The organism is Aeromonas sp. FDAARGOS 1409, from assembly GCF_019048705.1.
GTDB classification, from domain to species: domain Bacteria; phylum Pseudomonadota; class Gammaproteobacteria; order Enterobacterales; family Aeromonadaceae; genus Aeromonas; species Aeromonas sanarellii.
Map to the genome: position 1 here is coordinate 1,692,501 of NZ_CP077395.1, position 55,484 is coordinate 1,747,984.

The 55,484-nt window shown below is 64.4% G+C and carries 50 protein-coding genes, 1 tRNA gene, 2 rRNA genes and 1 pseudogene (2 of these 54 cut by a window edge); 27 read left to right on the top strand and 27 right to left on the bottom strand.

Features of this window, described 5'->3' with window-relative positions; genetic code table 11:
- From I6L39_RS08045 to I6L39_RS08055, 3 genes are all read left to right on the top strand, one after another.
- Nucleotides 1–1,665 (top strand): 23S ribosomal RNA (locus I6L39_RS08045) (it extends 1,224 nt beyond the left edge of the window).
- Nucleotides 1,666–1,749: 84 nt separating this feature from the next.
- A 5S ribosomal RNA gene (gene rrf / locus I6L39_RS08050) occupies nt 1,750–1,864 on the top strand.
- Between the two features lie 98 nt (nt 1,865–1,962).
- Nucleotides 1,963–2,039 (top strand) — tRNA-Asp (locus tag I6L39_RS08055).
- A gap of 130 nt (nt 2,040–2,169) precedes the next feature.
- On the opposite strand, the gene I6L39_RS08060 is transcribed toward I6L39_RS08055, so the two are convergent.
- On the bottom strand, nt 2,170–2,502 hold the full coding sequence (locus tag I6L39_RS08060) for a cupin domain-containing protein (RefSeq protein WP_042074476.1): 333 nt from the start codon (nt 2,500–2,502) through the stop codon (nt 2,170–2,172).
- A 208-nt stretch (nt 2,503–2,710) separates the two neighbouring features.
- Here I6L39_RS08060 and I6L39_RS08065 point away from each other — a divergent pair, with 208 nt between their 5' ends.
- From I6L39_RS08065 to dhaM, 4 genes are all read left to right on the top strand, one after another.
- Nucleotides 2,711–4,069 carry an NCS2 family permease gene (locus I6L39_RS08065; RefSeq protein ID WP_216991503.1) on the top strand — a complete coding sequence of 453 codons (1,359 nt, stop codon included), beginning with the start codon at nt 2,711–2,713 and terminating at the stop codon, nt 4,067–4,069.
- Between the two features lie 230 nt (nt 4,070–4,299).
- On the top strand, nt 4,300–5,370 hold the full coding sequence (dhaK, locus tag I6L39_RS08070) for a dihydroxyacetone kinase subunit DhaK (RefSeq protein ID WP_216991504.1): 1,071 nt from the start codon (nt 4,300–4,302) through the stop codon (nt 5,368–5,370).
- Between the two features lie 15 nt (nt 5,371–5,385).
- Complete coding sequence (gene dhaL, locus I6L39_RS08075; protein ID WP_209794987.1) at nt 5,386–6,015, top strand: dihydroxyacetone kinase subunit DhaL; 630 nt, start codon at nt 5,386–5,388, stop codon at nt 6,013–6,015.
- A 1-nt stretch (nt 6,016) separates the two neighbouring features.
- Nucleotides 6,017–6,733 (top strand): dihydroxyacetone kinase phosphoryl donor subunit DhaM, encoded by a 717-nt coding sequence (gene dhaM, locus I6L39_RS08080; protein WP_209794988.1) that lies wholly within the window; start codon nt 6,017–6,019, stop codon nt 6,731–6,733.
- Between the two features lie 66 nt (nt 6,734–6,799).
- On the opposite strand, the gene dhaR is transcribed toward dhaM, so the two are convergent.
- The 4 genes from dhaR to I6L39_RS08100 all read right to left on the bottom strand — a co-directional run bounded on the left by dhaR (nt 6,800) and on the right by I6L39_RS08100 (nt 12,274).
- On the bottom strand, nt 6,800–8,695 hold the full coding sequence (dhaR, locus tag I6L39_RS08085) for a dihydroxyacetone kinase operon transcriptional regulator DhaR (RefSeq protein WP_216991505.1): 1,896 nt from the start codon (nt 8,693–8,695) through the stop codon (nt 6,800–6,802).
- A 196-nt stretch (nt 8,696–8,891) separates the two neighbouring features.
- Nucleotides 8,892–9,596 (bottom strand): SDR family oxidoreductase, encoded by a 705-nt coding sequence (locus I6L39_RS08090; RefSeq protein ID WP_216991506.1) that lies wholly within the window; start codon nt 9,594–9,596, stop codon nt 8,892–8,894.
- Nucleotides 9,597–9,795: 199 nt separating this feature from the next.
- Nucleotides 9,796–10,884 (bottom strand): AI-2E family transporter YdiK, encoded by a 1,089-nt coding sequence (gene ydiK, locus I6L39_RS08095; RefSeq protein ID WP_216991507.1) that lies wholly within the window; start codon nt 10,882–10,884, stop codon nt 9,796–9,798.
- A gap of 10 nt (nt 10,885–10,894) precedes the next feature.
- Nucleotides 10,895–12,274, bottom strand: a complete 1,380-nt coding sequence (locus tag I6L39_RS08100; protein WP_216991508.1) for a bifunctional NUDIX hydrolase/phosphatase PAP2 family protein — start codon at nt 12,272–12,274, stop codon at nt 10,895–10,897.
- 192 nt (nt 12,275–12,466) lie between these two features.
- On the opposite strand from I6L39_RS08100, the gene I6L39_RS08105 reads away from it, so the two are divergent.
- Complete coding sequence (locus I6L39_RS08105; RefSeq protein WP_005330064.1) at nt 12,467–12,844, top strand: hypothetical protein; 378 nt, start codon at nt 12,467–12,469, stop codon at nt 12,842–12,844.
- A gap of 77 nt (nt 12,845–12,921) precedes the next feature.
- Here the strand turns inward: I6L39_RS08105 and I6L39_RS08110 are convergent, their stop codons facing one another.
- Nucleotides 12,922–14,094 carry a hypothetical protein gene (locus I6L39_RS08110; RefSeq protein ID WP_216991509.1) on the bottom strand — a complete coding sequence of 391 codons (1,173 nt, stop codon included), beginning with the start codon at nt 14,092–14,094 and terminating at the stop codon, nt 12,922–12,924.
- Nucleotides 14,095–14,316: 222 nt separating this feature from the next.
- Between I6L39_RS08110 and I6L39_RS08115 the strand changes: the two genes are divergently transcribed.
- Entirely contained in the window at nt 14,317–14,634 is a 318-nt protein-coding gene (locus I6L39_RS08115; RefSeq protein WP_216991510.1) for a YnjH family protein, read from the top strand.
- A 295-nt stretch (nt 14,635–14,929) separates the two neighbouring features.
- On the opposite strand, the gene I6L39_RS08120 is transcribed toward I6L39_RS08115, so the two are convergent.
- Nucleotides 14,930–16,378: a catalase gene (locus tag I6L39_RS08120; RefSeq protein WP_216991511.1), complete on the bottom strand. Its 1,449-nt coding sequence runs from the start codon at nt 16,376–16,378 to the stop codon at nt 14,930–14,932.
- A 153-nt stretch (nt 16,379–16,531) separates the two neighbouring features.
- Between I6L39_RS08120 and I6L39_RS08125 the strand changes: the two genes are divergently transcribed.
- Both I6L39_RS08125 and I6L39_RS08130 read left to right on the top strand, forming a co-directional pair.
- Nucleotides 16,532–17,020 (top strand): GNAT family N-acetyltransferase, encoded by a 489-nt coding sequence (locus I6L39_RS08125; protein WP_216991512.1) that lies wholly within the window; start codon nt 16,532–16,534, stop codon nt 17,018–17,020.
- Nucleotides 17,017–17,877 (top strand): GyrI-like domain-containing protein, encoded by an 861-nt coding sequence (locus tag I6L39_RS08130; protein ID WP_216991513.1) that lies wholly within the window; start codon nt 17,017–17,019, stop codon nt 17,875–17,877. The genes I6L39_RS08125 and I6L39_RS08130 overlap by 4 nt, the downstream gene beginning before the upstream one ends.
- A 61-nt stretch (nt 17,878–17,938) precedes the next feature.
- Here I6L39_RS08130 and I6L39_RS20255 read toward each other — a convergent pair.
- The 3 genes and pseudogenes from I6L39_RS20255 to I6L39_RS08140 all read right to left on the bottom strand — a co-directional run.
- Nucleotides 17,939–18,052 (bottom strand): annotated as a pseudogene (locus tag I6L39_RS20255) (EamA family transporter); the annotation flags it as partial.
- Entirely contained in the window at nt 18,049–18,948 is a 900-nt protein-coding gene (locus tag I6L39_RS08135; RefSeq protein ID WP_042074498.1) for a DMT family transporter, read from the bottom strand. The pseudogene I6L39_RS20255 and the gene I6L39_RS08135, both read right to left, overlap by 4 nt.
- A gap of 106 nt (nt 18,949–19,054) precedes the next feature.
- A complete protein-coding gene (locus I6L39_RS08140; protein ID WP_216991769.1) occupies nt 19,055–19,495 on the bottom strand; it encodes a DUF2214 family protein in 441 nt (146 codons plus the stop codon).
- A 109-nt stretch (nt 19,496–19,604) separates the two neighbouring features.
- Here I6L39_RS08140 and I6L39_RS08145 point away from each other — a divergent pair, with 109 nt between their 5' ends.
- The gene (locus tag I6L39_RS08145) at nt 19,605–21,206 is read left to right on the top strand and encodes a sensor domain-containing diguanylate cyclase (RefSeq protein WP_216991514.1); all 1,602 of its coding nucleotides are present in this window, start codon (nt 19,605–19,607) and stop codon (nt 21,204–21,206) included.
- Between the two features lie 23 nt (nt 21,207–21,229).
- Here I6L39_RS08145 and I6L39_RS08150 read toward each other — a convergent pair whose 3' ends face one another.
- The 6 genes from I6L39_RS08150 to I6L39_RS08175 are packed head-to-tail and all read right to left on the bottom strand — an operon-like array spanning nt 21,230 to nt 26,500.
- A complete protein-coding gene (locus I6L39_RS08150; RefSeq protein WP_216991515.1) occupies nt 21,230–21,889 on the bottom strand; it encodes an HAD family phosphatase in 660 nt (219 codons plus the stop codon).
- A 39-nt stretch (nt 21,890–21,928) separates the two neighbouring features.
- Nucleotides 21,929–22,936, bottom strand: a complete 1,008-nt coding sequence (locus tag I6L39_RS08155) for an ABC transporter ATP-binding protein (RefSeq protein WP_216991516.1) — start codon at nt 22,934–22,936, stop codon at nt 21,929–21,931.
- A 6-nt stretch (nt 22,937–22,942) separates the two neighbouring features.
- Nucleotides 22,943–23,719, bottom strand: a complete 777-nt coding sequence (locus I6L39_RS08160) for an ABC transporter permease (protein ID WP_042074508.1) — start codon at nt 23,717–23,719, stop codon at nt 22,943–22,945.
- On the bottom strand, nt 23,712–24,611 hold the full coding sequence (locus I6L39_RS08165; RefSeq protein WP_216991517.1) for an ABC transporter permease subunit: 900 nt from the start codon (nt 24,609–24,611) through the stop codon (nt 23,712–23,714). Before I6L39_RS08165 ends, I6L39_RS08160 begins: the two co-directional genes overlap by 8 nt.
- Nucleotides 24,611–25,444, bottom strand: a complete 834-nt coding sequence (locus I6L39_RS08170) for an alkaline phosphatase family protein (RefSeq protein WP_216991518.1) — start codon at nt 25,442–25,444, stop codon at nt 24,611–24,613. Before I6L39_RS08170 ends, I6L39_RS08165 begins: the two co-directional genes overlap by 1 nt.
- Before the next feature lie 9 nt (nt 25,445–25,453).
- Nucleotides 25,454–26,500 (bottom strand): ABC transporter substrate-binding protein, encoded by a 1,047-nt coding sequence (locus I6L39_RS08175; protein WP_216991770.1) that lies wholly within the window; start codon nt 26,498–26,500, stop codon nt 25,454–25,456.
- Between the two features lie 172 nt (nt 26,501–26,672).
- Between I6L39_RS08175 and I6L39_RS08180 the strand changes: the two genes are divergently transcribed.
- Nucleotides 26,673–27,458, top strand: coding sequence for a UTRA domain-containing protein (locus tag I6L39_RS08180; protein ID WP_216991519.1), 786 nt, complete (start codon nt 26,673–26,675; stop codon nt 27,456–27,458).
- Nucleotides 27,459–27,612: 154 nt separating this feature from the next.
- On the opposite strand, the gene I6L39_RS08185 is transcribed toward I6L39_RS08180, so the two are convergent.
- Both I6L39_RS08185 and I6L39_RS08190 read right to left on the bottom strand, forming a co-directional pair.
- Nucleotides 27,613–28,377 (bottom strand): helix-turn-helix transcriptional regulator, encoded by a 765-nt coding sequence (locus tag I6L39_RS08185; RefSeq protein WP_042074518.1) that lies wholly within the window; start codon nt 28,375–28,377, stop codon nt 27,613–27,615.
- A 443-nt stretch (nt 28,378–28,820) separates the two neighbouring features.
- On the bottom strand, nt 28,821–29,735 hold the full coding sequence (locus I6L39_RS08190) for a LysR family transcriptional regulator (RefSeq protein WP_216991520.1): 915 nt from the start codon (nt 29,733–29,735) through the stop codon (nt 28,821–28,823).
- 263 nt (nt 29,736–29,998) lie between these two features.
- On the opposite strand from I6L39_RS08190, the gene I6L39_RS08195 reads away from it, so the two are divergent.
- From I6L39_RS08195 to I6L39_RS08225, 7 genes are all read left to right on the top strand, one after another.
- Nucleotides 29,999–30,325: a hypothetical protein gene (locus tag I6L39_RS08195; protein WP_042074523.1), complete on the top strand. Its 327-nt coding sequence runs from the start codon at nt 29,999–30,001 to the stop codon at nt 30,323–30,325.
- A gap of 30 nt (nt 30,326–30,355) precedes the next feature.
- Nucleotides 30,356–31,042, top strand: coding sequence for a pirin family protein (locus I6L39_RS08200; protein WP_216991521.1), 687 nt, complete (start codon nt 30,356–30,358; stop codon nt 31,040–31,042).
- 83 nt (nt 31,043–31,125) lie between these two features.
- Nucleotides 31,126–31,518, top strand: a complete 393-nt coding sequence (locus I6L39_RS08205; RefSeq protein ID WP_042074524.1) for a DoxX family protein — start codon at nt 31,126–31,128, stop codon at nt 31,516–31,518.
- Between the two features lie 231 nt (nt 31,519–31,749).
- A complete protein-coding gene (gene recC / locus I6L39_RS08210; RefSeq protein WP_216991522.1) occupies nt 31,750–35,088 on the top strand; it encodes an exodeoxyribonuclease V subunit gamma in 3,339 nt (1,112 codons plus the stop codon).
- Nucleotides 35,088–38,702: an exodeoxyribonuclease V subunit beta gene (gene recB, locus I6L39_RS08215; protein ID WP_216991523.1), complete on the top strand. Its 3,615-nt coding sequence runs from the start codon at nt 35,088–35,090 to the stop codon at nt 38,700–38,702. Before recC ends, recB begins: the two co-directional genes overlap by 1 nt.
- A complete protein-coding gene (gene recD / locus I6L39_RS08220; RefSeq protein ID WP_216991524.1) occupies nt 38,699–40,750 on the top strand; it encodes an exodeoxyribonuclease V subunit alpha in 2,052 nt (683 codons plus the stop codon). The genes recB and recD overlap by 4 nt, the downstream gene beginning before the upstream one ends.
- A 52-nt stretch (nt 40,751–40,802) precedes the next feature.
- Nucleotides 40,803–41,801, top strand: coding sequence for a 5'-nucleotidase (locus I6L39_RS08225; protein ID WP_216991525.1), 999 nt, complete (start codon nt 40,803–40,805; stop codon nt 41,799–41,801).
- A gap of 101 nt (nt 41,802–41,902) precedes the next feature.
- Here the strand turns inward: I6L39_RS08225 and I6L39_RS08230 are convergent, their stop codons facing one another.
- On the bottom strand, nt 41,903–42,301 hold the full coding sequence (locus I6L39_RS08230; protein ID WP_216991526.1) for a VOC family protein: 399 nt from the start codon (nt 42,299–42,301) through the stop codon (nt 41,903–41,905).
- 57 nt (nt 42,302–42,358) lie between these two features.
- Between I6L39_RS08230 and I6L39_RS08235 the strand changes: the two genes are divergently transcribed.
- Complete coding sequence (locus I6L39_RS08235; RefSeq protein WP_254203758.1) at nt 42,359–43,318, top strand: AraC family transcriptional regulator; 960 nt, start codon at nt 42,359–42,361, stop codon at nt 43,316–43,318.
- A 61-nt stretch (nt 43,319–43,379) separates the two neighbouring features.
- Here I6L39_RS08235 and I6L39_RS08240 read toward each other — a convergent pair whose 3' ends face one another.
- Both I6L39_RS08240 and I6L39_RS08245 read right to left on the bottom strand, forming a co-directional pair.
- Nucleotides 43,380–44,621 carry an ammonium transporter gene (locus tag I6L39_RS08240; protein ID WP_216991527.1) on the bottom strand — a complete coding sequence of 414 codons (1,242 nt, stop codon included), beginning with the start codon at nt 44,619–44,621 and terminating at the stop codon, nt 43,380–43,382.
- A gap of 25 nt (nt 44,622–44,646) precedes the next feature.
- Complete coding sequence (locus I6L39_RS08245) at nt 44,647–44,985, bottom strand: P-II family nitrogen regulator (RefSeq protein WP_216991528.1); 339 nt, start codon at nt 44,983–44,985, stop codon at nt 44,647–44,649.
- 389 nt (nt 44,986–45,374) lie between these two features.
- Between I6L39_RS08245 and I6L39_RS08250 the strand changes: the two genes are divergently transcribed.
- The gene (locus tag I6L39_RS08250) at nt 45,375–46,376 is read left to right on the top strand and encodes a sensor domain-containing diguanylate cyclase (protein WP_042078667.1); all 1,002 of its coding nucleotides are present in this window, start codon (nt 45,375–45,377) and stop codon (nt 46,374–46,376) included.
- Between the two features lie 131 nt (nt 46,377–46,507).
- Nucleotides 46,508–46,921 (top strand): hypothetical protein, encoded by a 414-nt coding sequence (locus I6L39_RS08255; protein WP_200163916.1) that lies wholly within the window; start codon nt 46,508–46,510, stop codon nt 46,919–46,921.
- Nucleotides 46,922–46,983: 62 nt separating this feature from the next.
- On the opposite strand, the gene I6L39_RS08260 is transcribed toward I6L39_RS08255, so the two are convergent.
- On the bottom strand, nt 46,984–48,978 hold the full coding sequence (locus tag I6L39_RS08260) for a methyl-accepting chemotaxis protein (RefSeq protein WP_216991529.1): 1,995 nt from the start codon (nt 48,976–48,978) through the stop codon (nt 46,984–46,986).
- Nucleotides 48,979–49,240: 262 nt separating this feature from the next.
- A complete protein-coding gene (locus I6L39_RS08265) occupies nt 49,241–49,597 on the bottom strand; it encodes a hypothetical protein (RefSeq protein WP_042078670.1) in 357 nt (118 codons plus the stop codon).
- 200 nt (nt 49,598–49,797) lie between these two features.
- Between I6L39_RS08265 and I6L39_RS08270 the strand changes: the two genes are divergently transcribed.
- Together I6L39_RS08270 and I6L39_RS08275 are read left to right on the top strand one after the other, a co-directional pair.
- A complete protein-coding gene (locus I6L39_RS08270; RefSeq protein WP_010675899.1) occupies nt 49,798–50,520 on the top strand; it encodes a response regulator in 723 nt (240 codons plus the stop codon).
- Between the two features lie 7 nt (nt 50,521–50,527).
- Nucleotides 50,528–51,913: an ATP-binding protein gene (locus tag I6L39_RS08275; RefSeq protein ID WP_042078671.1), complete on the top strand. Its 1,386-nt coding sequence runs from the start codon at nt 50,528–50,530 to the stop codon at nt 51,911–51,913.
- Between the two features lie 180 nt (nt 51,914–52,093).
- Here the strand turns inward: I6L39_RS08275 and I6L39_RS08280 are convergent, their stop codons facing one another.
- Complete coding sequence (locus tag I6L39_RS08280; protein WP_042078672.1) at nt 52,094–52,306, bottom strand: RNA chaperone/antiterminator CspA; 213 nt, start codon at nt 52,304–52,306, stop codon at nt 52,094–52,096.
- A 391-nt stretch (nt 52,307–52,697) separates the two neighbouring features.
- Nucleotides 52,698–52,982: a DUF3811 domain-containing protein gene (gene yjbD, locus I6L39_RS08285; protein ID WP_042078673.1), complete on the bottom strand. Its 285-nt coding sequence runs from the start codon at nt 52,980–52,982 to the stop codon at nt 52,698–52,700.
- 285 nt (nt 52,983–53,267) lie between these two features.
- Here yjbD and I6L39_RS20315 point away from each other — a divergent pair, with 285 nt between their 5' ends.
- Nucleotides 53,268–53,390, top strand: a complete 123-nt coding sequence (locus tag I6L39_RS20315) for a hypothetical protein (RefSeq protein ID WP_010675895.1) — start codon at nt 53,268–53,270, stop codon at nt 53,388–53,390.
- 46 nt (nt 53,391–53,436) lie between these two features.
- Here the strand turns inward: I6L39_RS20315 and I6L39_RS08290 are convergent, their stop codons facing one another.
- Together I6L39_RS08290 and I6L39_RS08295 are read right to left on the bottom strand one after the other, a co-directional pair.
- The gene (locus I6L39_RS08290; RefSeq protein ID WP_216991530.1) at nt 53,437–54,207 is read right to left on the bottom strand and encodes an ABC transporter substrate-binding protein; all 771 of its coding nucleotides are present in this window, start codon (nt 54,205–54,207) and stop codon (nt 53,437–53,439) included.
- Nucleotides 54,208–54,365: 158 nt separating this feature from the next.
- Nucleotides 54,366–54,935, bottom strand: coding sequence for a single-stranded DNA-binding protein (locus I6L39_RS08295; RefSeq protein ID WP_042078675.1), 570 nt, complete (start codon nt 54,933–54,935; stop codon nt 54,366–54,368).
- 518 nt (nt 54,936–55,453) lie between these two features.
- On the opposite strand from I6L39_RS08295, the gene I6L39_RS08300 reads away from it, so the two are divergent.
- Nucleotides 55,454–55,484 carry the 5' end (the start) of a LuxR C-terminal-related transcriptional regulator gene (locus tag I6L39_RS08300; RefSeq protein ID WP_209795023.1) on the top strand. 608 nt of this gene lie beyond the right edge of the window, so the window shows 31 of its 639 coding nt (coding positions 1–31); it begins with the start codon at nt 55,454–55,456; its stop codon lies off the right edge, out of view.

Below are 55,484 nucleotides of genomic sequence, written 5' to 3' on the forward strand. Positions count from 1 at the left end.
ATATCAGAAGTGCGAATGCTGACGTAAGTAACGATAAAGGGGGTGAAAAGCCTCCTCGCCGGAAGACCAAGGGTTCCTGTCCAACGTTAATCGGGGCAGGGTGAGTCGACCCCTAAGGCGAGGCCGAAAGGCGTAGTCGATGGGAAGCAGGTTAATATTCCTGCACGACTTGTAATTGCGATGGGGGGACGGAGAAGGCTAGGTGGGCCAGGCGACGGTTGTCCTGGTGAAAGTGCGTAGGTGGTGTTTGTAGGCAAATCCGCAGACACAACACTGAGACACGAGACGAACGCACCACGGTGCGGAAGCCATTGATGCCCTGCTTCCAGGAAAAGCCTCTAAGCTTCAGATTACAAGTCATCGTACCCCAAACCGACACAGGTGGTCGGGTAGAGAATACCAAGGCGCTTGAGAGAACTCGGGTGAAGGAACTAGGCAAAATAGAACCGTAACTTCGGGAGAAGGTTCGCTCTTGTTGGTGAAGTCCCTTGCGGATGGAGCTGACGGGAGTCGCAGTGACCAGATGGCTGGGACTGTTTATCAAAAACACAGCACTCTGCAAACACGAAAGTGGACGTATAGGGTGTGACACCTGCCCGGTGCCGGAAGGTTAATTGATGGGGTTAGCGCAAGCGAAGCTCTTGATCGAAGCCCCGGTAAACGGCGGCCGTAACTATAACGGTCCTAAGGTAGCGAAATTCCTTGTCGGGTAAGTTCCGACCTGCACGAATGGTGTAACCATGGCCATGCTGTCTCCACCCGAGACTCAGTGAAATCGAATTCGCCGTGAAGATGCGGTGTACCCGCGGCTAGACGGAAAGACCCCGTGAACCTTTACTACAGCTTGGCACTGAACATTGAACCTACATGTGTAGGATAGGTGGGAGGCTTTGAAGGCGTGACGCCAGTTGCGCTGGAGCCGTCCTTGAAATACCACCCTTGTATGTTTGATGTTCTAACGCAGGGCCCTGAATCGGGCTCGCGGACAGTGCCTGGTGGGTAGTTTGACTGGGGCGGTCTCCTCCCAAAGAGTAACGGAGGAGCACGAAGGTTGGCTAATCCTGGTCGGACATCAGGAGGTTAGTGCAATGGCATAAGCCAGCTTAACTGCGAGACGGACAGGTCGAGCAGGTACGAAAGTAGGTCATAGTGATCCGGTGGTTCTGAATGGAAGGGCCATCGCTCAACGGATAAAAGGTACTCCGGGGATAACAGGCTGATACCGCCCAAGAGTTCATATCGACGGCGGTGTTTGGCACCTCGATGTCGGCTCATCACATCCTGGGGCTGAAGTCGGTCCCAAGGGTATGGCTGTTCGCCATTTAAAGTGGTACGCGAGCTGGGTTCAGAACGTCGTGAGACAGTTCGGTCCCTATCTGCCGTGGGCGTTGGATGATTGAAGGGAGTTGCTCCTAGTACGAGAGGACCGGAGTGAACGAACCTCTGGTGTTCGGGTTGTCACGCCAGTGGCACTGCCCGGTAGCTAAGTTCGGAATCGATAACCGCTGAAAGCATCTAAGCGGGAAGCGAGCCCTGAGATGAGTCATCCCTGACCCCTTGAGGGTCCTAAAGGGCCGTTGGAGACCACAACGTTGATAGGTGGGGTGTGTAAGCGCGGCGACGTGTTGAGCTAACCCATACTAATTACCCGTGAGGCTTAACCATACAACACCCAAGAAGTGTTCGAAGGCTTGTAGCAGATACCGAGAACGAATAATTAAATCAGCTTTTTCAGATTGAAGATTTTTGCCTGGCGGCAATAGCGCAGTGGAACCACCTGACCCCATGCCGAACTCAGAAGTGAAACGCTGTAGCGCCGATGGTAGTGTGGCATTCGCCATGCGAGAGTAGGACACTGCCAGGCACCTAATTAAACAGTGATGTGCGAAATCACGTTACTGGCTGCGGGGATGACACCTCATAAACAAGCAGCAACAGCTTTAGCGAAAGCTAACCGAATGCGGAGCGGTAGTTCAGTCGGTTAGAATACCGGCCTGTCACGCCGGGGGTCGCGGGTTCGAGTCCCGTCCGCTCCGCCACTAGTTTGAAGGCCTTCCCTGACGGGAAGGCCTTTTTGCTTTTAAGCCGATCTAGAGGAACCAAAAGCCCGGTCATATGACCGGGCTTTTTGCGCTTCGCACGATGTATCGCCGTGGCCACCACACTCCCCTAGTAATAGATGCAGAGCCAGACGGTCGTCTCGGTTGGGTGGGTCCACTCTACCCTGTGCTGAAGGTGGGCGGGGATGTTGATGTAGTCCCCGGGCCCGAGATGTACGCGCTCCTGCACCTCGGTATCCGGGGTGATGAAGACCAGGATGGCCTCCCCCTGCACCAGCAACACCCATTCGTGTTCATCCTGATCGAACCACTCCCCGGTGGGGGTCTGCTGTCCCTGGGAGAGGATGCGTTCGATGCGAAAGTGGTTCGTGCTGACCAGATCCGTGAACACTTCATTGGGCAGGGGGGAGGGGATCTGGCCGAGCAGGTTGCCTGTGTGCATGGGGGCTTCTCTCCGGTTGATGGGCGAGTGACTAGCTAAGAGTGTAGAAGCTGGGAACAAGACCTCACACCCAAGGGTGAGATTCTTATGGGGCTTTAAAGTGGAAAAGTTAGGGAAAATGCCGGCTGATCCGCTGTAATTTCGCCAAATTCTTGCTATTTTGCGCGCCATCACGCAAACGATTTCCATCACACTTTCAGGATGAATTATGGCAACGCAAGAAATGACGGCCCGTACCGGCAACGGCGGATTTCTGGACTCCTATTTTTCCATTACCCAGCGTGGAAGCTCCGTGCGCCAGGAACTGGTCGCGGGGCTGACCACCTTCCTGGCCATGGTCTACAGCATCATAGTGGTGCCGAACATGCTGGGCGCTGCCGGCTTTGAGCAGGGACCGGTGTTTGTGGCCACCTGCCTGATCGCCACCTTCGGCTCCCTGCTGATGGGGCTGTGGGCCAAGCTGCCGATGGCCATCGGTTGCGCCATCTCCCTCACCGCCTTTACCGCCTTCAGCCTGGTGCTGGGGCAGGGGCTGAGCATCCCGGTCGCCCTCGGCGCCATCTTCCTGATGGGGGTTCTGTTCACCCTGATCAGCGTCACCGGCGTGCGCCAGTGGATCCTGGACAACCTCCCCTCCGGCATTGCCCACGGTACCGGCATCGGCATCGGTCTGTTCCTGCTGCTGATCGCCACCAACGGCGTCGGCATGGTGATCAAGAACGAAGGGGCCGGTCTGCCGGTTCAGCTCGGTGAGGTCACCGCCTTCCCCGTCATCATGACGGTGCTGGGTCTGGCCGCCATCTTCGGCCTGGAGCGTCGCAAGGTGCCGGGCGGCATCCTGATGGTGATCATCGCCATCTCCATCCTGGGCCTCATCTTCGACCCGAAAGTGACCTGGCAGGGCTTCTTCGCCATGCCGAGCCTGACCGGCGAGAAGGGCTCCCTGGTGGGTAGCATGGATGTGCTGGGCGCCCTCAACCCTGTGGTGATCCCCACAGTGCTGGCGCTGGTGATGACCGCCGTGTTTGACGCCACCGGCACCATACGTGCCGTGGCCGGCCAGGCCGGGCTCATCAACGAACGTGGCCACATCATCAGCGGCGGCAAGGCCCTGACCGCCGATTCGGTCAGCAGCATGGTCGCAGGCGCCGTCGGTGGTGCACCGGCTGCCGTCTACATCGAATCTGCCGCAGGCACCGCGGCCGGTGGCAAGACAGGCCTGACCGCCACCCTGGTCGGCGTGCTCTTCCTGCTGATGATCTTCCTTTCGCCCCTGAGCTATCTGGTGCCGGCCTACGCCACCGCCCCGGCCCTGATGTACGTCGGCCTGCTGATGCTGGGCAACGTCACCAAGCTGGACTTCAACGACTCGGTCGATGCCCTCTCCGGCATGCTGTGCGCCGTCTTCATCGTGCTCACCTGCAACATAGTCACCGGCATCATGCTGGGCTTCGTCGCGCTGGTCGTGGGTCGCCTGTTTGCCGCCGAGTGGAAGAAACTCAACATCGGCACCGTCATCATCGCCCTGGCGCTGGTGATCTTCTATGCCGGTGGCTGGGCCATCTGATCAACCCGGTTATCGAGAAGGGCTCCTGCGGGAGCCCTTTTTTATGGTTGTGAGGGAGTTAACAGTTCTTCCTCATGTGCCTTCCGGATGTTTCAGAGTGAAACGATAGACCCTCCCCTTCCGTTCCAAATCCGAACCGGAACGACCGTCATTTTTCTCTCGACTTATCCCGTTAGACTGGCTCCATCAATCATCTGCCCCCCGTGCGGTGGCAAGACAAGGAGTGAGCCATGAAGAAGCTGATCAATGCCGTCGATGCCGTGGTCCGTGAACAACTGATGGGGATGGCGGCCGCCCACCCCGAGCTCAAGGTGCGGATCGAACCCCACTACATCACCCGCGCCGACGCCCCCGTGACGGGCAAGGTGGCGCTGGTCTCCGGTGGCGGCAGCGGCCACGAGCCGATGCACGGCGGTCTGGTAGGCAAGGGGATGCTGGATGGCGCCTGCCCCGGCGAGATCTTTACCTCCCCGACCCCGGATCAGATGTACGAGTGCGGCCAGGCGGTCGATGGCGGCGCCGGCGTGCTGTTTCTGGTGAAGAACTACACCGGGGACGTGCTCAACTTCGAAACCGCGGTCGAGCTGCTGCACGGTGACGGGGTCAAGGTGGGCTTCGCCCTGATCGATGACGACGTGGCGGTCAAAGACAGTCTCTACACCGCCGGCCGTCGCGGCGTCGCCACGACCGTGCTGTGCGAGAAGCTGGTCGGGGCCGCCGCCGAGGCGGGCTACGATCTGGCGCGCTGCGAGGCGCTGGCCCGCCGCATCAACAACCAGAGCCGCACCATAGGCGTGGCCATGCATGCCTGCACAGTACCGGCCGCCGGCAAGCCCTCCTTCACCCTAGCGGACAACGAGGTGGAGTTCGGCGTCGGCATCCACGGCGAACCCGGCATAGCGCGCCGCTCCTTCACCGACCTCAACACCCTGGTGGACGACATGTTCAAGGAGCTGGCCGACAACAGCCCCTATGGTCGCACCCTGCGCCACTGGGATCGCACCAGCGGCAGCTGGCAGGAGGAGCACACCTTTGTCGAGCCGTTGAATGCGGGAGACAGGGTCATCGCCCTGGTCAACAGCCTGGGTGGCACCCCCATCTCCGAGCTCTACGGCGTCTATGGTCGGCTCGCCACCCTGTGCGAAGAGGCGGGCATCCATCTGGTGCGCAACCTGATCGGTCCCTACTGCACCTCCCTCGACATGACCGGCATCTCCATCACCCTGCTCAAGGCGGATGACGAGCTGATGACCCTGTGGGATGCCCCCGTTCACACCCCGGCCTTGCGCCGCGGCTGCTAAGGAGCCTTCATTCTCATGCTAAGCAAACACCAGATCGTCAACTGGCTGCTCGACTGCGAGCACATCTTCACCGAGCAGCGCGACTACCTCACCGCGCTGGATACCGACATCGGCGACGGCGACCACGGCCTCAACATGCAGCGCGGCTTCACCAAGGTGGCCGAGAAGCTGCCCGCGGTGGCGGACAAGGACATCGGCCAGGTGCTCAAGACCACCGGCATGACCCTGCTCTCCTCGGTCGGTGGCGCCAGCGGCCCGCTCTACGGCACCTTCTTCATCCGGGCGGCGGCCAGCAGCGATGCCTGCCAGAGCCTGACCCTCGGCCAGCTCGGCAAGATGCTGGGCGACGGAGTGGAGGGGATCGTCTCCCGCGGCCGCGCCGAACCCGGTGACAAGACCATGTGCGACGCCTGGTGGCCGGCGCTGGCCGCCCTGCAACAGGCCGAGCAGCAGGGCCTGCCGCTGCCCGAGGCGCTGGACAAGGCGGTCGCGGCCGCTGCCGCCGGCACCGAAGCCACCATCCAGATGCAGGCCCGCAAGGGGCGCGCCAGCTATCTCGGCGAGCGCAGCATAGGCCATCAGGATGCCGGGGCCACCTCGACCCTGCTGCTGCTGACCGCCCTGCGTGACAGAGCGAGGTTGTGACATGATCGGCATCGTAGTGGTCTCTCACAGCGCCCTGCTGGCGGCCGGATTGAAAGCCCTGGCCGACCAGCTCGGCAGCCCGGCGAAGCTGTTGCTGGCGGCCGGGGTCGATGACCCCGATCACCCCATAGGTACCGACGCCATCGCCGTGATGAGTGCCATTGAAGAGGCGGACGACGGCAGCGGCGTGCTGGTGCTGATGGATCTGGGCAGCGCCCTGCTCAGCGCCGAGACCGCCCTCGAGCTGCTGCCCCCGGAGCTGGGCGCTCGGGTACGGCTCTGCCCCGCCCCCCTGGTCGAGGGTACCCTGGCCGCCGTGGTGGCGGCCGGATACGGCCTGACGCTGGACGAGGTGGCCGCCGAGGCGCTCGGCGCCCTGGGCCCGAAACAAGGGATGCTGGCGGGTAAGACAGAGCCGGAGGCCGTCGAGGCTGCCCCTGTGCCCGACGATGGCTGGCTGCGCTGCGAGGTGGTGGTGGAGAATCCCCACGGCCTGCATGTGCGCCCCGCCGCCCGACTGGTGGCCGCCCTCAAGCCCTTCTCCGCCGAGCTGAAGCTGCAAAAGGGGGACAGAGAAGCCAACCCTCGCAGCCTGACCCGGCTCACCATGCTCGATGTGCGCCAGGGTGACAGGCTTATCCTGCTGGCGCGAGGGGAGGATGCCGGGGCGGCGCTGGACGCCTTCAGGCAACTGGCCGAGGTGCGCTTCGGCGACTGAGGGGCAGACCCGTCAATACAGGCCCCGCCATGGCGGGGCCTGCTGTTTTCGCCGTGCAGGCGCGCCTCAACCCTGATAGTCGGCAGGATCCATGTCGAGCAGTTTCAGCCGTCGCCACAGTGTGGTGCGGCTGATCCCCAACTGCCTGGCCATCAGGCTGACCTGCCCCTTGCTGGCGTGAGCGCTGCGCAAGATGGCCTGGCGTTCCAGCTCCGCCAGGGTGAGCAGCGGCGGCCCCACCACGGCATCCACCGCGGGTTGATGGCCGTGGCGGATGGTCACCGGCAGCGCCTGTGGCGGGATCAGGGCCTCGCTGCTGTGGAGCAGGGCGTATTCGATGGCGCTGCGCAGCTCCCCCAGATTGCCGGGCCAGGGGTAGGCCAGCAGGCAGTCGAGGGCCGCCGGGTTGAAGCGCCGCCCCGGCTCTCGCCCCTGCGCTACCAGCTGCTGGCTGATAAGGCCAGGCAGGTCGGCGGTGCGTTCCCTCAGGCTAGGCAACCACAGCTCGCACCCCTGTAGCGCATAGAGCAACTGTCGGCCGAAGTGACCCTCCTGCACCCGCTGCTCCAGCGGTGCACTGCTGGTCGCGATGATCCTCACCCTGAGCGGCAGGATGCGGGCGGAATCGAAACGCTGGATGCGGCCGGTCTTGAGCAGCTGCAGCAGGGCCGCCTGCATGGGGAGAGACAGGCACTCCACCTGCTCCAGCACCAGGGTGCCGCCGTGGGCCAGCTCGAACTTGCCGGCCCGCTCCTGTCCCGCCTCGTCGGAGCCCATCAGCTCCAGTGCCATGCGATCGCCGGGCAGCGCCTGGCAGTTGAGCGTGACGAGGGGCCCGGCGGCCCGTTCGCTGCCGAAGTGGATGGCCTCCGCCAACTGGGCCTTGCCCACCTCCTCCTCGCCCCGCAGCAAGACGGGACCCTGCCCCCTGGCAGCCTGGCGGGCGTGGCGCAGCAGCTTGCGCATGGCGCTCGATTCCCCCACCAGGGCGGAGAGTTCGGGGACCGTCTGGCGCAGCCGATGGATGGCGCGCAGCCTGTCGGCGGGGTGGAGCAGGGCGATAAAGCCGACCCCGTCGGGACCGGGCAGTGGCTTGAGGCTCACCAGGGCGTCGATGAACTCTCCCGTGCCGGTGCGCTCCAGCGTTACCTCCACGTGGCTCAGGGGGGCCCTCTCCTCGATGGCGAGCTGCAGGCGCCTGGGCAACAGCAGGTGGCGATCGAGGGGCTGGCCGAGGCAGAGATCCGGGTCGAGTCGCAGCCGGCTGGCCGCCAGCGCGTTGAGGTAGCGCAGCCTGCCCTGGGGATCCCAGGCCAGCACGCCGTCATCCATGCCGTCCAGCAGGGCATAGAGTTCGCTCAGATGGTGCTGGGACTCCTGCATCAGGCGCTCCATCTGCAGCAGGTTGGCCAGCTCGCGACCGGCGCTGACGGTGAGCGCCAGATCTCCCGGCGCGGCCTCCTCCACCCGGCAGATCAGGGCCACTATGGCGACCTGGCGGCCATTGCTGTCGTAGACAGGGCTGGCGCAGCAGTGCCAGGGGTGGAGGCTCTGGTTGAAGTGCTGGGGGCCGCTGACGCAGAGCGGTATCCCCTCCAACGCCGCCAGATTGATGGCATTGGTGCCGATGCGTCCCTCGCTGAAGAAGGCGCCGGGACCAAAGCCGAGCGCCGCCAGTTCCCCCAGGGTTTCGGGGTGGCCGGTCTGGGCCAGCAGGCAGCCGCTCTCGTCGGTGAGCAGCAGGGCGCAGGGGCGCCCCTCCATGAATTCGTAGAGATCCTCGAGGGCCATCTCGCCCGTGGTGAGCAGGTCCCGCTTGCGCTGGCGCAGGCTGTGCAGGGTCTGGCCCTTGGCGCTGTGGGGCGCATGCCAGAGGGTGGCGCTGGTCTGGTGGGCACAGCGCAGCCAGGAGGCTTGCAGGTATTCGGGCCAGGACGGGGGTGGCAGGGGGGAGGGTGACATGGTCGCTGGGTTATCCGACAAGGGGGAAGGGGTCATTTAACCACCCTTGCCGGCCCGATTCAGTGAGCTATCTCAGAGTGTGGCCTCCCCGCTCCGGGCGGCGGCATCCACCGCATCAGCCGCCATCAGCAGGCCTGATCTGCCGCAAGATGACAGGGGGCGCCGAGGCCCCCTGTCATCGCTTCACCGCGTTCCCTCAGATCCCCGTCATGCCGATCTCGTCGAGCTGGACATGGGCCCCCTGGCGCAGGGTGTAGAGCACGGCCTCGGCGAGATCCTCCACCTGCAGCCAGCCCGGTTTGCGATCCCCCGGGCAGGCCGGTGGCGGCACCTGTACCAGGCCGGGACAGAGGGTGTGGACGCGTATGCCCTGGTGCTGGACTTCTTCCCGCAGCGCCTTGGCAAAGCCCAGGACGGCAAATTTGGCGGCGCAGTAGACGCCGGCCCTCGCATAGCCGTGCCTGGCGGCCTGGGAGGCGATGTTGATGATGGTGCCGTGACGGTTGGCCAGCATGTCCGGCAGGCAGGCCCGGGTCAGCAGGAAGCTGCCCTTGGCGCAGGTGTCCATCACCCTGTCCCACTCCGATTCCGGCAGGTCCTGCACCAGATAGTCGCTGCCTACCCCGCTGTTGTTGACGAGCAGATCGATGGGGCCGAGCAGGGCCCTGGCCTGGGCGTGCTGTGCTCGCACCTGATCGCCGTCGCTGACATCCAGCACCAGGGGCAGCACTCTCACCCCGTATCGGGCTCCGAGCCGGGCCGCCTCCTGTTCCAGCAGCCCCTGGCGACGGGAAGCCAGGATCAGTTCCACCCCCTGGCTGGCCAGGGCCTCGGCGATGGCCAGTCCGATCCCGCTTGCGCCGCCGCTGATCAGGGCGCGTGTTGCTCTCAATGGGTTCATCTCGTTCTCCTTCTGAATGGTGCCCGCATTGTGGCGGGTGGCTCAGGGAGAGGACAGGGGAGGAGGGGGGCGGATTCGAACCCTGGTTCGTGTTTTGGCGATCCGGCTCGAACTTTGGTTCTGGTCTATCACCTTGCCAGGGGGCGCGCCGTCACGACAAGACAGAGACGCCGCCCAGCGGGCGGCGTCTTCGAGGGGATTATTCCGCCCTGGGCGGCTCGGGTGCCTCCAGGGCGGGCGCCGGCTCCCCTTCCTTGATCCAGGCATCCAGCAGGGTATAGCCCACCGCCAGCACCACGGGGCCGATGAAGAGCCCTATGATGCCGAGCGCCAGCAGGCCGCCGATGACCCCGACCAGGATCAGGATCAGCGGCAGGTCGGCCCCGCGCTTGATGAGGAAGGGGCGCAGGAAGTTGTCCATGGTGCCCGCCAGCAGGGACCAGACCAGCAGGAAGGTGCCCCAGGTGGTATCACCGCTCCAGTAGAGGTAGCCGACGCTGGCCAGCAGCACGGGGAAGGGGCCTATCTGGGCGACGATCAGCAGGAACATCAGCACCACCAGGATCATGGTGTAGGGAATGCCGGCGATGAGCAGGCCGAGCCCCGCCACCGAGGATTGCACCAGGGCGGTCACCACCACCCCCATGGCGACGGCGCGGATGGCCTGGGAGGCGAGCACCACGGCATTGTCGCCGCGCTGGCCCGCCAGGCGGTGGGCGAAGCGGCGAATGCCGTCGGCGGCCTTCTCGCCAGAGTGGTAGAGCAGGCCGCAGATGGCCACGGTCAGCAGGAAGTGAACGAACAGCAGGCCGAGGTTGCCCGCCTGGGCCGCCAGCCAGCGGGCGGTCTGGCCGAAGTAGGGGGCCAGCTTGGCGAACAGCACCTGACCACCGCTCGCCAGGATCTGCTGCCAGAACTCGTACAGCCTGTCACCGACCAGGGGCAGCTGTTGCAGCCAGAGCAGCTCGGGGGGCGGCGAGTGGCTCAGCTCGGTGCCGAGATCGATGAGCATGGGGGCCTTCTCCGCCACGTTGGCCAGCGCCATGAACAGGGGGATGACGAACATCAGCAGCAGGATGACGCTCATCAGCAGGGCCGCCAGGGTACGCTTGCCCCACAGCAGGCGCTGGGCCATCTGCATCAGCGGCCAGGTGGCGATGGTGATCATGGTGGCCCACACCAGGGCGGGCAGGAAGGGGCGCAGCACCATGAAACACGAGATGATGAGCAGGCTGAGGAACAGCACGCCCAGGGTGATCTTGGCCAAATCCACTTTTTTCATATTCATGACATTCCCTTTAACGAGGGGTAGGGCTCCCGGGAGGGGAACCGGTCGGGACGACGGAGAGCAGCCACCAGAGCCCGGCACTCAGCCAGAACCCCAGGCCGCCATAGAGTAACCCGTTTCCGGCCAGGATCAGCAGGGAGCTGCTGGTGAGCATGGGCACCACGAGCAGCAGCCCGGCGATGACCAGTCCGCCGGTCAGGGCCAGCAGTGCCGCACGGAGGGCGGGAGTCGGGTGCCGTTCGAGTTGTAGCAGATTACCCGATGCGAGCCCCAGGGTGAACATGGCGAGTCCCCCCAGGGTGGTGGACTGGGTGAGCCAGGCGGCCAGGGTGCTGACCAGCAGCAGAATTCCCCAGGGGGACTGGCGCGCAGCCAGTGCAGCCAGGGGCGCGCGCAGCGCCAGCAGCAGGGCGCCCAGAGCGAGGCCTGCCACCACATCCGAGAAGAAGTGCACCCCCAGCCAGACCCGCGCCACTCCGGCCAGCCCGGCCAGCAGCAGCGCCAGCACGCACCCCTGCCAGGGTCTGAGGGCCGGCAGGCTGGTCAGCAGCAGGCCCCAGTAGAGCAGGGTCGAGGCAGCGTGGCCGCTCGGCATGCCAAAGCCCTGGGCGCTGCGCTGCGCCAGCAGGGGGTCGAGGTGGAAGGGCCTGGGCCAGGCTATCCCCTCCTTGAGCAGGTTGACCACCAGGGTGAGCAGCACCATGGCAAACAGCAGGCTGCGCACCCTTGGCCAGCCCAGCAGGGGGAGCAGGAAGGGCAGCAGGGCCAGCTGGAAGGGGGCGGAGCCCAGCAGGTTGCCGGTCAGGAGCCAGGTGGCGTCCGGCCCCAGCCACTGCTGCAGGCGCTGGATCGGTGGCAGCTCGGCCTGGTGCAGGGCGCTGGCCCCGGCGCTGAAGTCGGTGACCCACTGCACCTGGCTCTCTGGGACGTCGGCCAGCCGGGGAGCCAGCCAGTCCAGCTGCGCCGGGAAACGACGCTGATCCTGGGGCAGGTGGGGGGCATCGATCAGCCTGGCATTGAGGATCTCGCCGCCGAGGTTGGGGGCCTGCAGTATGGAGACGAAGCCGGAGCCGGTCTGGGCCTGGATGGGGGAGAGGGTCTGGCAGGCGAACACCTGCGCCCTCTGCCAGCGCCCCAGCTCGGCGGTGACGCGCCCTCGCAGCCCCGTCTCCTCGTACAACTCCCGCAGTGCCGCCTGGGCCGGGGTCTCCCCCGCGTCGATGTAGCCGCCACTCAGGCTATAGCGGGAGGAGATCCTGTCTTGCACCAGCAGCAGCTGCTGCTGGTGGCGGATCACGCAGGCGCCCGCCGAGGGGGGCGACTCGGCGGCGCGCAGGGGGGCGCAGAGGGTGCCAAAGAGCAGGATCAGGAAGAAGGCGGTTCGGATCATGATGGGCCCATGGCAAGGAGATGGGGACAAGGGTCACAGAAATCAGATACTTGGGCAATGACTTCCCGACGAGGGGGCGTCAGCCAGGGGAACGGACGGTACGATCTGGGGCGGAAGGATTGCCGTCTGCCCGGGCAGTCCCTAGTATTGGCGGCTATTGTTCTTCTCATTCAACACATCTTGGGGCCTTTCATGCGACAGTTCGGTTTCTTCCTGGGGATTGCCATCGGCGTCATCCTGATACTGTTTGGCAGCATCGTCATCTTCCAGGCGCTGCCTGCGGCGCTGGACGTGCTGGAGATGCCGAGCCGTATCCCCTTCGTGCGCGAGGTCTACACTTGGCTGATGAGCAGCGCCAATGGCCTCACCGCCCAGCTGGAACAGAACTTCCTGGAGGCGTTCCAGACGGTGCTCAAGCTGATCCTGCTCATCACCTTCATGTGGGTCTGCGTCAAGCTGGTCAACATGGGGGTACTGATCATCCGGGCCGGCGTCGATCTGATCCGTACCGCCATCGAGCACAGCGAGGACAAGGTGGCCAAGCCCACGGAGCAGGACCGGCACTTCTAAGGTTTACGCCTTCTCGCAGATAGACGACAGGCCACCCCGGGGTGGCCTGTTTGCATGGTGGTGCGGCTTGCCCGAACTCAGTTGAGCAGCTTCTCCAGCTCGGCTTCCGCATCCGCCCTGGCCTGATCGCTCAGGGCTCCCGCCTGCTCTTCTCCCTTGCCGGCCTGTGGCTGCACGGTGGCGGCGGCGCTGCTGGCGGCCTGCTTGGCGCCGTCGGTCACCGCCTTGCTGGTCTGTTGCTGTGCGGTGGCGGTGCTGCTGGCGGCCTGTTTGGCGCCGTCGGTCACCACTTGTGTGGCCTGTTGCTGCGCGGTGGCGGTGGCGCTGCTGGCGGCCTGTTTGGCGCCGTCGGTCACCGCCTTGGTGGCCTGTTGCTGCGCGGTGGCGGTGGCGCTGCTGGCGGCTTGTTTGGCGCCGTCGGTCACCGCCTGGGTGGCCTGTTGTTGCGCGGTGGCGGTGGCGCTGCTGGCGGCCTGTTTGGCACCGTCGGTCACCGCCTGGGTGGCCTGTTGCTGCGCCGTGGTGGTGGCGCTGCTGGCAGCCTGTTTGGCGGTGTCGCTCACTGCCCGCTTGGCGGAGTCCGTCACGGCCTGATTGGCCTGCTGCAGGGTGCCGGTGACGCTCTTGTTCACCTGCTGGGTCGCCGCGCTGGTGGCGCCGTTGACCGCCTGGCTGGCGGAGTTGGAGATCGCCTGGGTCGCGCTCTGCTGCAGGCTGCCCACCATGTTGCCCAGCAGGGAGGTGCCGGACCCCGTCATGGCTTGCCCGACCCCGCTGAGGGCGGTGGCGGTGGGGCTGGTCTGGGATTGCCAATCCTGCATGGTGCTGGGCCAGACCGGGGTGGCCGCCGTCAGGTTTTCACCAAACACCTGGGTCGCCCCGTCCCCCTTCTGCAGCATGACGGCAAGCTGGTTGGTGTCGGCGTTCCACACCATGCCGGCCTGCTTGGCCGCGTCCGGTATCGGGGCGTAGCGGGAGACCACGTAGAACAGCGGCCCCTCCTGCTGCAGCTCGTTGGCGGTCTTGAGCAACTGCATGGTGGTGTCGTAGTTGGGTCCCAGCATGGCGGTCATTCTGTCCTTGATCAGCGGCTGCTCGAACAGGTTGGCTTCGTTCGGATCGAAGCCGACCAGGGGCTTGAGCAGGGCCCACATCAGCTGGCTGGTGGGGCTCATCATCAGCAGGGGGGCCACGCAGGCGGACAACATCAGGCTCAGGCAGGCAGCCTTGAGCAACGGCATGATACGCATCGACAACATATCCAAGTAATTATTTGATTATTAACTGTTATTCATTGCCGTCCCACGGCAATGCCAGCCGAACCGGCCCGCCGCTTCGTGGTTGGATCCGGCGGGCGCAGGCAGGCTACCATATTGCTTCCGGAATGCCAGATGAGCCGGCATTTATTGGTCAAGTCGGCGACCCCGTTGGTCGCTTTAGTGCATCACTCCCCTCAGTCACAGGTGTCACCCATGATCCGAACCGCGTTTTGTCTGTTTGCCCTCGGCGGCCTGTGCCCCGTGCTGGCCGCCCCGGCATCGAACACCCTCAGCCACTCGGTGGGCACCGAGCTGGTGCTGCCGCTCGGATCCTTGCCCGAGCGGGTCTGCTGGTATCAGGATCAGAAATATTCCCTCGGTGCCCGCATCCAGCAGGGGGACCTCTGGCTGGAGTGCGCGCCGCAGAACGTGCAGGAGAGCAACGGCCCCCTGGCCTGGCGTGAGCCTGCCGTGCTGCAGCCCCTCGAGGAGGACGCGAGCAACAAGGTGACAATCCGCGTGGGTCAGTGAGCCTTTTCTTGATCCAGCTAAAGACATGGGCGTGATCTCTATCGCATAATGCGGCTCTTTCTTCTCTTGACTGGGATCTAGGCAATGGCTCGTCGCTCTTCCAATGCACAACGTCGTCGTAGCAGCTGGTGGTACAAACGCTTGTTGGCAAGGGAGCGGGAAGAGCGCGAAGCGCGTTCCGTCCGGGATTGATACCTCATTGAAAAAACGGAGCCTCTGGCTCCGTTTTTGCGTCTATCACACATCATGAACACGGGGGCCATCAGGCCCCCGTGTTGACTTTCCGGTCTGCGACTCAGCGCTGCAGGGCGGCCAGCGCCAGTTCGACCCGTCTGGCGTACTCGGGGTCGGCCTGCTCGAAGTGCCTGAGCTGGGCCGCGACTATGGCGTCATCCTCCACGTTGACCAGAGAGCGCGCCAGGTTGGCGGCCAGGCGCGCGCGCTGCCCCTCGTCCATGATCCGGAACAGGTTGCCCGGCTGGCTGTAGTAGTCGCTGTCGTAGTCGCGGAAATCGTAGTGCAGGGCGGCCCCTTCCAGACTCAGCGCCGGCTCGTGCTGCTCGCTCAGCTGCTGGGTGCCGAAGCGGTTCGGCTGGTAGTTGGGGCTGGCGCCGCCGTTGCTGTCCGCCCGCATGGCGCCGTCGCGGTGGGCGCCGTGGTGGAACGGGCAGCGCGGCGCATTGACCGGCAGCAGGCCGTGGTTGACGCCGAGGCGATAGCGCTGGGTGTCACCGTAGGAAAACAGGCGGCCCTGCAGCATGCGATCCGGCGAGAAGCCGATGCCGGGCACCACGTTGGCCGGGGTGAAGGCGGCCTGCTCCACGTGGGCGAAGTAGTTGTCCGGGTTCTGGTTGAGCTCCAGCACGCCGACCGGGATCAGCGGGTAGTCGCTGTGCGGCCACACCTTGGTGAGGTCGAACGGGTGGATCTGGTAAGTCTGGGCGTCGGCCTCCGGCATCACCTGCACATAGACCTGCCAGCGCGGGAAGTCGCCCCGCTCGATGGCGTTGAACAGATCGGCCTGGCTGGTCTCCCGATCCTGCCCGACGGCGGTGGCGGCCTCCTCGTCGGTGTAGAAGCTGTGGCCCTGCTCTGTCTTGAAGTGGAACTTGACCCAGAAGCGCTTGTTGGCATCGTTGATGAAGCTGAAGGTGTGGCTGCCGTAGCCGTTCATCTCCCGCAGGCTCCTGGGGATGCCGCGATCGCTGAAGAGGATGGTGACCTGATGCAGGGATTCCGGATGGCGAGACCAGAAGTCCCAGGCGGCGGTGGCGCTGCGCAGGTTGGTGCGCGGGTCCCGCTTCTGGGTGTGGATGAAGTCGGGGAATTTCAGCGGATCGCGAATGAAGAACACCGGGGTGTTGTTGCCCACCAGATCCCAGTTGCCCTGCTCGGTATAGAACTTGAGGGCGAAGCCGCGCACGTCGCGCTCGGCGTCGGCGGCGCCCTTCTCACCGGCCACGGTGGAGAAGCGCAGGAACACCGGGGTCTGCTTGCCGACGGCGTTGAACAGGTCGGCCTTGCTGAACGCGCTGATGTCGTGGGTCACGGTAAAGGTGCCGTAGGCGCCCGAGCCCTTGGCATGCACCACCCGCTCCGGGATCCGTTCCCGATCGAAGTGGGCGAGTTTTTCCATCAACCAGATATCTTGCATCAACACCGGGCCGCGGGGGCCGGCGGTGAGGCTGTTGTTGTTGTCGACGACGGGGGCGCCGTTGGCGCTGCGCAGGGTCTTGTCGGTCATGGCGGGTCTCCTTGTGATGAGTCGCCAGACTAGGGGAAGTGGGGAGGCGGCTCCAATGGAGTGTGCCTAACCCTTTGATTGGTTTCGCTGATGGGGGGTGGAAACGGACGCCAGCCTTGCGGCAAGATGGGACTCAGCCAACCAGGAGGTCTCATGTCCATCACCATTCGCCGCGCCGGTCCCGAGGACGCCCCCGCCCTGCGCGATCTCTACGCCATGCCCCAGGCCCAGGCCGGCACCCTGCAACTTCCCTTCCCCTCCCTGCAACAGTGGGAGCAGAAGCTGACCCCGCGCGACGGCGTCACCGTGCTGGTGGCCGAGTCCGATGGCCTCGTGGTGGGTAACCTGACCCTGTGGCAAGAGCCCAACCCGCGCCGGCGCCATGTGGCGGGCCTCGGCATGGCGGTGCGCGACGACTGGGCCGGGCGCGGCGTGGGCAGCGCCCTGATGGCGGCCGCCATCGACCTGGCGGATAACTGGCTCGGACTGACCCGCCTCGAGCTGACCGTGTGGAGTGACAACGAGGCGGCGCAGGCCCTCTATCGCAAGGTTGGGTTCGTGCAGGAGGGGATAGCCCGGGAATACGGCATGCGCCACGGCCAGCTGATGGACACCCTCTACATGGCCAGGCTGCACCCATGATCGACTACCGTCGCCGCCTGCTGCCGGTGGTACGGGCGCTGGAGCGGGATCCGGACCTCTCCATGGAGGCCCTGGCGGGCCTGGCCTGCCTCTCCCTCTACCACTTCCACCGGGTGTTCACCGCCGTGGTGGGGGAGGCCCCCGGGGAGATGTGCCGGCGGCTGCGCATGCAGCGGGCGGCCTGGCAGCTCTGCTACACGGAGGCCAGCGTCACCGCCATCGCCCTGGGGGCCGGGCTCGGCAGCTCCCAGGCCTTCGCCAAGGCGTTCCGCCGCCACTATGGCTGCACGCCGGGGGAGTTTCGCCGCGACAAGCGCAAGAACGGACACCTGGAACGCAAGGAGGGACACGCCTGGGACGGGCTGCTCCCCTATGCTGAAGACCTCTCATCAGCAAGGAGCAACACCATGAAAACCGTCGAGATGGACGCCCGCACCCTGGCCTATATCCGGGTCACCGGCCCCTATGGGGAAGGGTATGACGCCGTCTGCCACCGCCTGCACCAGTGGGCCGCGCCCCGCGCTCTGGAAGGGGGGGAGTGGATCTTCATCTACCACGACAACCCCGAGGTGACGCCGCCGGCCCAGTGCCGCACCGACATCGGCATCACGGTGCCGGCAGGCACCCAGGGGACGGGGGAGGTGGAGACTCAGCTCATTCCCGCCGGGCGCTACGCCCAGTCCCGCTACCTCATCACGGATCGCAGCCAGTACGGGCCGCGCTGGCAGGAGCACATCGGCGATATCGTCGCGGCCGGGCTCGCCTTTGGCGACGGCCCCTGCTTCGAGCTCTATCACAGCGTGAGCAACGATCCCCTGCGCGATGATGTGAGCTTCTGCTCCAGCGTTCAGGGCTGAGTGGCGACGCATTCCGCGGTTCGCAAGACGAAAGAGGAGCCATTCTGGCTCCTCTTTGCATTCACTGGCTGGGCACCTTGTCCCGGCGGGACTTCCACCACCAGCGCAGGCGGATTTGGGAGATGAGCATGCCCGCCAGCATCAGGGCGCAGCCGACCAAGGGGCGCTTGTTCAGGACTGGCTGGGCACCTTGTCCCGGCGGGATTTCCACCACCAGCGCAGGCGGATCTGGGAGATGAGCATGCCCGCCAGCATCAGGGCGCAGCCGACGATGGCTCGTTCGTCCAGGTGCTCTCCCAGCAGCAGCACGCCGCCGATGGCGGCGAACACCGTCTCCAGGCTGAGGATGATGGCGGCGTGGGCCGGGTGGGCCCCGCGCTGCCCCACCACCTGCAGGGTATAGCCGATGCCGACCGAGACCAGGCCCGCATAGAGCAGCGCCTGCCAGCCCGCCAGGGCGCCGCTCACCGTCGGTGTTTCGATGACGAAGGCGGTGGCCAGGCTCAGCAGGCCGCACACCACGAACTGCACGCCGGCAAGGCGAATGGGGGCGACCCGGTTCGAGTAGTGATCCAGCACCAGCAGGTGCACGGCCCAGAACAGGGCCCCCACCACCTGCAACAGATCGCCGTAGCCTATGGTGAACTCCTCGGTGACGCTGAGATAGTAGAGCCCGGCCATGGCGATGAGGGCGCCGACCCAGGTGTTGGCCCCCGTCTTGTGGCGCAGGGCCAGGCCGATGACGGGCACCAGTATGATGTAGAGGCCGGTGATGAAACCCGCCTTGGCGGCCGTGGTATAGAGCAGCCCCACCTGTTGCAGGGAGGCGGCGGAGAAGAGCACCCCGCCGGCGATCAGCCCCCCCGTCAGCAGCAGGCGGCGATCACCGGCCGGCTGCCCGGGCTGGCGTGACTTGAGCCACCACAGCAGGGGCAGCAGGGAGAGGGCGCCGAGCAGGAAGCGCAGGCCGTTGAAGGTGAAGGGCCCCATGTGATCCATCCCCAGGCGCTGGGCGACGAAGCCCAGCCCCCAGATGGCGGCGGCCATCAATAACATCATGTTTGAACGCATACGGAATCATCCCTGAGAAAGAGTCGCGGTGGCACTCGGGCCCCTCTCAGTACGATACCCGTGTGCGGGGGGCTTTGTCGCCGGTCATTTGCACGCTGACCGGGGGTCAGCGACTGGCCAGCCTGGCGAGCAGGGGCAGCAGGGCGAGCAGCAGCAGGTTGCCCCTGAGGATCCAGATCACCCAGAGCTGCTGCTGGGTGGAGACGATGGGGGCCCGCCCCTGGCGCAGGGAGCGGCGCCAGCGATGGAACAGCCGGCTGGGGTAGCCGAAGCTGAGGGCCATGACGAAGAACAGCAGCAGCTTGGTGCGATAGCCGGGGTTGGCGAGCAGGGTGGCGGGGGGCTGCGGTTGGGCGAGCACCAGCAGCAGGCCGGTGATGAAGATGAGCAGCAGGGCCAGCGCGGCCAGGCTGTCCGCCAGCAGCAGCTTGCGCACCTGGTCGATGGACATGCCGCGCCGGAACAGGAAGTACTCCGAGGTGATGGCGCCGGTCAGGGTGATCACGGCGCAGTAATGGAGCGCGGTCAGCAGATCCGGGTTCAACATCCAGGCCAGTTCCTTCTCGTCGGCCACATGGCACGCTTCCCTTTGGACGCCATCAGGCGGGGCTGATATTCTGACACTACACGGCCTCAGGGGATAGCAGGAGTCAGGGTTGGATAAGCGAGCAGTCTCCAAAAAAACCTGGTCCCTGGTTGCCCGGATGCGCCTGGGCCTGCTTCTGCTCTTCATCCCCGTGCTGATGCTGGGGGCCATCTACTACCTGCACATGGAGCGCAGCCTGCAACGGGAGTTGCAGCAGCGCCTGCTCGCCACCAATCACCAGTTGCGCCACGTCTTCATCGAGCCTTATCTCCATGAGCTGGAGCGCCAGTTCTCCCTCATCTACGACCGGGTGAAGGTGGAGGACATCAGCGGTCCCCGGCTGCTCAACACCGAGACCTATCTCAGGGAGTGGCGCCTCTACAAGGGAGTCATGGCGGATCTCGTCTACATCTATGTGGGCACCGCCGAGCGCCAGATGCTGATCTATCCCGCCTGGCAGGCGGATGCCGGTTTCGACCCCAGGACGCGCCCCTGGTATCAGCTGGCCAGCCAGCATCTGGGGGAGATGGTCTGGACCGAGCCCTACTACGACTACACCAACGGCAACCTGGTGATCGCGCTCGCACGGGCCATCACCGACAAGGAGGGCAAGGTGCGCGGCGTCTTCGCGGTCGATGCCATCCTGGCCCCCTTCTCCGCCCAGCTGAACCGTCAGTGGAACAGCGGTTACCAGATGATCGTCAACCAGTCCGGCAAGGTGCTGGCCCATCCCGACCCGTCCCGGTTGCTCAAACCCATGACGCACCCGAGCTGGCTCTCCCGTTTCAACGGGGCGGATGGCATCTTCCTGGATCCTGAGTCGCGGCAGTTCGTGGCCTACAGCCGGCTGCCGGAGCGCAACTGGGTGCTGATCAGCGTGCTGCCGGCTTCCAGCATCCAGGCCGTGGTGGCGAGCGCCTCTCTCAACGTGCTCGGGATCATCGTCCTTGCCAGCGTGCTCTACGTGGTGCTGGCGCTGATCTGGTCCCGGTACTTCAGGCGCATGGTGGACGAGATTTCCACCCGGATCCGCGCCAGCAGGACGCAACCGGAAGGGCTGTCCCACGGGGGGATGCGCGAGCTCAGGCACGTCTATGCCGAGCTGGCCGAGGTGAGCAAGGATTACCACGAGGCGCGCCAGCAGGCGAACCTGGACAAGCTGACCGGCCTCTACAACCGCCGCTTCTTCGACGAGCGTCTGAACCGGTTGCTGCTCGATCAGCATCCCTTCTGCCTGGCCATGATCGATCTGGATGGCTTCAAGCGGGTCAATGATACCTATGGTCACCAGACCGGGGACGTGGTGCTCAAGCGGGTGTCTAGCCTGGGCGCCCGATTGCTGGGAGATCATGGCTGGGTCTGCCGCTACGGCGGCGAGGAGCTGGTGGTGCTGTTCGCCAACCCGGACGTCCACTTCTGCCTGATGCTGCTTGAGCAGTTTCGCAAGGGGGTGGAGTCACTGGACTGGCGCGAGCCCGGCCTTGGGATCACCTTCAGCGGCGGCCTGGTGGCGAGCGCCTCTGGGCTGGATGCCAGGCACCTGCTGGCCATGGTCGATGCCGAGGTCTACCGGGCCAAGCGGGATGGCAAGAACCGCATCCATCTGGGGGAGGCCGCGCCGTCGAACGGCTTGCCGTCAGACGACGGCATGCTGAGCAAGGAAGAGGCCTGAGGGCCTCTTCCTCGTCTGGAGGGTCAGGCCTGCCCGGACCAGTGGAGCAGGGGCCAGCCCAGCTCCGAGGCGCACTGGCGCAGCGCGGGGGCCGGATTGACCGCATGGGGATGGCTCACCGCCCTCAGCATGGGCAGATCGTTGTGGGAGTCGCTGTAGCCAAAGCTCCCCTGCCAGGGGTTGTCCCGCCCGGCAAAGAGCTGGTTGATGCGGGCCACCTTGCCCTCGCGAAAACTCAGGGTGCCGCGGGTCTGGCCGGTCAGCATCCCCGACTCTTCATCAAGCAGGATGGCGACGCAGTGATCCATTCCCAGCATCTTTGCCATGGGCGCCACCAGATGCTCGCCGGAGGCGGAGATGAGCACCAGCTCGTCGCCACGCTCCCGATGCCACTCGATGCGTGCCAGCCCTTCGGGGTAGAGGCGCTCGCGCAGCACCTGCTCGGCGAAGTGGTGGCACTGCTGATCCAGCCACTGGCGCGACCTGCCCGCCAGCGGTTGCAGGGTGAAAGCCATGTACTGGTGCATGTCCATCTTGCCCTGGTGGTAGAGGGACATCATGGCCTGCTCCTCGGCGACCATGCCCGCCGGGGCCAGCTCCTGGGCCACCATGTACTCCAGCCAGAGGCTGGCGGAATCCCCGGCAATCAGGGTCTCGTCCAGATCAAACAGTGCCAGTGCCATGGGCGCTCCTCGCAGTGAAAATGGAAATGAAATGCTGCCTCATGCTACCTCACAGAGCTGATCCCGGGCCACCGCCAGGGTCACGGCGCCGCCCACCGGCCACAGATCCCGGGCCGAGCGGTTGAGGCAATCCACCGTCAACAGCCCCGCCTCGCACTCCACCTGATAGCGGATGACGTTGCCGAGCAGCTGTCGCTGGCGAACGATGCCGGGCAGGCTGGGCTCGCTGCTGGTCGCCCCGGCGGGCAGCAGGGTGATGGACTCCGGTCGCAGCGCCAGCTTGCCCTGAAAACGGGGGCCGAACAGCGACTTGCCCTGCTCGGCGCCGAGCAGGTTGTAGTTGCCGATAAAGCCCGCCACAAACTCGCTGGCGGGTCTGGTGTAGATCTCCTCCGGCGTGCCGCTCTGCACGATGGATCCCTTGTTCATCAGGAAGATCCGGTCCGACAGGGTCAGCGCCTCCTCCTGATCGTGAGTCACGAAGAGGGTGGTGAGCTCAAGGCGCTGCTGGATCTCGCGGATCTGCTGGCGCAGGCTGCGGCGGATGCGGGCATCCAGCGCCGAGAGCGGCTCGTCCAGCAGCAGGATCCTTGGCCGTACCACCAAAGCCCGGGCCAGCGCCACCCGCTGGCGCTGGCCGCCGGATAGCTCACTCGGATAGCGGCGCTCGAAACCGGTCAGCTCCACCAGCTCCAGCGCCTCTTGCACGCTGGCGGCGAGATCCCGTCCCGGCTGGGGTTTCATCTTGAGGCCGAAGGCGACGTTGTCCCACACCGTCATGTTGGGGAAGAGCGCATAGCTCTGGAACACCATGCCGATGCCCCGCTTCTGGGGTTCCTGCCAGGTGATCTCCTCACCGGCCACCCGCACCTGACCACCATCCACCGGGGTGAGCCCGGCCAGCGCCCGCAGCAGGGTTGACTTACCGCAGCCGGAGGGGCCGAGCAGGGTCACCAGCTCCCCCTTGCGGATGCCGAATTCGATCCCCTCGAACACCCTGGTGTCGCCGTAGGATTTGTGCAGTTGATTCACTTCTAGATGGAACATGTTGATTCACCGATGAAATCTGTTGGCCGCCCAGGTGAGCAGCAGGGTCAGCAGGAAGTAGCTCATCACCAGGGCGCTGGTGAAATGGCCCGAGGTGGCACGCATGTTGTAGAGGTAGACCTGCAGGGTCTCGTAACGGGTGCCCACCAGCATGTTGGCAAACACGAACTCGCCGAGCAGGAAGGAGAGCGAGAGAAACAGTGCCGCCAGCAGCCCCTTGCGCAGGCAGGGGATCACCACCAGCAGGAAGGCGCGGGCGCTGCTCGCCCCCAGCAGATGGGCGGCATCCATCAGATCCTTCAGCGGTACCCCCTGCAAACTGTTGGCCAGCGCCCGGTACATGAAGGGCAGCACCACGGTGAACCAGGTGCCGATGAGGATCCACGGCGTACCTATGATGGGCAGAACGCCATCGGCGTAGATCTGCAGCAGCCCCACCGAGGAGACCACAGGTGGCACCGCGAAGGGGAGCAGGATCAGCAGGTTCATCCAGGGATCCAGCTTCGGGAAGTAGTAGGCCACCACCAGCACGGTCGGTACCAGCACCAGGGTCCCCAGCAGCAGGGTGGCGAAACAGACCAGGAGGCTTCGGCCAAAGGCCGCGAGAAAGCGCGGGTCGCCCCAGAGCTTCAGATACCAGTCGAGGGTGAAGCCATCCGGCAGCAGGGTCGCCCCCCAGCGGGTGGAAATCGAATAGAGAAAGGTGGCCAGCAGCGGTAGCAGCAGGGTGGCCACCAGGGCCCCCAGCACCCAGCGCGGCCAGCCCGGTTTCAAATCATGCATGGGATTGCCCCTTGTTCACGTAGCTCTTTTTCAGCAGCCACTGGTTGGCGGCCGTCACCACCCCCAGCAGCACCATCAGGATCACCGCCAGCGCCGCTGCCATGTTCGGCTCGAGGAAGATGTCGCCGGAGACCAGGCTGGCCACCCGGATGGTCACCAGGTTGAAGTTGCCGGTGGTGAGGGCATAGGCGGAGGCATAGGCCCCCACCGCGTTGGCAAACAGGATGATCAGGGTGCCGAGCAGGGCAGGGGTGAGCACCGGCAGTGCCACGTGCCACACATACTGCCCCTTGCTCGCCCCGAGCAGCGCGGCGGCCTGGGGCCACTCATCCTGCAGCGCGTCGAACGCCGGGTAGAGCAGCAGCAGGGCCAGCGGGATCTGGAAATAGGTGTAGATGAGGATAAGACCCGACCCCGAGTAGAGGTTGAAGCCGTCGATGAGGCCCCAGGATTTGAGCAGCAGGGTAAGGGCGCCGTTGATGCCAAGAATGATGATGAAGGCGAACGCCAGCGGCACGCCGCTGAAGTTGCCGGTCATGGTGACAAAGGCCAGCAGCATCCGTTTGACCCGCTCGCCGCTGTGGCGCAGCGCGGCGGCCCCCAGGGTGCCGATGGCAAGCCCCGCCAGACTGGCGATACCGGCGATGCGCAACGAGTTGCCGAACGATTGCAGGTAGAAGGGGGAGCTCAAAATCTCCCGGTAGTAGCCGAGGCCCCAGCCATCCGGGGTCTGAAAGCTGCCCACCAGCACCCACACCATGGGAGCGAGCTGGAACAGGATCATCAAGAGGACGAACGGCAGCAGCACCAGGGCCGGCAGCCAGTGGCGGCGCACCTTGTGCTTGGTTGCCACGGGTTGAGCCACGAGGATCTCGGTGGTTGCAGGCATCATCAGTGCACCTCGCGCATAAAGGCCGCCTTGAGCAGCGGGGGAGCCACCGGCTTGTCGTGGGGCACCCCCAGCAGGTCGGCCATCAGGACGCAGAGCTGGGTCTGGGCGATCGCTACCCCATCCGGCCAGCGCTCGACGAAGGCGTCGCCAAACAGCCAGAGCGGCACGGTGCGCTCCTCCGGCAGAGTGCCTCCATGGCTGAGATCCTCGTTCATGCCGTGATCCGAGGTGATCACCACCTGATACCCCTGTGCCAGCCACTGGGGCAGCAGATCGGCCAGCAGGCTGTCCATGCGGCGCGCCTGGTTGCGGTACTGGCGTGAGTCGAGGCCGAACTTGTGGCCGGCATCGTCCACCCCCATCGGGTGGATCAGCAGAAAATCGGGGTCGTACTGGCTGCGCAGCCACTCGCCGTCCATCAGCAGATGACTGTCGGGGTAGGCGTCATCCCAGTAGAAGCAGCCGTGCTGGATCGGCAGCTGCTCGTCGTGAGTGAAGCGATCGCGGGCCGCCAGCCAGGGGCTCTGGTTGTAGAGCTCGCTCACCCAGTAATAGGCCGCGGCCGCGGTGCGTTTGCCCGCGGCACGGGCCAGATGGAAGATGGAGTCATGCAGGCTCAGGCGACTCACCCCGTTGTGGGTGATGCCGCTCGCCACCGGTGGCACGCCGGTCAGGATGCACTCGTAGAGAGGCCGGGAGAGAGACGGCAGGGCGGCATTCAGGGTCGTATGCAGGCCCCGCCCCGCCTCCACCATGCCACCGAGGTAGCCCATGCAATGGGCTACCTCGGCTGCCAGACCATCCACAAGTACCACTATCACCTTGTGTTGCACTGGATTCCCTTACTGCATGTTGATCATGACGGTTTCCTGCCACTGGCGCGGCAGGGCCTTGGAGCTCTGTTCCCAGGCGGCATGGTCCTGCACCGGCTTGGCGTTGGCATACTGCTCGGCCGGCAGCAGCTTGGCCTTGACGTCATCCGGCAGGGTCACGTTGCTGCGGATGGGGCGGGCGTAGCCACGGGCCAGGTTGATTTGCCCCGCATCGGAGAGGATGTATTCACGGGCCAGCTTGGCGGCGTTGGGGTTCTTGGCCCACTTGTTGATGATGGTGGTGTAGCCGGCGATGACGGAGCCGTCGCTCGGGATCACCACGTCAAACTTCCTGGGGTCGATCTGGTCGCGGTAGTTCAGGGCGTTGAAGTCCCACAGCACGCCCACTTCCACCTCGCCCTTCTCGATGTTGGCGATGGTCGGGTCGTTCAGCGACAGGCGACCCTGCTTGGCCAGCTGACCGAACAGCTCCAGCGCGGGCTTGAGGTTCTTCTCGCTGCCGCCAGTGGCATAGGCCGCCGCCAGCACGCCGTTGTTGGCCTGGGAGGCAACGCCCACGTCACCCAGGGTCACCTTGTAGTCGCCACCCAGCAGGGATTGCCAGCTGGTGGGGGCGGCCTTGACCAGATCCTTGTTGATCAGGAAGGCGATGGTGCCGGTATAGGCCAGCATCCAGTGGCCGTCCGCATCTTTGGCCCAGTTGGGAATGTCAGCCCAGGTGGAGGGCTTGTAGGGCTGGGTGACCCCCTGCTTGACCGCAACCGGACCGAAGGCGCCGCCCACGTCGCCGATGTCGGCGGTGGCGTTGGCCTTCTCGGCGGCGAACTTGGCGATCTCCTGGGCCGAGCTCATGTCGGTGTCCTGATGCTTGATGCCGTAGAGGCTGCCGAGCTGCTGCCAGGTGTCCTTCCAGTTGGCCCAGCTGTCGGGCATGCCGACGCTCTGGAGCTGGCCTTCGCCGCGGGCGGCTTTTTCCAGATCCGCGATATTCTCGGCTGCATAGAGCGGCTGACTGATGGCCGCCAGGGCCAGTGCACTTGCGATCACGCTTTTCATCATCATCCCATCCCTCTGGACTAGGTCAGTTAAGGTTCGAGAGGGATGCTAGAGGGGGAATATGACGGTGGCGGGGCGCTTTGATGGCAATTTGATGACATGTCGACCTGTCACCGGGCTGTCATCCCGCGGGGGTACAACTCCGGGTGACAGCCGCTGGTCTATGCCAGCCATGAGCGACAGGAACCTGACAGTGACCGACAGCCGAATCCCCTCCAAGTGCGAACAGATTTGCCGGACCTTGCGCCGCTACATCGGCAGCGGCCAACTGGTCCCGGGGCAGCAGTTGCCCGCCGAGCGGGCGCTCAGCGAGCGCTTCGCCACCACCCGCATCACCATCAAGGAGGCGCTCTCCAGCCTGGAAGCGGACGGCCTCATCTACCGTGCCGAGCGGCGCGGCTGGTTTGTGGCGCCGCCCAGGCTCACCTATGACCCCGCCATCCACACCCACTTTCACCAGTGGATCGGCGAGCAGCAGCGCACCGCCGAGACCCGGGTGCTGGCCCACGGCAAGGCGCTTGCCAGCAGCGAGCTGTGCAGCCGGATGGGGCTGGCCCCCTTCACGCCGCTTTATGAAATCCGCCGCCTGCGTTTCATCGACGGCCGCCCCGTGCTGCACGTCAGCCACCACCTGCTGGCGAGCCGCTTTCCCGATATCGCGAACGCCCCCCTGGCGGACTCCCTCACCGAGCTCTACCGGCAGCGCTATGGCATAGGCCAGGGCGGGGCCAGTCTCGAGATCACCCCTTCGGCGGCGCGGGGAGAGATAGCCCGCGCCCTCAATCTGGCGGAGGGGAGCGCCGTGCTCAGACTGGTGCGGGTCAACTACGACGAGCGGGGAACGCTGGTGGATTGCGATATCGAGCACTGGCGGCCGGATGCCATTCGCATCTGTCTGGATACACGGGTGTTGCAGCCGCTCGCAGGCAAGCTGCAGCAAACCCAGCTCGCCGATTAGGGAAATAGCCAGAGCACTGACGGGCACAGTGGCCATTCGCATCTGCCTCGATACCCGGGCGGTACAACCGGTCTTGGGCAGATCAGATCGCAGCCAGTTCAACTTGCCGAGTAGCGGGCCGCCAGCGCCGCGGATCCCGCAGGATCCGCCGGGATCAGTTGTCGATGTTGGGGATCAGATCGTCGAAGCTCTGGTAGCCGCAGTCCGCCAGTTGCAGGGACATGGTGTAGGTCTTGCTGCCCTCCCGCTGGCCGATGGCGGGACGGTTGAGCTTGAGCTCCTGGTGCCAGTACTCCTTCATGCGATCGATCAGTGCCATGGCCTCGGGCTCGTCCAGGTGAAGCTGGCACAGCGCCATGTAGTTGTTGGGCTTGTGCATGTTTTCCACCAGATAGTCCCCCAGCACCGACATGGCCTGGCGCGCCTGCTGGCGGGCGAAGCGGCTGTGCTGCTCGAAGCTGATCCGCTCGCTGATGAGGAAGTGGTAGCTGTTGTCGATGCCGAGCTGCAGGATGCCGAGCTTCTCCAGCTTGCGCAGATAGAGGTAGCAGGAGGCGTCGGTCAGGCCGTACTCCCGCTTGAGATCGATCAGGGTCTTGTCGCGCCAGAAGATGTTGGCGAGGAAGGCGTAGAGCCCGGGCTCCTTGTGGAATGCCTCGTCCTGCTCCTGGGTGAAGACGGCGCGCCGGCTCTGGGCATCCTGGGTGCGATCCAGCAGCTCCTCGAACGAGAGCCCCACCAGGTGGCAGATCTCCAGCAGGGTGTCGAATGGCAGGGAGGGCTTGTTCATCATGCGCTTCACGGTGGCGATGGAAACCCCCATGGCTTCGGCCAGGGTCTGGTAGCGGATCCCCTTGTCGGTGAGCGTCTTCTTCAGGGTGTCGAGGATGTGATTGGCCAGGGTCTGGCTGTAGGTCATGCAACTATTCCTTTATCTGCATTTTTAGTCGTGTCAGAAAATGAGTGGTTTGTCTGTATTGGGCTCAATTTTTGACACCTAGAAAAACCAGAGGAGAGTAACCCGGTGATGACGGCTGAAATGGCCTGACCAGTTGTGGTGCAAGGTGGCAGAAAGTGACACTCGGTGGTGCATATCCTTCAACCTTTCAACATTTTGCTGGTGATGCATATTACATCGCACATAATTCAACACGAATCGGATTCAATACCTTCCTGGTTGAGAAAACGATTGTTTGCTTCCAATTTAAGGGTTTTTTTAACCGCAAGGTTTTATTCTTTCCTGGCATTGAGCGGAACTCGCAAGAGGTCCGCTTTTTTTCTTTTCCCCGAATCTGAGCCCGCCGTCAAGAAAGAGGCGCAGTTTTGGCGCTTCCTGCGCCACCGACCCCGGGAGACAGGCCCTTATTCCCCCTTGCAGGGGAACAGCTTGGGGATCTCCCGCACCAGCCAGCTCTTGGCCTTGCCCATGGTGTCCCGCCGCCAGGCCAGCACGACCTGGATCTGGTGGCGATACTCGGGGCTGATCACCTTGAGTCTGCCCGCCCTGATGTCCTCTTCGATCCAGCTCTGCGGCATGGTGCCGATGCCGAGCCCCGCCAGCAGGGCGTCCCGTTTCTCCCCCATGGTGCTGACGGTGAGGCGCGGCTGCTTGTCCAGCAGGCGATAGGTGAGCACCGGCTTGCGCAGCGCCGTGTCGGCCACCGCGATGGCGCGATGGCGGCGCAGGGTCTCGTCCGCCAGGGGCTCGGGCTCCAGGTGCAGGGGGTGATCCGGGTGGGCGACGTAGAGCATCACCTCCTCCTGCAGCGGCTGATGCTTGATGCCGGTCAGGGTGATGTCGGGGTTGAGGGAGGAGATGAGCAGGTCGGCGCGGCCATCCTCCAGACACTCCCAGCTGCCGGCCAGCACCTCGGCCCGCAGTCGCAGCCGGGTATCCGTCAGCTCGGCCAGCCGCTCCACCAGGGGGTAGAGTGCCTGCAGGGGGACCAGGGCGTCGACGGCGATGGTGATGTCGGTCTCCCATCCCCGGGCCAGGGCCCGGGTCTCCCCCACCAGGTGCTCGGCCGCGTCCAGCAGCACCCGGCCCCGCTCCAGCAGCATGCGCCCGGCCGGGGTGAACTTGGTCCTGTGGCCGCTGCGATCGAACAGCATGGCGTCCAGCTCGTCCTCCAGCTTCTGCACCGTGTAGCTCAGGGCGGAGGGGACCTTGCCCAGCTCGTCCGCCGCCGCCGCGAAGCTCCCACGGCGATCGATGGCATCCAGCACCCGGATCGCCTCCAGGGTCAGCGCCCGCTCCTTGTTCGATTCCTTGGTCATATCCAACCTTCAATTTTTTTGAATGTGTTTACCAGATTATCTCGCTAACAACTTATGGCAAGCCACTTTAATATTCAACCAACGCTTAGGCAGGAAGGCCAAGCGGCCAAATAAAAGGTAGTTCCGGGCTGAGACATCACAAAGAGCGATGTCTGATGTCGGTGAAAGAACAACATAGTATTTGAATGATCTCTTGCATGGATGCATTGATTCGGGCCACAGCGGCCTTGGCAATGACACAAAAACCAAGAGAGTGAAAGAACATGAAAAACGTAATCAAGATGCTGGCCGTTGCAGGCCTGATGACCGCAGGTGTTGCCCAGGCCTCCGTGCCGGCTGATTTCAATGCCGCCCCTGGCGTGCTGTTCGTCAACTGGAGCGCCACCGCCGCGATGGATGGCAAGGCCAACCCCATGCTGGAGGTGCGTGACGAGTCCGGTGATCTGCTGGCCTCCGTCCACGCCAGCCTGATGGGCACACAGCAGGTGCAGATCCCGAGCCGCACCCAGGGCAACCTGACGGTGAGCCTGGGCGACGAGAGCAGCAGCTACCGCATCCCCTTCGGTCTGGGTGACGGTCGCCAGCGTTAATGAACCACTTTGGTCAGTGAGGAGCACACCATGATGAAATTGAGAGCCGCAGAAGCACGGGGCAAGGCCAACTTTGGCTGGCTGGACGCCCGTCACAGCTTCTCCTTCGGTCACTACTATGACCCGGAATGGATGGGGCACTCGGCCCTGCGGGTCATCAACCAGGATCTGGTGGCGCCGGGTGGCGGTTTCGCGACCCACCCTCACGCCAACATGGAGATCCTCACCTGCGTGCTGAGCGGCACCATAGAGCACAAGGACAGCCTCGGCCACGCCGAGCAGATCCCGGCGGGGGAATTCCAGCTGATGAGCGCAGGGTCCGGCATCCGGCACAGCGAGTACAACCCCTCGCAGACCGAGCCGCTCTCCCTGCTGCAAATCTGGATCGAGCCGAACGAACACGGCACGACTCCCGGTTATCAGCAGAAGAAGATCGAAAGCAAACCCGGCATGACGCTGGTGGCGTCGCCGGATGGCGAGGCAGGATCCTTCAGGATCCGCCAGCAGGCCAAGGTATGGCGGCTGCAGCTCGCCGAAGGGGAGACCCTCGAGTGGGCATTGCAAGGACGTCATGGTTACCTGCATTTGATTTCAGGGGAGCTGACTGGCAACGGTCTGGCTGCCCGACCCGGCGACGGCCTGCTCAGCCGTGACGAGTCGTCCTGGGTGCTCAAGGCTTCGAGCGAGAGTGAAGCCCTGCTGTTTGATCTGCCTTGATAGATAAATCTCGGCGAAATGAATGAGTTAACAATTAGCTCTTACACTGTTAATACCATGATGGTAAGCAAAGGAATCTGACGATGGACAAGATGAAAGATGTGGCACTGCTGGTGGGTCGTGTACTGCTGGCGCTGATGTTCGTGATTGCAGGCTGGGGCAAGATCGGCGGTTACGCCGGTACCCAGGGCTATATGGAAGCCATGGGCGTGCCCGGGTTCATGTTGCCCCTGGTGATCCTGCTGGAGCTGGGTGGCGGCCTCGCCATAGTGCTGGGCCTGTTTACCCGCAGCCTCTCCGTGCTGCTGGCCGGTTTCACCCTGATGGCGGCCTTCATCTTCCACTATCAGCCTGCGGATCAGATGCAGATGCTGATGTTCATGAAGAACCTCTCCGTGGCCGGTGGCTTCCTGGCCCTGGCGGCGGCCGGTGCAGGGGCCTTCAGCCTGGATGCCCGTCTCGGCAAGAACTGGTAATACCCCGCAAGTTCGAGTTTTCCAACGCCTTTTGGCCGGTGCCCAGCACCGGCTTTTTTATGCCCGTTTGCGGGCCTATGGCATTTGTGTGACGGCGCCCCGTTCCGGGGCAACAAGCGCCTTTTGCATCTTCTCCCCCGATCCCCGACAATCCCGATTCGTGTGAAGTGACGGGAATGCCAGACATTTTCCGGCGCGCACCCCTCTTCATGAAATCGGCGGGAGTCGTCCATGTTTACCCTCTACCACTCCAATCAGCTGGATCTGCTCAAGGAGCTGCTGGTGAGCCGCATCCGGCAGTCCCCCCTCGACCACCCCTTCGATCGGGAGCAGATCCTGGTGCAGAGCCCGGGCATGGCCCAGTGGCTCAAGCTGGAGCTGGCCAAGGCGTTCGGCATCGCCGCCAACATCGACTTTCCCCTGCCCGCGAGTTTTATCTGGGAGATGTTCACCCGGGTGCTGGCGGATGTGCCCCGCCAGAGCCCCTACAACAAGGGTGCCATGAGCTGGCAGCTGATGACCATATTGCCCGCCCTGCTCGGCAGACCCGCCTTCGCCCCGCTCGCCGCCTATCTGGGGGGCAGCGAAGGGGAGGCGCCGGAACAGGTGCGGCTCTGGCAGCTCTGCCAGAAGGTGGCGGATCTGTTCGACCAGTATCTGGTCTACCGGCCGGACTGGATCGCCCGCTGGGAACAGGGGGAAGGGCTGGGGCTCGAATTGGCCGGGGTCAGCGGTCAGAATTGGCAGCCGGAGCTCTGGCGCGAGCTGGTGGCCCGCACCCTGGCCCTTAGCCCAAGCGGCTACCACCGCGCCAACCTCTACGAGGAGTTTATCCACGAGTTGGCGCGCAGCGCCGAACTGCCGGGCAAGCTGCCCCGACGGGTGTTCGTGTTCGGCATCTCGGCCCTGCCGCCGCGCTACGTGGAGGCCCTGCTGGCCCTCGGCAGCCGCGCCGAGGTGGAGGTGCACCTGTTCGTCACCAACCCCTGTCGCTACTACTGGGGGGATCTGCTGGACAGAAAGACCCTGGCGCGGCTGGAAAACAGGCTCAAGCCCGGCACGGATCTCGAGACCCTGCAGGGCCCCGCCAACCCGCTGCTCGCCTCCATGGGCAAGCTGGGGCGCGACTACCTGCATCAGCTGATGGAATTGGAGGTGCCTCAAATAGACGCCTTCGTCGATATCGACGACACCAGCTTGCTGCGCGCCATCCAGAAGGACGTGCTGGAGCTGGCCGAACGGGGGGCAGGCGAGTTCAGCCTCGATGCCAGCCACCACAAGAGCCCCGTCAGCCTGGATGACGGCTCCCTGCAGATCCACGCCTGCCACGGCCCCATGCGGGAGCTCGAGGTGCTGCACGACCGCCTGCTGGCGCTGTTCGAGCTGGATCCCACCCTCACCCCCAAGGACGTGGTGGTGATGATGCCGGACGTGAACAGCTACGGCCCCTACATCCAGGCCGTCTTTGGCAAGGAGAGCGGCGGCGCCCGCGGCCGGATCCCCTTCGCGATCTCCGACCGGGCGGCAAGCCAGGAGAGCCCGCTGCTGCAGAGCTTCCTCGCCCTGCTCAGGCTGCCGAACGCCCGCTTCGGGGCGGGGGAGCTGCTCGCCATTCTCGAGGTGCCCGCCGTGCTGCGCCGCTTCGAGCTGGACGACGACGAGTTCAACCAGCTGCGGCGCTGGGTGCAGGAGACCGGCATCCGCTGGGGGCTGGACGACGGCTACCCGGAGCGCTTCGATCTGCCGCGCCTGTCTGGCAACAGCTGGCTGTTCGGTCTGCGCCGCATGCTGCTCGGCTTCGCCATGGGGGACGGCGAGCCCGTGGCCGGGATCCTGCCCTATGCGGACATCGAGGGTCAGCAGGGGCTGGCGCTGGGCAAGCTCGCCTGGTTCGTCGACTCCCTGGCGGAATTTCTGCCCCGGCTGCAACAGGCGCAGCCGCTGCCCGAGTGGCACGCCTGCCTCAACGCGCTGCTGGATCGCTTCTATCTGGCCGACGAGGATGAGGAGCGCCAGCTCCAGCTCATCCGCAGCCAGCTCACCGACTGGCAGGCCCAGCTCGGCGAGGCCCGCTTCGAGCAGGCCATCAGTGCCGACCTGTTGCAGGACTACCTCGGCAGCGTGCTGGGGGAGTCCCGCTCCAGCCAGCGTTTCCTCGCCGGTCAGGTCAACTTCTGCACCCTGATGCCGATGCGCTCCATTCCCTTCCGTCAGGTCTGCCTGCTCGGCATGAACGACGGCGTCTACCCGCGCACCCTGCCCCCCATGGGCTTCGATCTGATGGCGGTGGCCGGTCGGCGCGGGGACAGATCCCGCCGGGATGACGACCGCTACCTCTTCCTCGAGGCGCTGCTCAGCGCCCAGCAGGGGCTCTACATCAGCTATCAGGGGTTCAGCGCCCAGGACAACAGCGAGAAGGTGCCCTCCGTGCTGCTGGCGGAGCTCATCGACTATGTGCGCCAGGGCTTCGTGCTGGCGGGGGACGAGGAGCTCGACGACGAGAGCTCGGGGCGCAGACTGCTGGAGCACCTCATCACCCGGCATCCGCTCACCCCCTACAGCCCGGCCTACTTCCACCCCGAGCCCGGCTCCGGCCTCTTCACCTATGCCGCCGACTGGCTGCCGGCCCTGAGCCCGGAGCGGGGGGCCGCCAATTTCCAGAGCGGCGATCTGCCCCTGCCTCCCGAATGGGGCAGGGAGCAGGGGCTGGAGCTGGCGGAGCTGCTGCGCTTCTATCGCCAGCCCGCCCGCTACTTCCTCAACCGCCGTCTCAAGGTGTGGTTCGAGCTGGAGGAGGCGACCATCGAAGACAGCGAGCCCTTCGAGCTGGACGGCCTGCAGCACTACCAGCTCAAGGCGCTGCTGCTGGACGCCCATCTGACCGAGGGGGACAGTGAAATACGGCGCGAACGGTTGCAGCTGACCGGCCTGCTGCCGCAAGGCTGGTTCGGCAGCCTGCTGCTGGAGGATCTGGACGGCGAGATGGGCAAGCTGGCGGATCGGCTGCGGCCCTGGGTGGCGGCCAATGAGGCAGACAAACAGGCGGTGGAGATCGACATTGCCCTGGCCCAGGGCCAGTTGCAGGGGTGGGTCGACACCCAGAAGGGACGCTTGCTGGTGGTCAAACCCGGCAGCTTCAACGGCAAGGATCTGCTGCTGGCCTGGATCCAGCACCTCTGCCTCTCATTGAGCTGCGCCCCCGGCGACACCCTGCTGTTCGATGCCAAGCAGAGCCTGCGACTGCCCAGGCTCCCGGCGGACGAGGCGCGCCCCAAGTTGGCGGCCCTGGTGGCGCTCTGGACCCTGGGAATGAAGCGGCCGCTGCCCTTCTTCCCGAGCACCGCCTGGGAGTGGCTCAAGGCGATCGAGCTGGATCCGGACAAACCGGATGCCGCCGACAAGGCGGCGCTTGCCCGTTTCAACGGCGGCTACATGGTGACGGGGGAGGGGCAGGACCTCTACGTCGCCCGCTGCTTCCCGGAGCTCGATGACGAGGTGCTGGCCCAGTTGCAGGGGCTGGCCCGTGAACACCTGACCCCGCTCCATCAGGCCCTCGAGGAGTTGCAATAATGGCTAACCCGCTCAATCCCCTGCGTTTTCCCCTGTATGGCGAGCGCCTGATCGAGGCCTCCGCCGGGACCGGCAAGACCTACACCATCGCCGGCCTCTATCTGCGCCTCTTGCTGGGCCACGGCCCGGCTATCGAACAAGCAGGCGAAGAGGGGGGAGACGCCGGTCAACCCTGTGCCCACGAGCGGCCCCTGTCGGTGACCGAGATCCTGGTGGTGACCTTTACCGAGGCGGCCACCGCCGAACTGAGGGGGCGGATCCGCGCCCGCATCCACGAGGCGCGCCTCGCCTTCATGCGCGGTGAGAGCAAGGACGCCCTGCTGGCCCAGCTGCTGGCGGAGGTGGAGGATCACGACCTGGCGGCCCGTCGCCTGCTGGCCGCCGAGCGGCAGATGGACGAGGCGGCGGTCTTCACCATCCACGGCTTCTGCCAGCGCATGCTCAGGCAGAACGCCTTCGAGTCGGGCGCCCTCTTTGAAACCGAATTTTTGACCGACGACAGTCGGCTCCGGCTGCAGGCGGTGAGTGACTACTGGCGCGCCGAGTTCTATCCGGTGGATCAGCCCCTGGCCCGGGCGGTAAGAAGGCTCTGGCCGAGCCCCGCCGCCCTGCTGCGGGAGATGGGGAGCTGGCTCGACAACGACGAGCTGGAGATGCGCCCGCCGGCGGGGGACGAGACCCTGGCCGAGCGGCACAGCGTCGCCATGGCCCGCATCGGGGCGGTGAAAGCCGGGTGGCTGGCGCAGACGGACGAGATCCGCCGCCAGACCGAGGGGCAAGTAAGCCGCTACACCGGCAAGAACTACGAAGGCTGGCTTGCCAAAATTGCCGACTGGGCGCAGGACGAGACCAGCGGCTACGTCCTGCCCAAGGAGCTGGAGCGCTTCGGCCAGCAGGCGCTGGAGGAGAACCTCAAGAAGGGAGGGTCTGTGCCGACCCTGCCGCTCTTTGGCGAGATAGACGCCCTGCTGGCGAGCCGCCCCGGTATTCGGGATCTGATCCTGCAGCGGGCGGCCAGGGTGGTGCGCAGCCGGATGCAGGAGAGCAAGCGCCAGGCCCATCAGCTCTCCTTCGACGATCTTCTGCGGGATCTCGACGGGGCGCTCGGATCCGGCCTGGGGGAGCGGCTGTGCGAACGCATCCGCGCCACCTACCGGGTCGCCATGATCGATGAATTCCAGGATACCGACCCCCAGCAGTACCGCATCTTCCACCGGCTTTACGGCGGCCATCGGGACACGGCGCTGCTGATGATTGGCGACCCCAAGCAGGCCATCTATGGCTTTCGTGGCGCCGACATCTTCACCTACATCCAGGCCAGGCGAAATGTGAGCGCCCACTACACCCTGGGGCGCAACTACCGCTCAAGTGGCGCCCTGGTGGCGGCGGTCAACGGCCTGTTCGAGCGGGCGAAGGATCCCTTCATCTACGAGGCGGACATCCCCTTCCTGCCGGTGGAGGCGCAGGGCAAGAGCCGGGCGCTGCTGATCGAGGGTCAAGCCGCCCCTGTACTGCACTGCTGGCAGCTCACCGGTCAGCCCACCTTCAACAAGGGGGAGTACCAGAGCAGGATGGCCCGCGCCACGGCGGCGGAGATCCACCGCCTGCTCAGCCTGGCCCGGGAGGGCAAGGCGATGCTCGGCAGCGAGCCGGTCAGGGCCGGGGATATCGCCGTGCTGGTGCGTACCGGCGCCGAGGGCAAGCTGGTGCAGCAGGAACTGGCGCGCCTTGCCATCGCCTCCGTCTATCTATCGAACCGCGAGAGCGTGCTGGCCCAGGTGGAGGCGCGGGAGATCCTGCTGATCCTGCACGCCTGCCAGAACCCGAGCGATGAGCGAAGCCTGCGGGCGGCGCTTGCCACCGGCCTGTTCGATCTCGATGCCAGGGCCCTGGACGCGCTGGCCTCTGACGAGCGAGCCTGGGAGAGCGCGGTGCAGGAGTTCATGGAGTACCGCAAGATCTGGCACCGCCACGGGGTGCTGGCCATGTTGCGGGCCCTGCTGCACGGGCGCAACCTCGCCGCCTCCCTGCTGGCGAGTCCCTACGGGGAGCGGCGGCTGACCAACTTCCTCCATCTCGGCGAGCTGCTGCAACAGGCGAGCGGCGAGCTGGACGGGGAATACGCCCTGCTGCGCTGGCTGGGGGAGGCGGTGAGCCAGCCCAACGGCCAGGACGGGGAGCAGATACTTCGTCTGGAGTCCGAGCGCAAGCTGGTGCAGATCGTCACCATCCACAAGTCCAAGGGGCTGGAGTACCCGCTGGTCTTCCTGCCGTTCATTTGCAGTCACCGCGCCGCCGACACCCCCCTGTTCCACGAAGCGGGGGAGGCGGGCAATCGCACCGTGCTCGATCTCACCGGCGCCGAGGAGTCCCTGGCCGAGGCCGACAAGGAGCGGCTCGCCGAAGACTTGCGCCTGCTCTACGTGGCCCTGACCCGGGGGGTCTATGCCACCTGGCTCGGGCTGGCGCCGGTGCGCTCCGGGGCGGGCAAGTCGGAGAAGACCGACCTGCACCGCACCGCCATCGGCTACCTGCTGCAAAAAGGCGAAGAAGGGGACGCCGCCACCCTGGCCACCGCCCTCACCGAGTTGGCCCAGGCCCTGCCCGGGGTGGCCGTCGGTGAGCCCTCGCTCACCCGCCCGGCCCCGCTGCCCGCCGAAGAGGAGCAACTGGGGGAACCCAAAGTGCGCGAGTTCAAGGGCCAGCTTGAGCGGGACTGGTGGATCAGCTCCTACTCCGGGCTCGCGGCCCAGGGCAACGGCCACGGCAAGGGGGTGCTGGCCAACCCCGGTTTCGACGACGAGGTGGCCACCGAGGCCGCCGCCACCGTGCAGGACGAGGAGGCGCCAGCCCCTTCCATCTTCACCTTCCCCAAGGGGGCGCGCCCCGGCACCCTGCTCCACAGCCTGTTCGAGACCATCGACTTCCAGATCGCGGGGGGCGAGCCGCTGGCAGAGCATATCGCCGCCCTGCTGGCCCAGGAGGGGTTCGACGAGGGCTGGGCCCCCGTGTTGCAACAGCAGGTGGAGGCGGTGCTGGATACGCCCCTTGAGACCGGCCTTGGGGATCCGGTGCGGCTGCGGGATCTGGCCCCCGAGCGCAAACAGGTGGAGCTGGAGTTCTTCCTGCCCATGGGGCGGGTGACGGCACCGGCGCTCACCGCGCTCTGCCAGCGGCACGACCCCCTGTCGCGGGGCGGCAAGCCGCTCGGCTTTGCCACCGTGCAGGGCATGCTCAAGGGCTTTATCGACCTGGTGTTCGAGTGGCAGGGGCGCTGGTATCTGCTCGACTACAAATCGAACCACCTTGGCATGAGCCCCGCCGATTACGGCCGCCCGGCGCTGGAGTCGGCCATGGTGGAGCATCGCTACGACCTGCAATACCAGCTCTATTCGCTGGCGCTGCACCGGCTGCTCGCCCTGCGGCTGCCGGGCTACGACTTCGACCGGCACTTTGGCGGGGTCTTCTATCTCTTCCTGCGCGGCATGCCCCAGGGGGGCATTTTCCATGCCCGGCCCAGCCGGGAGCTGGTGCTGGGGCTGGATCGGCTGTTTAGGGAAGGGGATGGCTCGGGCGCCATCTCCTCAGACGCATTGAACGAGGCAGAACTATGAGTGGTGGCATAAAGAGCGACGTTGTGATCGAACGGCTGAAAGCCCTGGCGCTGGCGGGGCGCATCCGCCAGCTTGATCTGCAATTTGCCAAACTGGTGGCCGACCTTGGCGGCAGCCCCGAGCTGGTGCTGGGGGCGGCGCTCGCCTGCTTCGAGCTGGGGCGCGGCCATGTCTGCCTGCCGCTGGCGATGCTATCTGCCGGCTCCCTGCGCCCCTTCGTGCTGGATCCGGATCAGGGCCGGGATCTGCTGGCCGATCTCGCGGATCCTGCGAGCTGGCCCGCCCTGTTTGCGGCCAGCCCCCTGGTTGGCTGCGAGCAGGAGGAGGGGGAGACCCCCCGCTGGCCACTGCGGCTCTGGCGCGATCGCCTCTACCTCACCCGCTACCACGACTTTGAGCTGGGGGTGGCCCGCCATCTGCGCGCATTAAGTGAAAGAGCCGAATGGCCCGAGATTGCCCCGGCCCTGTCGCGCCTCTTTGCCCGCGACTACGGCCTGGTGTTCGATGCGCTGCTGAAAGTCCGCCTCGCTCCGGATTTCTCCACCCGCCACTTCGTCGAGAAGTACCTGGATCTGGTGTTCCCGCACGAGGTGGATTGGACCGCCGTGGAGTCTCTGCTGGGGAGCGCCCAGGCGGCAAACGAGCTGGAGCGGCTGGATACCCTGGTGCCCGAGGCGCTCTGCTGCAACGGCCAGAAGCTGGCGGCGGCCACCGCGGCGGCGCGCCCCTTCGCGGTCATCTCCGGTGGCCCCGGCACCGGCAAGACTACCACGGTCGCCAAACTGCTCGCCATCCTGGTGGAGACCGGCCTGCAATCGGGCAAGGCCCCGGCGATCCGGCTGGTGGCCCCCACCGGCAAGGCGGCGGCGCGCCTCACCGAGAGTATCGGTTCTGCCCTGCAGGCCCTGGATCTGCCCCCCGAGTGGCGTGATGCCATCCCCACAGAGGCGGGCACATTGCACCGGCTGCTCGGGGTGATCCCCGGGCGCAGCCAGTTCCGCCACCACAGAGGCAACCCGCTGCACCTGGACCTGCTGGTGGTGGACGAGGCCTCCATGGTGGACCTGCCGATGATGGCGCGCCTGCTGGATGCGCTGCCCAGCCACGCCCGCCTCATCCTGCTCGGCGACAAGGATCAGCTCGCCTCGGTGGAGGCGGGGGCCGTGCTCGGGGATATCTGCAGCTTTATCGAACAGGGCATCAGCCCGGCGCAGGCGGACTGGCTCTCCCGCCAGACTGGCTACCGCCTGCAGGGCAGACCTGCGGGGGCCAGTGTGCGCGACAGCCTCTGCCTGCTCTCCAAGAGCTGGCGCTTCGATCAGCATTCGGGCATAGGCCAGCTGGCGCGGGCCTGCAACGGCGGCGACGGGGCGGTGGTGGAGGCGGTCTGGGGCGCAGGATTTGGCGACATCAGCCTGCACCCCTGGGCCGGGGAGGCCTATGACGAGTTGATTGCCCAGGGGGTCGCCGGTTACGGCAGCTATCTCAAGGCGGCCCGGGCCGGAGAAGATCCGGCGGCGGTGTTCAAGGCGTTCAACGGCTTCCAGATCCTCTGCGCCCTGCGGGATGGCCCCTTCGGAGTGCAGGGTCTCAACGAGCGGCTCGAATTGGCCCTGTCACGGGCCGGGCTCATTGCCCGTGACGGCGACTGGTATGCCGGCCGCCCGGTGATGGTGGTGCGCAACGATCACGGGGTCGGCCTCTACAACGGCGACATGGGGCTCTGCCTGCCCGATGAAACCGGGCGGCTCAAGGTCTGGTTCGAGCAGCCGGACGGCACCCTGCGCGCCCTCTTGCCCAGCCGATTGCCCCCCCACGAGACGGTCTATGCCATGACCATCCACAAGTCCCAGGGCTCGGAGTTTGCCCATACGGTGCTGGTGCTGCCCGACAGCCCCAGCCCGCTGCTGACCCGCGAGCTGGTCTATACCGGCATCACCCGCGCCAAGGCGCGGCTCGATCTCTACGGCGATCGCGCCCTGCTGGCACAGGCGGTGCGGAAAAAGACCGAGCGGTATTCAGGGTTGGCAGAGAGGTTGGGGAACTAACAACTATGAATGATGAACTGTAGTTTTTATCTGACTGAAACAGGGAGATGTTATGGCATTAGATTTGAGTAAAACGCTGGTGGTTGGGATATCTGCTACCGCATTATTTGATATGAATGAGTCAGACCAAATATTTAGAGATATGTTTGATACCGATCGTGATGCAGCTATTGATCGGTATCGTGACTATATGTTGACACATGAAGACCTGCCATTATCTCCGGGTACAGGGTTTCCTCTAGTTCAAGCATTACTTGCTCTAAACTCTCACCTTGAAGCTGGGGAGAGGTCTCCTTTAGTTGAAGTTGTAGTTATGTCTAGGAATAGCCCAGAGACTGGCCTCAGAGTATTAAATACGATTCGGCATATGAAGCTGGATATAACGCGTTCCGCATTTACTGCGGGAGAGTCTGTGGTTGACTACTTGGATGCATTTGATGTCGATTTGTTTCTGACAACAAATGTTAGTGATGCTCAACAAGTTATTGATTCACGGCAGTGTGCCGCGGCAGTTGTAAAGTTGCCTCCGAAAGAAGCTGCACAGATACCTGAGGGACAGGTAAGAATTGCATTTGATGGCGATGCTGTATTGTTTTCTGACGAAAGTGAATTGGTATATAAAACGGAAGGGATGGCCGCCTTTCATGCAAGAGAAGATGCTTTACAAGATGTCCCTATGTCAGATGGGCCTTATGCTAATTTACTGAGAAAACTCGCAGTGTTACGTAATCGCCTCCCGATGAAGATTGAATATTCCCCGCTGCGGGTTGCTATCGTTACGGCCCGTAATAGCCCCTCTGAGATGCGAGCTATTAAGACATTGAGAAGCTGGGGGATTTATGTAGATGAAGCCTTTTTCCTAGGCGGAGTAGGAAAAGCGAAAGTGTTGAAAGCATTCAAGCCACATATTTTCTTTGATGATCAAGATGTCCATCTTGAGGCCGCATCGAGTATTGTTCCATCAGGAAAAGTTCCATATATGAGCACTTCACCACTAGTTGTTAAACCTGTCGCCACTGATTGCTCTTTAGGTTCAGCTGGCGAGGCATAACTTGATGTTCCTGAAATAATCATCTCATACCTAACAAGAATATCCCTGATTATGTATATCCCCTCTCCCGTTGGGAGAGGGTGGGGGAGATCATTCAGCAATTAGATGGTCAACTCCAGCCGGTTGCCTTCCGGGTCGAGGAAGGTACTCTCGTAATAGCCGTCGCCGGTCCAGCGGGGGCCGTCCAGGTGTTTGACCTCGGCGCCCTTGAGCAGCTTGAGGCGGGCGCTCATCTTGTCCACCGCCTCCACACTGCCGAGGGAGAAGGCAATATGGGCCAGTCCTTGCAGCGGGTGCGGCAGATGGAGATCTGCCGGGCGCAGGGTGGGGATATGCATCAGCTCCAGGCTGGCGCCCCCCTCGAAGCGCACGAAGTAAGAGCTGAACTGCTTGTTCGGATTGTGATAGCGCTCATTGGCCTGCCCGCCAAACAGGGTGCAGTAGAATGCCTTGAGTGCCTCCAGATCCTGCGCCCAGATGGCGATGTGATGGATGTGCATGGCTGGTCTCCTGTGACTCGATGCCCATGATGCTATGCTGGGGCCCTGATCCTCGACATGGCTGAGCCCGTCCTGATGATGTCTGAAACTGCCAACCATGAGCTTATCGATGTCTCCCCCGACTGCCGCGAGCAGATCTGCTGCGACAGCCTGTTGCCGGCCCTCGCGCAGGAGCGGGTGTGGCTGGCGGGCTACTCGCGCCTCAAGACCCGTTACCGCATCGCACGCCGCTTTGCCGATGTGCACTGTTTTCTGCTGACCCTGGGGGGCGAGGGGGAGGTGCGGGTGGGGGATCGCTTCGAGCGGTTGCAGGCCGGGGAGTGGGCCCTGATCCCGGCCGGGGAGCTGCTTTGCTATCGGTTACCCGAAAAGCAGTTACCCGAGCAGCAGCTACCCGAGAAGCCGTTGCCAGAGCAGGGCGGACAGGAAGGCGGGGCTGCGGTGGATGGCGGCTGGGATCTGGTGTGGCTGCTGCTGCACAAGGGCGCGGCCTGGGATGCCTTCGCCAGCCGCCCTCGCCTGGGTTGTACCTCCCAGCAGGCCACCCTGCTGCGCACCATAGAAAACCTCCATGCGGAGCAGGAGCGGCACCAGGATCCGCTGCTCAGCGCCCTGCTGGTGGAGCAGCTCGGGTTCTACCTGCGCCGCCTGCTGCAAAAGGGGGAGGGGCAGAGTCGTGGCGAGCGGCTGGCCCTGCGCCTCGAGCTGATGCTGAAAGAATCCCTGGCCGAGGGCTGGGACGTCAATCGCATGGCCGGCGCCCTGCATCTCTCCGAGCGCCAGCTCCATCGGCTCTGCCAGCAGCACTTCGCGCTGGCCCCCATGGCGCTGCTGCAACGGCTGCGGCTGCAACGGGCGGCGCTCCTGCTGGCCAGCCGGGCCGATTCGGTGAAGCGGCTGGCCGAGCAGTGCGGTTTCAAGAACGAGTACCACTTTTCCACCGCCTTCAAACGCCAGCATGGGCTGGCGCCCAGCCACTATCGCCACCGGCATCACCCCGCCTTCAAGGAGCGCTGAGGACGTCCCAAAAAGAGCGAGGCCCGGGGTGTTCCCCGGGCCCCGCACGCAGCAGTCTGTGTCAGGTGCTGGATTTGATGCTGACAAACTCGGGGTAGGCATCGATGCCGCACTCGTGGGCATCCACCCCCAGCAGCTCCTCCTCTTCGCTCACCCTCAGGCCTAGGGTGGCCTTGAGCAGGCCCCAGACCATCAGGGAGACGGCAAAGACCCAGCCGAAGATGACGGCGGCCCCCAGCAGCTGGGCGCCGAAGGTGGCGCTCCCGTTGGAGAAGGGCACCACCATCAGGCCGAACAGGCCGCACACCCCGTGTACCGAGATGGCGCCGACCGGATCGTCGATCTTCAGGCGATCCAGGGTGACGATGGCGTAGACCACCAGGGCGCCGGCCAGGGCGCCGATCAGGCTGGCGAACAGCGGGCTGGGGGAGGCAGGGTCGGCGGTGATGGCGACCAGGCCCCCGAGGGCGCCGTTGAGGATCATGGTGAGATCCGCCTTGCCCCAGGTGAGCTTGCTGACCAGCAGGGCGCCGACCACGCCGGCGGCCGCGGCGGCGTTGGTGTTGACGAAGACGGTGCCGATGGCGGTGGCGTCGGCGGCGCTGGAGAGCGCCAGCTGGGAGCCGCCATTGAAGCCGAACCAGCCCATCCAGAGGATCAGGGTACCCAGGGTCGCGAGCGGCAGGTTGGAGCCGGGGATGGGATGGATCTCCCCTTGCTTGCCATATTTGCCGCGACGGGGGCCGAGCAGCAGCACGGCGGCCAGGGCGGCGGCGGCCCCCGCCAGGTGGACGATGCCGGAGCCCGCGAAGTCGGAGAAGCCCGCCTCCTTCAGGAAGCCGCCACCCCAGCTCCAGTAGCCCTCGACGGGGTAGATGACGCCGGTCATCACCACGCAGAACAGCAGGAAGGACCAGAGCTTCATCCGCTCCGCCACCGCACCTGAGATGATGGAGGTGGCGGTGGCGACGAAGACCACCTGGAAGAAGAAGTCGGCGTGCAGGGAGTGGCCCGCGTCGTCCGCCTGGCTGCCCATCAGGCTGCCAAAGCTCGGCAGCCAGCCGCCGGCGGTGTTGTCCACGTACATGATGTTGTACCCCACCAGCAGGAACATGATGCAGGCGATGGCATAGAGCAGGATATTCTTGGTCAGGATCTCGGTGGTGTTCTTGGCGCGGACCAGGCCGGCCTCCAGCATGGCGAACCCGGCGGCCATCCACATGACCAGCACGCCGGAGATCAGCAGGTAGAAGGTGTCGAGTGCATAGCGCAGCTCGCTGACGGATGTGATCAACTCTTCCATGTCGTATTCCTCGGTTCCAGTCGTATCAAAGGGCGTCTGTGTCGGTCTCGCCGGTGCGGATGCGCACGGCGGCCAGCAGGTCGTAGACGAAGATCTTGCCGTCACCTATCTTGCCGGTGCGGGCGGCCTGGCAGATGGCGTCGATGATCGGCTCGACGCTGTCGGCCCGGGTGGCGATCTCCAGCTTCACCTTGGGCAGAAAATCCACCTGGTATTCGGCGCCCCGGTAGAGCTCGGTGTGCCCCTTCTGGCGGCCGAATCCCTTGACCTCGGTGACCGTCAGCCCCTCCACGCCGAGCTGGGCGATGGCTTCGCGGACGTCGTCGAGTTTGAACGGCTTGATGATGGCGGTGATTAACTTCATGCGATCTCCCCAGTCCTTGGTGGTTCCCTCATACCAGGGGCAAATATTGGGCCAATAATTTTCTCCTATTTATTCAATGATTTATTTTGTGCCAATCCAAGGGAAGGGGGCATGGCGCCCAATATGGGCCGGGCTGCGCCAAGGTGGTGCACCGCCCTGGTGCAACCCGGCGGCGGAAAGAAGCGAGAGCATGTGACGGGGCTCAGGACTCACCGTGGAGCGGGCTGCTACTGTTATTCAGAGGCCCGGCGGCTGGCCGATACCCTTGTCATGGCGGGCGATGCGTGGCCCCTGACAACCCGGCAGGCCGACAACGGGTTCCCACAGTGGCAACAAGCGGGCCCGAGTCACCCGATCTGGCGCCAGGTAGCAGAACAAGGATGGTTCCCATGCTGCAAGACAATGACACCCTCACGATCCCGGATCTGAACGAGGCCGTGATGCGCGGCATTCTGGAGGTCGTCAGCGACGGTATCTGGGACTGGAATGCCAACACCGGCTACGTCTATCGCAATCCGGGCTGGTACCAGATGCTGGGCTATGAGCCGCACTCCCTCGACAACAACGTCTTCACCTGGGAGAACGTGATCCACCCGGACGATCTGGCGCGGGTGATGGAGCGCTTCGACGCCTACCTGAGCGGGAAATCGCCCGACTACCGGGTCGAGTACCGCTGCCGTTGCCGCAACGGCGACTATCTCTGGGTGGAGGACCGTGGCCTCATCGTCGCGCGCAACCCGGACGGTTCCGTGGCCAGGATGATAGGGGCGCACCGGAACATCCATGCCCAGCGGGAACTCTACGCCCGGCTGGAGCTGCACAATCGCTCCCTGGAGCAGCAGGTGGCGGAGCGCACCGCCGAGCTGGAGCGGCTCAATCTGATGCTGCAGCACCAGGTGGAGGAGAACCGCCGCCTGGCGGAAACGGACTCCCTGACCGGCGCGGCCAGCCGCTATCGGCTGGAGCAGGCGGTCCGGCTGGAGTATGAGCGTGCCAGACGCTTCAAGGAGCCCTTCGCCGTGATCGCCATGGACGTGGACGACTTCAAGCAGATCAACGATCGCCACGGCCACGGGGTGGGGGACCAGACCCTGATCGACATAGTGCGCCTGACGCGCGGCTCCATCCGCGAGATCGATCTGCTGGCCCGCTGGGGAGGGGACGAGTTCATGCTGGTGCTGCCCAACACCCGGTTGCCCGACGCCCTGCTGGTGGCCGAGAAGTTGCGACAGCGGCTGGGCTACGCCAGGGTCAAGGGGGTGGAGCCGGTCACCCTGAGCTTCGGGCTGGTGGAGTCCGATCCCGACGAGCCGCTGCCCCAGCTGATGGCGCGGGTGGACAGGGCGCTCTACCGGGCCAAGCTGGCGGGCAAGGATCAGCTCTGCGGCTAGACCGGTGTCACTGGTCGGAGGCGATGGACGGGTTTACCCCCCCGGATACGGCTTGACCTTGGGATTTCCTTGACGCCAATCCTTCCCGCTGGTCTCATGCGCGCTCTTTCATTCCTGCGAGATGTATCTTAATGAAAAAGTGCCTTCTGATTGCCCTGACCGCCCTGCCTCTGGTTGCCCAGGCCGGCCTGATGGATTCCCTGACCGACACAGTGACCAGCAGCGTCACCAGCACCGCCAAAGAGATGGCGGGCAGCGCCATGGACACCGCGTCCAACGAGGCGATCAAGAAGGCCCTGGACATCAAGGAAGGTGGTTCCAACAAGCAGGCCATCAAGGACAAGCTGGGCGCCCCCGCCAGCACCAGGACCGACGCCGGTCTGGAAGTGTGGACCTATGATCTGGGTGCCCTGAACAAGGCCTCCCCGCTGCTGGCCGAGACCACCAAGTCCCTGCTGAAGGATTCCGAAGTGGCCCAGAAAGACGTGGTCATCAAGTTCGAAGGCGAGACCGTCAAGACCCTGAACCTGGCCAACAAGGCCTGAGTGATGGTGACCTGAATGAGAAAGGGGCCCGAGGGCCCCTTTTTGCTGGCTGACGTTCAGGCTCACACCTTGAAGCTGTGCACCAGGGTCAGCAACTGGCGATTGGAGCCCAGCAGGGTGGCGGCGCTCTGCTCCGTGTTGCTGCCGTTCTCCACCAGCAGGCCCAGCATGTCGCGGATGCTCACCATGTTGCGGTTGATCTCCTCGGTGACCCGGCTCTGCTCCTCGGCGGCGGTGGCGATCTGGCTGCTGAGATCGTGGATCTGCACCACGGCGTCGGCCATGCTGTCCAGCCCGCCCGTGACCTGGCCCGTGTTGTCGGCCGCCGCCTGGCAACTGCGCTTGGTCTGCTCCATGGCGAGCACGGCCTCGGCCACCCCCTGGGTAAGCCGTGACAGCATGCTGCCCACCTCGGCGGTGCTGTTCTGGGTGCGGGCCGCGAGGGCGCGTACCTCGTCGGCCACTACCGCAAAGCCCCGCCCCTGCTCGCCGGCCCGGGCCGCCTCGATGGCGGCGTTGAGCGCCAGCAGGTTGGTCTGGGCGGCGATGCCGCCGATCACCCCGAGCACGCTGCCGATCTGTCTGGCATCTTCCTGCATCTCCAGCACCTTGGCGGCGGCGAGATCCACCTCGTCGATGAGGGCCACCACGCTGGCGGAGGCCGATCCCACCACCCTGCGCGAGCTCGCGGCCTGGCCATTGGCGACCTCGATGAAGCTCGCCGAGTCGCTGGCGTGCCGGGCCACGCTGTCGGCGGTGGAGCTGAGCTCGGTGAGGGCGGTGACGACCTGATCCGTCTCGCTGGCGTGTTCCCCCAGGATCCGCCTGGCCTGCCCGGTCTGCTGATCGAGCTGGGCCAGCTCGCGGGTGATGAGGTCGGTGGCCTCGGTCACCTGCACCATCATCTGCTGCAGGAAGGCGATGAAGCGGTTCACCGACAGGGCGATGCCGTCCAGCTCGTCATGGCCCTTCACCTGGATGCGGGCGGTCAGGTCGGCATCGCCGGCACTGAGGGCGTCGATGTTGAGCCTGAGGGTCTGCAGGCGGCTGCCAAGCTGGCGGATAGCCAGCACCATGAGCACGAACAGCAGGCCCACCAGGGGCAGCTGGATGCTCGCCAGGGTGGCGAGCACGTCCCGGCTCTCCTGGGTCAGGGTACGGGTCGGCAGGGCGGTGGCCAGCAGCCAGGGGGTGCCTTCGATGGCTTCCATCAGCAGGGTCTGCTCCTCCCCCTGATCCTGGAAGGTGGTGCGCAGCAGCCCCTTGCTCGCATCCTGGCCCAGCAGGCCGGCGATGGCACCGGCGAAGGGATAGTCGGCATGGGCGGCGAGGTTGCCGAGCACCACATCGCCGGTCAGGCGGGCATTCTTGCTCAGGATCTTGCCGTCAGCCTCGACGATCAGCACCTGGCCGCCGATCTCCTGCTCCTTCCTGGCCACCAGGTCGTTGAAGAAGCCCAGGGTCACGTCTATGGTCGACACCCCGTACAGGGCGCCATCGCGATAGATCCCCATGGCGCAGTTGGTTCTCGGCTGCTGGCTGGCGCCGTCCTGGTAGGCGGCCGCCCAGGCACAGGTGCCGCGAGGAGCCCGCTGGCCGGCCTGGTGCCAGGGCTGCTCGAAGTAGTTGGGGGCCTCGGCCGAGTTCCAGTAGGTGTTGGGAATGAGGGCGTTGGCCGCATCCCTGTGGTAGAAGGTGCTGAACTTGGCGCGGCCCGCCTCGCGTTTCTCTGGCAGGGGCCAGATGCCGCCACCGAAGACCATGGCGTTGCCGTATTGATCGATGAGGGCGGGCAGCAGGGCGTCGATCTGCTCGCTCGGCAGTTGGGCCACCAGCTGGGTGATGCTGCGGGACTGGGTCTGCACCCCGTTGAGCTGGTCGCGGATATCGGTCGCTATCTCGCCGACCCGCAGCGCCACGTTCTGCTCACCGGCCTGCTGCAGCGCCGGCTTGATCCAGAGCTGGATGCCGATCACCGTCAGGGCGCACACCAGCGCCATGAAGCCCACGAAGACGGCGGTGTAGCGCCCCTTGATCGTGCCCAGATTCCATTCCATCTCGACTCCTGTCCACCGTTGTCGGGGCCTCGCCCGAAGTTGTCATGAGGCGCCATTATGAGTTATTTCGAAAGGGAAACGTTTGTTATCGCTCACATAACCGGGGTGAGGAAACAGAAAAGGGGTATGGGGGCGGGAGAATCTCGGTCTGGGTGGTTGAGCGGAAACGAAAAACGGGGTGGCCAAGGCCACCCCGTCGTCAACTTGTCTGCCGGTTTGTGTCTTCTGGGTCTACCTCGGCAAACCGCCTTGTCACGTCGGCTTACTGGTTGGCCTCTGCGAATTGTTTCATCACCTCGGCGTGCTTGACCATGCCGTCGGCGCGCAGGGAGAGGTTCTTCACGAACTCCGCCTTCTTGGCCGGATCTTCAATCCTGTCGTAGCGCTGCTGCAGGTGGGCCTGGATCTGTTCCGGGGTCATGTTCTGCATGCGGGCCATCTTGTCGTGGCGGCCGCCGTGGTGCTTGCCGCCCATCATGCCGGCACCGTCCATGGGGCAACCGGCCGCCATGGCCTGGGTCGGCTGGGCGGTGGAGACGGCCTCGCTGGCGGCATAGGCGCCCAGCGGCAGGCCGAGGATCAGGGTGGCGGTCAGCAGGGTCTTGGTCAGGTTTTTCATGGGTCACTCCTGTCTAATTGGGATGGATGCAGGCTGTTTCGCCTTGGTACCCAGTAAACACCGTGGAAGTGTCTGAACTTTGCCAGTACCGGACTATTTTGTAGCAGAGTGTGGCATCTTGGCGCTCTGGCACACTTTGACACAACCCGTCCGGTTGATTTTCGTATAATCGCCCCAGCTCGATAACGGGAGAGACAGTGATGAACCAAGGCAGCCCCCACATTCTGGTGGTCGACGACCACAGCGAGATCCGCGATCTGCTCAAGCGGTTCCTGGAGCAGCACGGCATGCGTGTCAGCTGTGCCCGGGATGGCAAGGAGATGAAGCGGCTGCTGGACGAGCGGGAGTTCGATCTGCTGGTGCTGGATCTCATGATGCCGGGGGAGGATGGCCTGACCCTGTGCCGCGAGCTCAGGGTGAAGTCCCGCCTGCCCATCATCATGCTCACCGCCATGGGGGAGGAGACGGATCGCATCATCGGCCTGGAGATGGGGGCCGACGACTACCTCTCCAAACCGTTCAACCCGCGGGAGCTGCTGGCCCGCATCAAGGCGGTGATGCGCCGCACCCAGGCGGAGAGCCTGCCCGTGCCCGAGACCCTGACCCGGGATCTGCGCTTCGACCGCTGGCTGCTCGACGTCAATCGCCGCGAGCTGGTGGACGAGGAGGGGGTGGGGATGAGCCTCTCCACCGCGGAGTTCGATCTGCTCAAGGTGTTTCTGGAGCGGCCCCAGCGGGTGCTGAGCCGGGATCAACTGCTGGATCTGGCCCGGGGCCGGGAGGCGGTGGCCTTCGATCGCGCCATCGACACCCTGGTGAGCCGGCTGCGCCGCAAGCTGGAGCGGGATCCCAAGAATCCCGAGCTCATCAAGACCATCTGGGGTGGCGGTTACCTGTTCGCCGCCGACGTGACCCAGGAGTGAGGCGATCATGATCAAGAGGCTCTTCGCCAGGCTGCTGCCCAAGGGGTTGACCGGCCAGATAGTGCTGGTTGCCCTGGCGGGGCTGGTGTTGATCCAGTTGCTCAGCATCCAGATCTACCGCTCTGACCGGGAGGAGGCCCTCGGCTACGTCAACAGCCGCAACGCCATGCAGCGCATCGTCTCGGTGGTGCGGCTGCTCTCCCTCTCGCCCCCCTCCCTCTATCACGAGATCCTCAAGGCGAGCCGCAGCGAGACCCTGCTGCTGCGCCTCTCCGACGAGCCGCTGCAGCCGGACAACCGCAGCCCCCGCTTCGAGCGGCTGGTGCGGGCCAAGCTCGACTACCCGCCCCAGCTGGCGGTGGAGATCAGCGCCGAGCTGAAGCAGGAGTTCCAGCGCAGCCGGGCCTGGCAGCATCACAGCCGCATGATGAAGGATCGCAGCGGCATGCCGCCGCCCCAGGACATGCGGCTCTATGGCTCCATCGAACTGCCGAACGGCGGCTGGCTGCAGTTCAGCTCCCTGGTGGACAAGGAGTCGGCGAGCTGGTCCTGGCAGACCACCCTCAACCTGCTGCTGGTGGCGAGCCTGGTGATCGGTCTGATGATCTGGCTGTTCCGCCGCGCCACCCTGCCCCTCAAGCAGCTGGCCGCCAACGCGGACCGGCTGGGGCGGGGGGAGGACATAGAGCCCCTGCGGGAGGAGGGACCCACCGAGATCCGCGAATCCATCCAGGCCTTCAACCGCATGCATACCCGGCTCGATCGCTTCGTGCAGGACAGGACCCGGATGCTGGCCGCCATCTCCCACGATCTGCGCACCCCCATCACCAGCCTGCGGCTGCGCAGCGAGTTTCTCGCCGACGGCGAGGACAAGGAGCGCTTCCAGCAGACCTTGCAACAAATGGAGCAGATGCTGGCGGCAACCCTGAGCTTCGCCCGGGAGGAGGGGCAGCAGGAGGCGACCCGGGAGCTGGATCTGGTCAGCCTGCTGGAGAGCCTGTGCGACGACTACGCCGACATGGGGCAACCCGTCACCTGCCTGGCCGAGGGCAAGCAGGTCTACGCCTGCCGCGCCAACACCCTGCGCCGGGTGCTGCAAAACCTCATCGGCAACGCCATCAAGTATGCGGGAGGGGCCGAGGTGTCCTTGGTGCGCACCGACTCCGAGCTGCTGATCCGGGTCTGCGACCGGGGACCCGGCATCGCCGAGGCCCAGCTGGAGGAGGTGTTCAAGCCCTTCGTGCGGCTCGACGAGGCCCGCAACACCGAGTCTGGCAGCGTGGGACTGGGGCTCGCCATCGCCCGCACCCTGGTGCACCAGCACGGCGGGGAGCTCAGCCTCCACAATCGTCCCGAGGGCGGGCTGGAGGCGAGGATCAGCCTGCCGCTGTGAGTACAGGTTCCATGTTCGGGAAAGGGCGTCCAGGTTGGCGCCCTTTCTCTGTCTTCGGCCGGAGCTGATGGGGTGAAACGACAGCTGCCGGATCGCGGGCAACAAAAAACCCGCCGAAGCGGGTTTTTTCAATTCTTGCTGAGACGCTTGTCGATCAACGGCAAGCAGCTCGGGCGTGAATTACAGGCCGGTAACGTTGGCAGCGGCCGGGCCTTTCTGGCCTTGCTCGATGGTGAACTCAACGCGCTGACCTTCTTCCAGGGTCTTGAAACCGTTGGACTGGATGGCGGAGAAGTGAACGAACACGTCTTTGCTGCCGTCAGCCGGGGAGATGAAGCCAAAGCCTTTCTCGGCGTTGAAGAACTTTACGGTACCAGTCATTTTGTTGGACATGATAATTTCCTTGAATAGTGATATTGAAACGCCACCGGTGTGGCAATCCATGATTTTTCGTCAGCAATACGTATGGGGAGCACTAAAGAAGGAGAATTATCTGGCAAGAATTATCGGGGACAATTGCATGCACAAATCACTGCTTTAAGATGACTGCCTAACATAATCAGGTCTGAACTACCGAACCATCGAAAACGATTAGAACACGCACACTCCGCCATGGCAATCTTTATCTTGGTATTCTTTCTTCCCGAGTCGGTCCTCGCCAGCGTTTTATGTTGATGTGCGCGCCATGCCAGGCGCATCACGCCGCCAACCCCAATATGAGAACATCATCCTCTGGTGATGAGTCGTTTTTTGGCGCAATCATCCGCATGCATTCATGCTGGCATCAGCGTCTGCCACGGAATTTGTTGCTGACGGACTCAGCCCAGTCGAAGGTGTCGGGCAGCACCTGATCCCTGGCCCGCTCCTTGGCCTTCTCCCTTGCCAGTGCGGAAGCCGCCTTGGCTGCCTTGGCGCGATCCGAGGCGATCTTCAGGCGCCCGGCCTCCCGGATCTTGTTGCGCTCCCCGTTGGTCAGAGGGTGATCGGCATTGGCCTGGGCCTTCTGCACCAAGAGGGCGATCTCGGCCTTCTCGGTCTCGGTCAGATCTTTCATTTCCAGCTTCTTCATGGCGCGCTCCTGCGGCAGGTGAAAAGCCACCCTAACACACATCTGTGGGCGTCTCTCGTCCCATCTTGCGGCCGGTCTGGAAAATGTCGCCTGGTCGCCACTTCCGGGGGACAAGGTCCCGGCAGGCACTGGCTGGAGCGGCCTGCCGCAAGGCTGGATCCCGATGGAAGGTTGGGGGTATGCTGGAACCAGTGCGATCCTCGATCGTCACTGCTAGCGTACGATTCGGCTGACATGCTGGAATCTTCATTCCAACTGTCCTGGTAACCTTTTTGGAGTCTGATGATGAGCAACAAAGAACAGCATCACGGCAAAGATGCCAAGAAAAAACCGCAGATGTCACTGAAAGAGAAGCGCGAGGCCAAACGGCAGAAAGCCGAGCTGAAAAATGGCAGCGCGATGAAGTAACGCTCCCCACACTGTCGTTCCACCGGAGCCAGTATCAAGCCAGTCCTCATGGGCTGGCTTTTATATTTTCCGCTGATGAGGTGGTGCCATAGGCGGCAAAGATCCGTTCATAGCGGCCGTCGGCCTTCATCCGGGTCAACTGCCTGTCGAACAACCGTTGCTGCTCGATCTCCCGAAAGGCGAAGTGGTAATGAGTGGGCGGGAAGAGGTCGTGCTGCCTGACCCTGTCCGAGGGATAGCGCTCGTCATTCTTGTCTTCCCCGAGCAACTGCGCCAGATAGTAGTAGAAGACCCGCTGATCCAGGATCACGGCATCGGTGCGTCCCAGCAGCAGCCGCTGTACCTGGCCTTCCTGCCTCGCCACCTCTTCATAGCGGGGATTTCGGGCGACGATGTCAGCGAACTCTGTTCCCAGGATCTGCCGCGCCCGCTGGAAGGCGCTGACTCGCAGCGTTTGCAGATCCTGGAGGGAGTGAAACGCCGTCTGATCGAGGGTAAAGACACGGTTGTGGAAGGTGATCACGCGCTGGGATAGGTAGGCGTTGTCCACCATGCCGGGTTTGACGTTGATGATGGCATCCAGCTTGCCTTCCTCCAACATCCGGAAGGTCCGCTCCAGAGGCAGATAGATGACCTGCAGCTCATGATCGCTGCCGGCGAAGGCCTCGCGCATGAGATCGAGCTCTATGCCCCTGTCCTCGTGCGTGAGCACATAGGGCGGAATGGCGAAGCTCACGCCTACCCGCAGCGGCGCCGCCGCCAGGGGGGCGGCAAACATCAGCAGGGCGAGATACAGCAGGCGGTGGAGGTGACTCATGCAACTTCTCGTAGGAGTGATTCGCTCCGATGATAGCCACAAGTGAGCGCGCTGGAGAGGGGGAGGGCCGGAGCGTCGTGACAACATGGTGACCGGGGGGGATGAATGCGTCAGAAACAGGCAAAAAAAGGCCCTGTGTGATCAGGGCCTAGTGACATTTAGAACGGGATGTCGTCGTCGAAATCCATCGGCGGTTCGTTGTAGACCGGCGGTGCGGATTGCGGTTGCTGGGCCGGACGACCGTAGCCCCCCTGGGGCTGCATGTTCTGCTGCGGGGCGGCAGGGCGGTGCATGCTCTGCTGCGGCGCAGCCTGTTGCGGTTGACCCCAGTTGCCCTGGGACGACTGACCCCCCATGCCCTGGCCGGCGCCCTGCGGACGACCACCCAGCATTTGCATCACGCCGGTGAAGCTGTCTACCAGCACTTCGGTGGTGTAGCGCTCCTGGCCGCTTTGATCCTGCCACTTGCGGGTCTGCAGCTTGCCTTCCACATAGACCTGGGAACCCTTCTTCAGGTATTCGCCGGCGACTTCGGCCAGCTTGCCCATGAAGACGACGCGGTGCCACTCGGTCCGCTCTTTCTGCTCGCCGGTCTGCTTGTCGCGCCAGGTGTCGGAGGTGGCCAGGGTGATGTTAGTCACGGCACCGCCGCTCGGCATGTAGCGCACTTCCGGGTCTTGCCCCAGGTTACCGATCAGAATGACTTTGTTGATGCCTCGACTGGCCATAATCTCTCTTCCACCCTTATGTATACCGGCCAGGCCAGATGCCTGGGCCCATTCAATAATGCGTTTGTTTGCAACAAGATGCGCGCCGCGGATGGACGTCATCCACACTCAGTGTCGTGGCCGGGCCGGCGCTTGCCAGCGGGGACACCGCTCACGGCCACGGCGTTTGTCCGTCATAGTACCAGTTGGCGGGCATGAGCGCACACCTTCCTGCCTCGGCGAGCGTCAACGCCTCGCCACAACCTGAGTAAATTACCCGAGGTCCGGGGCCACCAGCAAGCGGATGACGACGGAGTGTGCTGCATCAAGGGCAAAGGCCTGTTATGGTGCTGGCTGGCACCACTTTACCCCCCATATGGGGGGCGTGTGCTAGTCACTTGTATTGGTTGGAAAATTGCTGGGCTTCAAAGGAGCCACGGCGACGTCTAATACTTTTTTAATGCTGCAGCCTGAAAGGGGATTGGTACTCTTTCTTGCCAAAAAAAGCCCTGACTCGAATGTGCAAGGAAGTCTTCTTGATGACGCCCGAATACCCCCTAGTGCTGATCA

What these genes read in the sequence shown, in the direction of transcription:
- I6L39_RS08060 (WP_042074476.1), bottom strand. Translation starts at nt 2,502, where the DNA reads ATGCACACAGGCAACCTGCTCGGCCAGATCCCCTCCCCCCTGCCCAAT.
- I6L39_RS08065 (WP_216991503.1), top strand. Translation starts at nt 2,711, where the DNA reads ATGGCAACGCAAGAAATGACGGCCCGTACCGGCAACGGCGGATTTCTG.
- dhaK (WP_216991504.1), top strand. Translation starts at nt 4,300, where the DNA reads ATGAAGAAGCTGATCAATGCCGTCGATGCCGTGGTCCGTGAACAACTG.
- dhaL (WP_209794987.1), top strand. Translation starts at nt 5,386, where the DNA reads ATGCTAAGCAAACACCAGATCGTCAACTGGCTGCTCGACTGCGAGCAC.
- dhaM (WP_209794988.1), top strand. Translation starts at nt 6,017, where the DNA reads ATGATCGGCATCGTAGTGGTCTCTCACAGCGCCCTGCTGGCGGCCGGA.
- dhaR (WP_216991505.1), bottom strand. Translation starts at nt 8,695, where the DNA reads ATGTCACCCTCCCCCCTGCCACCCCCGTCCTGGCCCGAATACCTGCAA.
- I6L39_RS08090 (WP_216991506.1), bottom strand. Translation starts at nt 9,596, where the DNA reads ATGAACCCATTGAGAGCAACACGCGCCCTGATCAGCGGCGGCGCAAGC.
- ydiK (WP_216991507.1), bottom strand. Translation starts at nt 10,884, where the DNA reads ATGAATATGAAAAAAGTGGATTTGGCCAAGATCACCCTGGGCGTGCTG.
- I6L39_RS08100 (WP_216991508.1), bottom strand. Translation starts at nt 12,274, where the DNA reads ATGATCCGAACCGCCTTCTTCCTGATCCTGCTCTTTGGCACCCTCTGC.
- I6L39_RS08105 (WP_005330064.1), top strand. Translation starts at nt 12,467, where the DNA reads ATGCGACAGTTCGGTTTCTTCCTGGGGATTGCCATCGGCGTCATCCTG.
- I6L39_RS08110 (WP_216991509.1), bottom strand. Translation starts at nt 14,094, where the DNA reads ATGCGTATCATGCCGTTGCTCAAGGCTGCCTGCCTGAGCCTGATGTTG.
- I6L39_RS08115 (WP_216991510.1), top strand. Translation starts at nt 14,317, where the DNA reads ATGATCCGAACCGCGTTTTGTCTGTTTGCCCTCGGCGGCCTGTGCCCC.
- I6L39_RS08120 (WP_216991511.1), bottom strand. Translation starts at nt 16,378, where the DNA reads ATGACCGACAAGACCCTGCGCAGCGCCAACGGCGCCCCCGTCGTCGAC.
- I6L39_RS08125 (WP_216991512.1), top strand. Translation starts at nt 16,532, where the DNA reads ATGTCCATCACCATTCGCCGCGCCGGTCCCGAGGACGCCCCCGCCCTG.
- I6L39_RS08130 (WP_216991513.1), top strand. Translation starts at nt 17,017, where the DNA reads ATGATCGACTACCGTCGCCGCCTGCTGCCGGTGGTACGGGCGCTGGAG.
- I6L39_RS08135 (WP_042074498.1), bottom strand. Translation starts at nt 18,948, where the DNA reads ATGCGTTCAAACATGATGTTATTGATGGCCGCCGCCATCTGGGGGCTG.
- I6L39_RS08140 (WP_216991769.1), bottom strand. Translation starts at nt 19,495, where the DNA reads ATGTTGAACCCGGATCTGCTGACCGCGCTCCATTACTGCGCCGTGATC.
- I6L39_RS08150 (WP_216991515.1), bottom strand. Translation starts at nt 21,889, where the DNA reads ATGGCACTGGCACTGTTTGATCTGGACGAGACCCTGATTGCCGGGGAT.
- I6L39_RS08155 (WP_216991516.1), bottom strand. Translation starts at nt 22,936, where the DNA reads ATGTTCCATCTAGAAGTGAATCAACTGCACAAATCCTACGGCGACACC.
- I6L39_RS08160 (WP_042074508.1), bottom strand. Translation starts at nt 23,719, where the DNA reads ATGCATGATTTGAAACCGGGCTGGCCGCGCTGGGTGCTGGGGGCCCTG.
- I6L39_RS08165 (WP_216991517.1), bottom strand. Translation starts at nt 24,611, where the DNA reads ATGATGCCTGCAACCACCGAGATCCTCGTGGCTCAACCCGTGGCAACC.
- I6L39_RS08175 (WP_216991770.1), bottom strand. Translation starts at nt 26,500, where the DNA reads ATGAAAAGCGTGATCGCAAGTGCACTGGCCCTGGCGGCCATCAGTCAG.
- I6L39_RS08180 (WP_216991519.1), top strand. Translation starts at nt 26,673, where the DNA reads ATGAGCGACAGGAACCTGACAGTGACCGACAGCCGAATCCCCTCCAAG.
- I6L39_RS08185 (WP_042074518.1), bottom strand. Translation starts at nt 28,377, where the DNA reads ATGACCTACAGCCAGACCCTGGCCAATCACATCCTCGACACCCTGAAG.
- I6L39_RS08190 (WP_216991520.1), bottom strand. Translation starts at nt 29,735, where the DNA reads ATGACCAAGGAATCGAACAAGGAGCGGGCGCTGACCCTGGAGGCGATC.
- I6L39_RS08195 (WP_042074523.1), top strand. Translation starts at nt 29,999, where the DNA reads ATGAAAAACGTAATCAAGATGCTGGCCGTTGCAGGCCTGATGACCGCA.
- I6L39_RS08200 (WP_216991521.1), top strand. Translation starts at nt 30,356, where the DNA reads ATGATGAAATTGAGAGCCGCAGAAGCACGGGGCAAGGCCAACTTTGGC.
- I6L39_RS08205 (WP_042074524.1), top strand. Translation starts at nt 31,126, where the DNA reads ATGGACAAGATGAAAGATGTGGCACTGCTGGTGGGTCGTGTACTGCTG.
- recC (WP_216991522.1), top strand. Translation starts at nt 31,750, where the DNA reads ATGTTTACCCTCTACCACTCCAATCAGCTGGATCTGCTCAAGGAGCTG.
- recB (WP_216991523.1), top strand. Translation starts at nt 35,088, where the DNA reads ATGGCTAACCCGCTCAATCCCCTGCGTTTTCCCCTGTATGGCGAGCGC.
- recD (WP_216991524.1), top strand. Translation starts at nt 38,699, where the DNA reads ATGAGTGGTGGCATAAAGAGCGACGTTGTGATCGAACGGCTGAAAGCC.
- I6L39_RS08225 (WP_216991525.1), top strand. Translation starts at nt 40,803, where the DNA reads ATGGCATTAGATTTGAGTAAAACGCTGGTGGTTGGGATATCTGCTACC.
- I6L39_RS08230 (WP_216991526.1), bottom strand. Translation starts at nt 42,301, where the DNA reads ATGCACATCCATCACATCGCCATCTGGGCGCAGGATCTGGAGGCACTC.
- I6L39_RS08235 (WP_254203758.1), top strand. Translation starts at nt 42,359, where the DNA reads ATGGCTGAGCCCGTCCTGATGATGTCTGAAACTGCCAACCATGAGCTT.
- I6L39_RS08240 (WP_216991527.1), bottom strand. Translation starts at nt 44,621, where the DNA reads ATGGAAGAGTTGATCACATCCGTCAGCGAGCTGCGCTATGCACTCGAC.
- I6L39_RS08245 (WP_216991528.1), bottom strand. Translation starts at nt 44,985, where the DNA reads ATGAAGTTAATCACCGCCATCATCAAGCCGTTCAAACTCGACGACGTC.
- I6L39_RS08250 (WP_042078667.1), top strand. Translation starts at nt 45,375, where the DNA reads ATGCTGCAAGACAATGACACCCTCACGATCCCGGATCTGAACGAGGCC.
- I6L39_RS08255 (WP_200163916.1), top strand. Translation starts at nt 46,508, where the DNA reads ATGAAAAAGTGCCTTCTGATTGCCCTGACCGCCCTGCCTCTGGTTGCC.
- I6L39_RS08260 (WP_216991529.1), bottom strand. Translation starts at nt 48,978, where the DNA reads ATGGAATGGAATCTGGGCACGATCAAGGGGCGCTACACCGCCGTCTTC.
- I6L39_RS08265 (WP_042078670.1), bottom strand. Translation starts at nt 49,597, where the DNA reads ATGAAAAACCTGACCAAGACCCTGCTGACCGCCACCCTGATCCTCGGC.
- I6L39_RS08270 (WP_010675899.1), top strand. Translation starts at nt 49,798, where the DNA reads ATGAACCAAGGCAGCCCCCACATTCTGGTGGTCGACGACCACAGCGAG.
- I6L39_RS08275 (WP_042078671.1), top strand. Translation starts at nt 50,528, where the DNA reads ATGATCAAGAGGCTCTTCGCCAGGCTGCTGCCCAAGGGGTTGACCGGC.
- I6L39_RS08280 (WP_042078672.1), bottom strand. Translation starts at nt 52,306, where the DNA reads ATGTCCAACAAAATGACTGGTACCGTAAAGTTCTTCAACGCCGAGAAA.
- yjbD (WP_042078673.1), bottom strand. Translation starts at nt 52,982, where the DNA reads ATGAAGAAGCTGGAAATGAAAGATCTGACCGAGACCGAGAAGGCCGAG.
- I6L39_RS20315 (WP_010675895.1), top strand. Translation starts at nt 53,268, where the DNA reads ATGAGCAACAAAGAACAGCATCACGGCAAAGATGCCAAGAAAAAACCG.
- I6L39_RS08290 (WP_216991530.1), bottom strand. Translation starts at nt 54,207, where the DNA reads ATGAGTCACCTCCACCGCCTGCTGTATCTCGCCCTGCTGATGTTTGCC.
- I6L39_RS08295 (WP_042078675.1), bottom strand. Translation starts at nt 54,935, where the DNA reads ATGGCCAGTCGAGGCATCAACAAAGTCATTCTGATCGGTAACCTGGGG.